General features: G+C 57.1%; 54 protein-coding genes and 1 rRNA gene (2 of these 55 only partly in view). 35 read left to right on the forward strand and 20 right to left on the reverse strand.

Going from position 1 to position 56,709, the window contains the following annotated elements; all coding sequences use genetic code 11:
* Together RHM65_RS02520 and RHM65_RS02525 are read right to left on the reverse strand one after the other, a co-directional pair.
* Window positions 1–555: ribosomal RNA gene (locus RHM65_RS02520) — 16S ribosomal RNA — on the reverse strand (it extends 984 nt beyond the left edge of the window).
* Window positions 556–1,145: 590 nt separating this feature from the next.
* The gene (locus tag RHM65_RS02525) at window positions 1,146–2,492 is read right to left on the reverse strand and encodes an aspartate aminotransferase family protein (RefSeq protein ID WP_322167535.1); all 1,347 of its coding nucleotides are present in this window, start codon (window positions 2,490–2,492) and stop codon (window positions 1,146–1,148) included.
* A gap of 124 nt (window positions 2,493–2,616) precedes the next feature.
* On the opposite strand from RHM65_RS02525, the gene RHM65_RS02530 reads away from it, so the two are divergent.
* The 5 genes from RHM65_RS02530 (at window position 2,617) to RHM65_RS02550 (ending at window position 7,606) form a co-directional block, all read left to right on the forward strand.
* A complete protein-coding gene (locus RHM65_RS02530; RefSeq protein WP_322167534.1) occupies window positions 2,617–3,537 on the forward strand; it encodes a LysR family transcriptional regulator in 921 nt (306 codons plus the stop codon).
* Window positions 3,538–3,709: 172 nt separating this feature from the next.
* A complete protein-coding gene (locus RHM65_RS02535) occupies window positions 3,710–5,101 on the forward strand; it encodes a nucleobase:cation symporter-2 family protein (RefSeq protein ID WP_322167533.1) in 1,392 nt (463 codons plus the stop codon).
* Window positions 5,102–5,186: 85 nt separating this feature from the next.
* On the forward strand, window positions 5,187–5,852 hold the full coding sequence (locus RHM65_RS02540; protein ID WP_322167532.1) for a TetR/AcrR family transcriptional regulator: 666 nt from the start codon (window positions 5,187–5,189) through the stop codon (window positions 5,850–5,852).
* A gap of 53 nt (window positions 5,853–5,905) precedes the next feature.
* Entirely contained in the window at window positions 5,906–6,514 is a 609-nt protein-coding gene (locus tag RHM65_RS02545) for a YigZ family protein (protein ID WP_322167531.1), read from the forward strand.
* A 405-nt stretch (window positions 6,515–6,919) separates the two neighbouring features.
* A complete protein-coding gene (locus RHM65_RS02550) occupies window positions 6,920–7,606 on the forward strand; it encodes an SDR family oxidoreductase (protein WP_322167530.1) in 687 nt (228 codons plus the stop codon).
* 39 nt (window positions 7,607–7,645) lie between these two features.
* Here RHM65_RS02550 and RHM65_RS02555 read toward each other — a convergent pair whose 3' ends face one another.
* A complete protein-coding gene (locus tag RHM65_RS02555) occupies window positions 7,646–8,734 on the reverse strand; it encodes a calcium:proton antiporter (RefSeq protein ID WP_322167529.1) in 1,089 nt (362 codons plus the stop codon).
* Window positions 8,735–8,952: 218 nt separating this feature from the next.
* On the opposite strand from RHM65_RS02555, the gene RHM65_RS02560 reads away from it, so the two are divergent.
* Window positions 8,953–9,906 (forward strand): adenosine deaminase, encoded by a 954-nt coding sequence (locus RHM65_RS02560; RefSeq protein WP_322167528.1) that lies wholly within the window; start codon window positions 8,953–8,955, stop codon window positions 9,904–9,906.
* A 51-nt stretch (window positions 9,907–9,957) separates the two neighbouring features.
* Here RHM65_RS02560 and RHM65_RS02565 read toward each other — a convergent pair whose 3' ends face one another.
* A complete protein-coding gene (locus tag RHM65_RS02565; protein ID WP_322167527.1) occupies window positions 9,958–10,656 on the reverse strand; it encodes a helix-turn-helix transcriptional regulator in 699 nt (232 codons plus the stop codon).
* Between the two features lie 607 nt (window positions 10,657–11,263).
* The gene (locus RHM65_RS02570; protein ID WP_322167526.1) at window positions 11,264–12,181 is read right to left on the reverse strand and encodes a LysR family transcriptional regulator; all 918 of its coding nucleotides are present in this window, start codon (window positions 12,179–12,181) and stop codon (window positions 11,264–11,266) included.
* 129 nt (window positions 12,182–12,310) lie between these two features.
* On the opposite strand from RHM65_RS02570, the gene RHM65_RS02575 reads away from it, so the two are divergent.
* The 3 genes from RHM65_RS02575 (at window position 12,311) to RHM65_RS02585 (ending at window position 13,973) form a co-directional block, all read left to right on the forward strand.
* Window positions 12,311–12,604: a putative quinol monooxygenase gene (locus RHM65_RS02575; RefSeq protein WP_322167525.1), complete on the forward strand. Its 294-nt coding sequence runs from the start codon at window positions 12,311–12,313 to the stop codon at window positions 12,602–12,604.
* Between the two features lie 48 nt (window positions 12,605–12,652).
* Window positions 12,653–13,666 (forward strand): zinc-binding alcohol dehydrogenase family protein, encoded by a 1,014-nt coding sequence (locus tag RHM65_RS02580; protein ID WP_322167524.1) that lies wholly within the window; start codon window positions 12,653–12,655, stop codon window positions 13,664–13,666.
* Between the two features lie 124 nt (window positions 13,667–13,790).
* On the forward strand, window positions 13,791–13,973 hold the full coding sequence (locus tag RHM65_RS02585; protein WP_322167523.1) for a hypothetical protein: 183 nt from the start codon (window positions 13,791–13,793) through the stop codon (window positions 13,971–13,973).
* Between the two features lie 26 nt (window positions 13,974–13,999).
* Here the strand turns inward: RHM65_RS02585 and RHM65_RS02590 are convergent, their stop codons facing one another.
* Window positions 14,000–15,205, reverse strand: coding sequence for a Bcr/CflA family multidrug efflux MFS transporter (locus RHM65_RS02590; RefSeq protein WP_322167522.1), 1,206 nt, complete (start codon window positions 15,203–15,205; stop codon window positions 14,000–14,002).
* 104 nt (window positions 15,206–15,309) lie between these two features.
* Complete coding sequence (locus tag RHM65_RS02595; RefSeq protein ID WP_322167521.1) at window positions 15,310–15,513, reverse strand: heavy-metal-associated domain-containing protein; 204 nt, start codon at window positions 15,511–15,513, stop codon at window positions 15,310–15,312.
* Window positions 15,514–15,658: 145 nt separating this feature from the next.
* Between RHM65_RS02595 and RHM65_RS02600 the strand changes: the two genes are divergently transcribed.
* Together RHM65_RS02600 and cueR are read left to right on the forward strand one after the other, a co-directional pair.
* Window positions 15,659–16,042, forward strand: a complete 384-nt coding sequence (locus tag RHM65_RS02600; RefSeq protein ID WP_322167520.1) for a hypothetical protein — start codon at window positions 15,659–15,661, stop codon at window positions 16,040–16,042.
* A 25-nt stretch (window positions 16,043–16,067) separates the two neighbouring features.
* Window positions 16,068–16,463 (forward strand): Cu(I)-responsive transcriptional regulator, encoded by a 396-nt coding sequence (cueR, locus tag RHM65_RS02605; protein WP_322167519.1) that lies wholly within the window; start codon window positions 16,068–16,070, stop codon window positions 16,461–16,463.
* A 134-nt stretch (window positions 16,464–16,597) separates the two neighbouring features.
* Here cueR and RHM65_RS02610 read toward each other — a convergent pair whose 3' ends face one another.
* Window positions 16,598–17,491 carry a PA4780 family RIO1-like protein kinase gene (locus tag RHM65_RS02610; RefSeq protein ID WP_322167518.1) on the reverse strand — a complete coding sequence of 298 codons (894 nt, stop codon included), beginning with the start codon at window positions 17,489–17,491 and terminating at the stop codon, window positions 16,598–16,600.
* A 186-nt stretch (window positions 17,492–17,677) separates the two neighbouring features.
* Complete coding sequence (locus RHM65_RS02615) at window positions 17,678–18,469, reverse strand: helix-turn-helix transcriptional regulator (RefSeq protein WP_322167517.1); 792 nt, start codon at window positions 18,467–18,469, stop codon at window positions 17,678–17,680.
* A 100-nt stretch (window positions 18,470–18,569) separates the two neighbouring features.
* Here RHM65_RS02615 and RHM65_RS02620 point away from each other — a divergent pair, with 100 nt between their 5' ends.
* A complete protein-coding gene (locus RHM65_RS02620; protein WP_322167516.1) occupies window positions 18,570–19,595 on the forward strand; it encodes a bile acid:sodium symporter family protein in 1,026 nt (341 codons plus the stop codon).
* A 58-nt stretch (window positions 19,596–19,653) separates the two neighbouring features.
* On the opposite strand, the gene RHM65_RS02625 is transcribed toward RHM65_RS02620, so the two are convergent.
* Complete coding sequence (locus tag RHM65_RS02625; protein WP_322167515.1) at window positions 19,654–20,931, reverse strand: acetyl-CoA C-acetyltransferase; 1,278 nt, start codon at window positions 20,929–20,931, stop codon at window positions 19,654–19,656.
* Between the two features lie 129 nt (window positions 20,932–21,060).
* Here RHM65_RS02625 and RHM65_RS02630 point away from each other — a divergent pair, with 129 nt between their 5' ends.
* From RHM65_RS02630 to RHM65_RS02665, 8 genes are all read left to right on the forward strand, one after another.
* Window positions 21,061–22,419, forward strand: a complete 1,359-nt coding sequence (locus RHM65_RS02630) for a 3-oxoacyl-ACP reductase (RefSeq protein WP_322167514.1) — start codon at window positions 21,061–21,063, stop codon at window positions 22,417–22,419.
* Between the two features lie 40 nt (window positions 22,420–22,459).
* Complete coding sequence (locus RHM65_RS02635; RefSeq protein WP_322167513.1) at window positions 22,460–23,317, forward strand: MaoC family dehydratase; 858 nt, start codon at window positions 22,460–22,462, stop codon at window positions 23,315–23,317.
* A 227-nt stretch (window positions 23,318–23,544) separates the two neighbouring features.
* Window positions 23,545–23,850 (forward strand): nucleotide pyrophosphohydrolase, encoded by a 306-nt coding sequence (locus tag RHM65_RS02640; protein ID WP_322167512.1) that lies wholly within the window; start codon window positions 23,545–23,547, stop codon window positions 23,848–23,850.
* Window positions 23,847–24,596 carry a methyltransferase domain-containing protein gene (locus tag RHM65_RS02645; RefSeq protein ID WP_322167511.1) on the forward strand — a complete coding sequence of 250 codons (750 nt, stop codon included), beginning with the start codon at window positions 23,847–23,849 and terminating at the stop codon, window positions 24,594–24,596. The genes RHM65_RS02640 and RHM65_RS02645 overlap by 4 nt, the downstream gene beginning before the upstream one ends.
* A gap of 37 nt (window positions 24,597–24,633) precedes the next feature.
* Window positions 24,634–25,239 (forward strand): DUF4136 domain-containing protein, encoded by a 606-nt coding sequence (locus RHM65_RS02650; RefSeq protein ID WP_322167510.1) that lies wholly within the window; start codon window positions 24,634–24,636, stop codon window positions 25,237–25,239.
* Between the two features lie 19 nt (window positions 25,240–25,258).
* Complete coding sequence (locus RHM65_RS02655) at window positions 25,259–25,828, forward strand: DUF4136 domain-containing protein (RefSeq protein WP_322167509.1); 570 nt, start codon at window positions 25,259–25,261, stop codon at window positions 25,826–25,828.
* Window positions 25,829–26,149: 321 nt separating this feature from the next.
* Window positions 26,150–26,443 (forward strand): hypothetical protein, encoded by a 294-nt coding sequence (locus tag RHM65_RS02660; RefSeq protein ID WP_322167508.1) that lies wholly within the window; start codon window positions 26,150–26,152, stop codon window positions 26,441–26,443.
* Window positions 26,444–26,531: 88 nt separating this feature from the next.
* Window positions 26,532–27,881, forward strand: a complete 1,350-nt coding sequence (locus tag RHM65_RS02665) for an MATE family efflux transporter (RefSeq protein ID WP_322167507.1) — start codon at window positions 26,532–26,534, stop codon at window positions 27,879–27,881.
* A 7-nt stretch (window positions 27,882–27,888) separates the two neighbouring features.
* On the opposite strand, the gene RHM65_RS02670 is transcribed toward RHM65_RS02665, so the two are convergent.
* The 9 genes from RHM65_RS02670 to RHM65_RS02710 all read right to left on the reverse strand — a co-directional run bounded on the left by RHM65_RS02670 (window position 27,889) and on the right by RHM65_RS02710 (window position 38,354).
* Entirely contained in the window at window positions 27,889–28,773 is an 885-nt protein-coding gene (locus RHM65_RS02670) for an alpha/beta hydrolase (protein ID WP_322167506.1), read from the reverse strand.
* Window positions 28,774–28,851: 78 nt separating this feature from the next.
* Window positions 28,852–29,640, reverse strand: a complete 789-nt coding sequence (locus RHM65_RS02675; RefSeq protein ID WP_322167505.1) for a DUF4123 domain-containing protein — start codon at window positions 29,638–29,640, stop codon at window positions 28,852–28,854.
* The gene (locus tag RHM65_RS02680) at window positions 29,633–31,306 is read right to left on the reverse strand and encodes a contractile injection system protein, VgrG/Pvc8 family (protein WP_322167504.1); all 1,674 of its coding nucleotides are present in this window, start codon (window positions 31,304–31,306) and stop codon (window positions 29,633–29,635) included. The genes RHM65_RS02675 and RHM65_RS02680 overlap by 8 nt, the downstream gene beginning before the upstream one ends.
* Window positions 31,307–31,556: 250 nt before the next feature.
* Complete coding sequence (gene speA, locus RHM65_RS02685; protein WP_322167503.1) at window positions 31,557–33,470, reverse strand: arginine decarboxylase; 1,914 nt, start codon at window positions 33,468–33,470, stop codon at window positions 31,557–31,559.
* Between the two features lie 165 nt (window positions 33,471–33,635).
* A complete protein-coding gene (locus RHM65_RS02690; protein WP_322167502.1) occupies window positions 33,636–34,007 on the reverse strand; it encodes a translation initiation factor Sui1 in 372 nt (123 codons plus the stop codon).
* Window positions 34,008–34,190: 183 nt separating this feature from the next.
* Window positions 34,191–34,736, reverse strand: coding sequence for an NUDIX hydrolase (locus tag RHM65_RS02695; RefSeq protein ID WP_322167501.1), 546 nt, complete (start codon window positions 34,734–34,736; stop codon window positions 34,191–34,193).
* A 3-nt stretch (window positions 34,737–34,739) separates the two neighbouring features.
* On the reverse strand, window positions 34,740–35,813 hold the full coding sequence (locus RHM65_RS02700; RefSeq protein ID WP_322167500.1) for a DUF2333 family protein: 1,074 nt from the start codon (window positions 35,811–35,813) through the stop codon (window positions 34,740–34,742).
* A gap of 802 nt (window positions 35,814–36,615) precedes the next feature.
* On the reverse strand, window positions 36,616–37,851 hold the full coding sequence (locus RHM65_RS02705) for a peptidoglycan recognition family protein (RefSeq protein WP_322170701.1): 1,236 nt from the start codon (window positions 37,849–37,851) through the stop codon (window positions 36,616–36,618).
* Window positions 37,852–37,853: 2 nt separating this feature from the next.
* The gene (locus tag RHM65_RS02710) at window positions 37,854–38,354 is read right to left on the reverse strand and encodes an Hcp family type VI secretion system effector (protein ID WP_322167499.1); all 501 of its coding nucleotides are present in this window, start codon (window positions 38,352–38,354) and stop codon (window positions 37,854–37,856) included.
* Between the two features lie 266 nt (window positions 38,355–38,620).
* On the opposite strand from RHM65_RS02710, the gene RHM65_RS02715 reads away from it, so the two are divergent.
* The 5 genes from RHM65_RS02715 to accC all read left to right on the forward strand — a co-directional run bounded on the left by RHM65_RS02715 (window position 38,621) and on the right by accC (window position 44,756).
* Window positions 38,621–40,288 carry a PleD family two-component system response regulator gene (locus RHM65_RS02715; protein ID WP_322167498.1) on the forward strand — a complete coding sequence of 556 codons (1,668 nt, stop codon included), beginning with the start codon at window positions 38,621–38,623 and terminating at the stop codon, window positions 40,286–40,288.
* Window positions 40,289–40,536: 248 nt separating this feature from the next.
* Window positions 40,537–42,321 carry a protein-disulfide reductase DsbD gene (locus RHM65_RS02720; RefSeq protein ID WP_322167497.1) on the forward strand — a complete coding sequence of 595 codons (1,785 nt, stop codon included), beginning with the start codon at window positions 40,537–40,539 and terminating at the stop codon, window positions 42,319–42,321.
* Window positions 42,322–42,450: 129 nt separating this feature from the next.
* A complete protein-coding gene (gene aroQ / locus RHM65_RS02725) occupies window positions 42,451–42,906 on the forward strand; it encodes a type II 3-dehydroquinate dehydratase (protein ID WP_322167496.1) in 456 nt (151 codons plus the stop codon).
* Window positions 42,907–42,930: 24 nt separating this feature from the next.
* Window positions 42,931–43,380 (forward strand): acetyl-CoA carboxylase biotin carboxyl carrier protein, encoded by a 450-nt coding sequence (accB, locus tag RHM65_RS02730; protein WP_322167495.1) that lies wholly within the window; start codon window positions 42,931–42,933, stop codon window positions 43,378–43,380.
* A gap of 17 nt (window positions 43,381–43,397) precedes the next feature.
* Window positions 43,398–44,756 carry an acetyl-CoA carboxylase biotin carboxylase subunit gene (gene accC, locus RHM65_RS02735; protein ID WP_322184217.1) on the forward strand — a complete coding sequence of 453 codons (1,359 nt, stop codon included), beginning with the start codon at window positions 43,398–43,400 and terminating at the stop codon, window positions 44,754–44,756.
* A 72-nt stretch (window positions 44,757–44,828) separates the two neighbouring features.
* On the opposite strand, the gene RHM65_RS02740 is transcribed toward accC, so the two are convergent.
* Window positions 44,829–46,727, reverse strand: coding sequence for a sigma-54-dependent Fis family transcriptional regulator (locus RHM65_RS02740; RefSeq protein ID WP_322167493.1), 1,899 nt, complete (start codon window positions 46,725–46,727; stop codon window positions 44,829–44,831).
* 279 nt (window positions 46,728–47,006) lie between these two features.
* Between RHM65_RS02740 and RHM65_RS02745 the strand changes: the two genes are divergently transcribed.
* The 10 genes from RHM65_RS02745 to purH form a co-directional block, all read left to right on the forward strand.
* Window positions 47,007–48,065: an ATP-NAD kinase family protein gene (locus RHM65_RS02745; protein WP_322167492.1), complete on the forward strand. Its 1,059-nt coding sequence runs from the start codon at window positions 47,007–47,009 to the stop codon at window positions 48,063–48,065.
* A gap of 21 nt (window positions 48,066–48,086) precedes the next feature.
* A complete protein-coding gene (locus RHM65_RS02750) occupies window positions 48,087–49,064 on the forward strand; it encodes a thiamine pyrophosphate-dependent dehydrogenase E1 component subunit alpha (RefSeq protein ID WP_322167491.1) in 978 nt (325 codons plus the stop codon).
* 35 nt (window positions 49,065–49,099) lie between these two features.
* On the forward strand, window positions 49,100–50,119 hold the full coding sequence (locus tag RHM65_RS02755; protein ID WP_322167490.1) for an alpha-ketoacid dehydrogenase subunit beta: 1,020 nt from the start codon (window positions 49,100–49,102) through the stop codon (window positions 50,117–50,119).
* Window positions 50,116–51,222 carry an acetoin dehydrogenase dihydrolipoyllysine-residue acetyltransferase subunit gene (locus RHM65_RS02760; protein WP_322167489.1) on the forward strand — a complete coding sequence of 369 codons (1,107 nt, stop codon included), beginning with the start codon at window positions 50,116–50,118 and terminating at the stop codon, window positions 51,220–51,222. Before RHM65_RS02755 ends, RHM65_RS02760 begins: the two co-directional genes overlap by 4 nt.
* Before the next feature lie 96 nt (window positions 51,223–51,318).
* Window positions 51,319–52,383 carry a 2,3-butanediol dehydrogenase gene (locus RHM65_RS02765; protein ID WP_322170698.1) on the forward strand — a complete coding sequence of 355 codons (1,065 nt, stop codon included), beginning with the start codon at window positions 51,319–51,321 and terminating at the stop codon, window positions 52,381–52,383.
* A gap of 154 nt (window positions 52,384–52,537) precedes the next feature.
* Window positions 52,538–53,416, forward strand: a complete 879-nt coding sequence (gene prmA, locus RHM65_RS02770; protein ID WP_322167488.1) for a 50S ribosomal protein L11 methyltransferase — start codon at window positions 52,538–52,540, stop codon at window positions 53,414–53,416.
* A gap of 54 nt (window positions 53,417–53,470) precedes the next feature.
* Complete coding sequence (locus tag RHM65_RS02775) at window positions 53,471–54,868, forward strand: DUF3426 domain-containing protein (protein ID WP_322167487.1); 1,398 nt, start codon at window positions 53,471–53,473, stop codon at window positions 54,866–54,868.
* A gap of 366 nt (window positions 54,869–55,234) precedes the next feature.
* A complete protein-coding gene (dusB, locus tag RHM65_RS02780) occupies window positions 55,235–56,248 on the forward strand; it encodes a tRNA dihydrouridine synthase DusB (RefSeq protein ID WP_322167486.1) in 1,014 nt (337 codons plus the stop codon).
* Window positions 56,245–56,565 carry a DNA-binding transcriptional regulator Fis gene (fis, locus tag RHM65_RS02785; protein WP_322167485.1) on the forward strand — a complete coding sequence of 107 codons (321 nt, stop codon included), beginning with the start codon at window positions 56,245–56,247 and terminating at the stop codon, window positions 56,563–56,565. The genes dusB and fis overlap by 4 nt, the downstream gene beginning before the upstream one ends.
* A gap of 77 nt (window positions 56,566–56,642) precedes the next feature.
* On the forward strand, window positions 56,643–56,709 hold the 5' portion of the coding sequence (gene purH, locus RHM65_RS02790) for a bifunctional phosphoribosylaminoimidazolecarboxamide formyltransferase/IMP cyclohydrolase (protein WP_322167484.1). Its footprint extends 1,541 nt past the window's final position; only the first 67 of its 1,608 coding nucleotides appear in the window; its start codon is at window positions 56,643–56,645; the stop codon falls past the right edge of the window.

The raw sequence follows: 56,709 nt of genomic DNA on the forward strand, positions 1-56,709 counted from the left end.
TCCGATTAACGCTTGCACCCTCTGTATTACCGCGGCTGCTGGCACAGAGTTAGCCGGTGCTTATTCTGTCGGTAACGTCAAGACAATCACGTATTAAGTAACTGCCCTTCCTCCCAACTTAAAGTGCTTTACAATCCGAAGACCTTCTTCACACACGCGGCATGGCTGGATCAGGCTTTCGCCCATTGTCCAATATTCCCCACTGCTGCCTCCCGTAGGAGTCTGGACCGTGTCTCAGTTCCAGTGTGACTGATCATCCTCTCAGACCAGTTACGGATCGTCGCCTTGGTGAGCCATTACCTCACCAACTAGCTAATCCGACCTAGGCTCATCTGATAGCGCAAGGCCCGAAGGTCCCCTGCTTTCTCCCGTAGGACGTATGCGGTATTAGCGTCCGTTTCCGAACGTTATCCCCCACTACCAGGCAGATTCCTAGGTATTACTCACCCGTCCGCCGCTCGCCACCAGGTACAAGTACCCGTGCTGCCGCTCGACTTGCATGTGTTAGGCCTGCCGCCAGCGTTCAATCTGAGCCATGATCAAACTCTTCAGTTCAAACATCTTTGGGTTTTTAAAAAACCCTAAATTTAGCTCAGCAATCGTTGGTTATTCTTTGATTTCTCGCGGAGTAACTGGTGACTGCTGATAATCAGTTGACTTCAGTCTTACGGCACAAGCACCCACACGAATTGCTTGATTCAATTGTTAAAGAGCGGTGGGTTGATTCTTTCGTCTCAACCGAGGCGCGCATTCTACAGCAGCGCCCGTTACTGTCAAGCGGTTATTTCAAACACGTTTCAAAGTTTCCTTTGCAACTTCAACCACTTGCGCTTCGATCAACTTCGCGTCTCTCGTCAGCGGGAGGCGAATTCTACAGCGTTTCAACTCGCTGTCAACTGCCTTTTTTCACCGCTTCCGATCACCGCGACCGAAGCCTCTTCCTCGCTGACAAATCTAGCTAACTCATTGATTACCAAGGAGTTTCCGTTTCATCTGCTCCGGAAGAGGTGCGAATTATAGGCCCAGGAAAAGTTACGTCAATAGCTAATTTCAACTATCTGTCACATTGCTAGATTACATCGATATAAAAAGGGGTGGGCCTCTCGGCTCACCCCCTCTTTCAAGCGGCCCTTCTATATAGAAGATCAGTCGATCTGGTTCAGCACCTCGCCCACCGCATCGAACAACCGATCCAGGTCCTCTGGCTTGCTATTAAAGGTAGGCCCAAACTGCAGCGTGTCGCCGCCAAAGCGTACATAGAAGCCAGCCTTCCAGAGTTTTATCCCTGCTTCATATGGACGCACAATTGCATCGCCATCACGCGGGGCGATTTGGATCGCACCGGCCAGGCCGTAGTTGCGGATGTCCACGACGTTTTTCGTACCCTTGATGCCGTGCAACACCTTTTCAAAATGCGGTGCAACCTCGGCGACCTGTTGAACCAGATTCTCCCGATGCAGCAACTCCAGGGAAGCCAGTCCAGCAGCGCACGCAACCGGGTGCGCTGAGTAGGTGTAGCCGTGTGGAAATTCGACCGCATATTCCGGCGTCGGTTGGTTCATGAAGGTTTGATAGATCTCAGTACTGGCGATAACTGCCCCCATGGGGATCGCGCCATTAGTGATTTGCTTGGCAATACACATAAGGTCCGGCGTTACGCCAAAGCTGTCCGCACCAAACATTGAGCCAGTACGGCCAAACCCGGTGATGACTTCATCGAAGATCAGCAAGATGTTGTGCTGATCGCAAATCTCCCGAAGACGTTTCAGATAGCCTTGTGGCGGCACCAACACACCGGCCGAACCGGCCATGGGCTCGACAATCACAGCGGCAATGTTGGACGCGTCGTGCAGCTCAATCAATTTGAGCATTTCATCCGCCAGTGCAATACCACCCAGCTCGGGCATACCCCGCGAAAAAGCGTTGCTGGCCAACAAGGTGTGGGGCAGATGATCGACATCCATGAGCTGGCCAAACATTTTGCGGTTGCCGTTGACGCCGCCCAGGCTAGTGCCCGCGATATTGACACCGTGATAACCGCGGGCCCGGCCGATCATCTTGGTTTTGGTGGCCTGCCCTTTCAACCTCCAATAAGCCCGCACCATCTTGACCGCCGTATCCGCACATTCGGAACCAGAGTTGGTATAGAAGACGTGGTTCAAATTACCTGGAGTTAGCTCGGTGATTTTCTCTGCCAACTGAAACGACAACGGGTGACCATGCTGGAACGCCGGCGAGTAATCGAGCGTCCCCAACTGGCGCGATACAGCCTCTTGAATCTCCTTGCGCGTATGCCCGGCACCACAGGTCCACAACCCAGACAATGAGTCGTAAATCTTGCGGCCTTGATCATCAGTCAGGTAACTGCCATGGGCTGCAACGATGAGCCGAGGGTCTCGCTGAAAACTACGGTTGGCGGTGTACGGCATCCAATGAGCGTCGAGCTTCAATTGGCTGGCCAACGATGTTTCAGCAGTTTCGGGAAGATTCATGGGTGCAACTACCTCGAGGGCGAAGGGGCAGCCGATTGAGCGGCGTTGTTGCAGCTACGTTGCCATGGGCATAAAGTTTGAAAAACCCTACTTTTAAGATCTTCAGTTAGCCGATGACTAAACTATGAGTACTCGTAGGCCCGATCCATTGGCCCAAGTCAGCGACTTCGACGTGCGCTTGCTGCGTATCTTCCGAAGCGTAGTCGAATGCGGCGGCTTCTCGGCCGCCGAAAGTGCGCTGGGTATAGGCCGCTCGGCGATCAGTCAGCAAATGAGCGACCTAGAGCAGCGCTTGGGATTACGCCTGTGCCAGCGGGGGCGGGCGGGGTTTTCTCTGACGGAAGAAGGCCGGGAAGTCTATCAATCAGCTCTGCAACTGTTGGGCGCACTGGAAAGTTTTCGCACTGAGGTCAACGGCCTGCACCTGCATTTACGCGGAGAACTGAACATTGGCTTGACTGACAACCTCGTCACCCTCCCCCATATGCGCATTACCCATGCACTGGCCCAATTGAAGGAGCGTGGGCCGGACGTACATATCAACATCCGAATGATCGCGCCCAACGAAGTTGAACAAGGCGTGCTTGATGGGCGTTTGCACTTGGGCGTCGTCCCTCAGGCCAGTGCTTTGTCCGGACTTGAATATCAACCGTTGTACAGCGAGCGATCACTGCTCTATTGCGCAGTAGGTCATCCGCTCTTCTATATGGACGATGCGGCACTCACCGACGCCCGATTAGATGAACAAGACGCCATCACACCGACCTTCCGATTGCCAGCCGACATTCAAGCGCATTACCAAGCGCTGAACTGCACCGCCAGCGCCTCTGATCGCGAAGGGATGGCCTTCCTTATTCTCACAGGACGCTACATCGGTTACTTGCCGGATCACTACGCCAACTTATGGGTGCAGCAAGGCCGACTTCGCGCCTTAAAACCCTCCACACGCTTTTATGACCTGACACTGGCGTCAGTCACACGCAAAGGCCGACGCCCTCATCTGGTGCTGGAAAGCTTTCTAAACAGTCTTGCCGCAACACGCTGATGCACTGCGTCCTGATTTTCTGTCAAGTCAGGTCATACCAAACCCTCTTAATAAATTATTACTGATTGATTTGTATATATTTATTACGACAACAAACATTATTAGCTGAACACTTGGACAGCTTTTTGCAGAGCCTCAGCCAATCCTTAATTTTCCGCACCGAGAGAGCGCTATGCAGCCTGAAGCTTCATCCCACACAGACCTGATCTTCGGGTTGAATGATCGGCCCAAACCGCTGCCGGCCATGCTCGCAGCTTTGCAACATGTCCTCGCCAGCTTCGTGGGGATTATTACCCCACCGCTGATCATTGCCTCGGCACTGGGATTGACGGCTTACCTGCCCTACCTGATCAGCACGGCCTTGATGGTATCCGGCGTAGGAACCTTCATTCAGGCCCGACGCCCTTTCGGCATTGGCGCAGGCATGATTTGTCTCCAAGGCACCAGCTTTTCCTTTCTGGGCGCAATACTGTCAGCGGGGTTTATGGTCAAACAACGGGGCGGCAGTCCAGAAGACGTCTTGGCGATGATTTTTGGTCTCTGCTTTTTTGGGGCGCTGGTGCAAATCGTCCTCAGCCGATTTATTGGCCAGTTGCGCAAGGTCATCACGCCCTTGGTGACGGGCATCGTCATCACCCTGATTGGCGTAAGCCTGATAAATGTCGGCGTTACCGACTTGGGTGGAGGCTTCAATGCCGCTGACTTCGGTGAGCCGGTGAATGTGGGGCTTGGTGTTTTTGTGCTGCTGGTCATCGTACTGCTCAACCGCTCGAATACCCCTTGGATACGTCTTTGCGCGATCATCCTCGGCTTGGCATTTGGCAGTCTCGCCGCCTGGTTCTGCGGAAAACTCGTGCCTCACGCCATCACTGGCGGCCCGATCATCAATTTGCCGATACCGTTTAAATTTGGCTTTAGCTTTGATTGGACGGCTTTTCTACCCGTGGCGCTGATCTACCTGATCAGCACTATCGAGACCGTGGGTGATTTGACAGCCAACTGCATGTTGTCGCGGCAACCCATTACTGGCCCAACCTATATTGGCCGGCTCAAAGGCGGCGTACTAGGGGACGGGGTAAGCTGCCTTATTGCTGCCACCTTCGGCGCCTTCCCCAACACGACCTTCGCCCAGAACAATGGCGTAATCCAACTGACCGGCGTTGCCAGCCGTTATATCGGCCTGTATATCGGCGTATTGCTGTTCGTGCTGGGGTTGTTCCCGATGATTGGCGCACTGCTTCAGCAAATTCCAAAACCGGTACTCGGCGGCGCAACCCTCGTTATGTTTGGCAGCGTCGCAGCGGCGGGTGTGCGTATTTTGTCCCAAGCACCGCTGGACCGTCGAAGCATGCTCATCATTGCCGTGTCATTCGGGGTAGGCATGGGCATCGCTGCGCAACCGACACTGCTCAGTCATTTGCCAAAAATAATCCAGACACTGTTTGACTCTGCCATCACAAGTGGCGGCATTACCGCCATTGTGATGTGCATACTGTTACCTGAACGTCATATCCCGACTCAAGCGGCCCATCCCGAGCCGGGACCTGATGCGTTGAAGCATTAAATTTGCACTGTAACCACTTGTCGGATCGATGCGGGTGCGTTATCTGTTCACATGATGCAGCCCATACTCCGTTTGGAACCGCCCAATGACCTTTGAAGTCCCAGCGCACAGCACAGACGCCATCGCTAAACCTGCCAGCCGTATTCGTCAGAAAAACGAAGAGACGATCATTAAAGCTGCTGAAGACGAGTTCGCCCGTCACGGCTTCAAAGGCACGAGTATGAATACCGTTGCGCAGAATGCGGGGCTGCCCAAAGCCAACCTGCACTACTACTTCACCAACAAACTCGGGCTGTACATCGCCGTCTTGAGCAACATCCTCGAGTTGTGGGACAGCACCTTTAACTCCCTTAACGGAGATGATGATCCCGCCGAGGCCTTAACCCGTTACATCCGCGCAAAAATGGAGTTTTCTCGTCGTCAGCCACAAGCTTCGCGGATCTTCGCGATGGAAATCATCAGCGGTGGCGAGTGCTTGAACGAATATTTCAGCCAGGACTACCGCGCTTGGTTCCAAAGTCGGGCTGCTGTGTTTCAGAGCTGGATTGACGCTGGAAAAATGGACCCGGTCGACCCCGTGCATTTGATCTTCCTGCTGTGGGGCAGCACCCAACATTACGCGGACTTCGCCACTCAGATTTGTCGCGTAACCGGCCGTACGCGCCTGACCAAGCAGGACATGGAAGACGCCGGTGACAACTTGATTCGGATCATTCTCAAAGGCTGCGGGCTAACGCCTCCAGCTGCCTGAGCGCGCACGCTCTCAGCGGCGTTTTTTGTCTCGTCGATAGTTGGAACCTAGTCATGCCTTTTACCCTCATCGGCGCTTGCGAGTACCGGGAAGAAATTCGCAAAAGCCGCTTCATCACCCTCGCCGCACCCATCCTTAGCGCTGCCGATGCCCAAGCGTTCATCGAGCAACACAGCGACTTGAACGCTACTCACAATTGCTGGGCGTGGAAACTGGCCGATCAGTACCGAAGCAGTGACGACGGCGAGCCCGGCGGCACAGCAGGTCGCCCGATCCTGGCAGCCATTGAAGCGCAAGATTTCGACCAAGTTGTTGTGCTGGTCATTCGCTGGTACGGCGGTATCCAACTGGGCACTGGCGGTTTAGCCCGGGCGTACGGCGGCGGCGCCAACAAATGCCTGCAAAAAGCTGAACGCGTACCTCTCATTCATCGAGTAGGACTCAGCTTTGATTGCGGTTTCAGCGAGCTTGCGATGGCTAAAGTACGCCTGGCCGAACTGAACGGGCTGGTGCTTAACGAAGCATTTACCGCCAACGGGGTGGAACTTAACATCTCGCTCGGCCCTGAACACATTGAAACCCTCCAACGCCAACTGGCTGATCTCAGCCGTGGACGGATTGTCGTCCAACGCGGATCTGACGACGAACACAGCGGACATTAAGTTGCCCACATCTGTTGTGCACCCGGCTGTGGATAACCTGAGTACACCCGCCTGCACCCCCCAGTGCATATGGCTTCGCGCCGATTGATTACTTATTGACCATATTTCTCACTGATGGAGAAAAATCCGATAAAACAGGCAGTTAGCGCGACTTATCGCAACACGATCCAATACGCCAAGCGCTTATTCCGTCAACTTGGGCTTGCACACAATTACTGTGGACCACTCTGTGGATAACCCGTGCAAGAGTGCCGTAAACACAGGCGTTTCATGGCGTGCGCCTTAGTGTTCGATTTTTGCGCAATTCGTACAAAGGCCGAACGGCTTATCTTTTCTGCAACAAGACGTGGACCCGCGTTGTCCACTGACTCCAGACCCTCACGCATCGAAACAAGGAGTTCATCTATGCCCGTTAACAAAACCGCATTAATCATTGGCGCTTCCCGAGGTTTAGGCCTTGGCTTGGTTCAGCGCCTGTCCGAACAAGGTTGGCAGGTGACTGCCACGGTGCGGGATCTGCATAAACCCGGTGGTCCGCAAACCATTCCAGAAGTATCGGTCGAGACGCTGGACATCAATGACCTCCACTCCGTGGACGCCTTTACTGCGAAGCTTAAGGGCCAAGTCTTCGATCTGTTGTTTGTCAATGCAGGCGTCAGCGGGCCTAGACCCCAAAGCGCTGCGCAAGCGACCGCGCAAGAGTTGGGTGATTTGTTCCTGACCAACGCGACAGCGCCCGTCCGGTTGGCTGGACGGATGATTCAACAAATTCGCCCGGACACCGGCGTGTTGGCATTCATGAGCTCGGTGCTTGGCAGCGTTATGTGCCCGCAAGGCAATGACATGGCGCTCTACAAAGCCAGCAAAGCGGCGTTGAACTCAATCACCAACAGTTTCGTTACCGAACTTCCAGAACCACGGCCGACGGTACTCTCCATGCATCCGGGCTGGGTGAAAACCGACATGGGTGGCGAAGGCGCCGACATCGACGTGCACACCAGTACCGAAGGAATAGTGACGCAGATAAATGCGTATGCGGGCAAAGGTGGGCATCACTTCATCAACTACAAGGGAGAACCCATCCCCTGGTAGGCCAAACGCGCTATTGGCGGAAGGCGCCGCAACGGCGCCTCAAACCCCTAGCAGCGACAGCATGATGAAGGTCGCGAACAATACAAAATGGGTCATGCCTTCGATGGCGTTGGTTTCGCCATCGTTCAGGTTGATCGCACTTACCAGCAAGGTGATGAACACCATGACCGTTTGCACCGGCGTCATCGCCATCTGGAACGGCTGACCGCTATAAAGCGCCATCGCCTCCATGACCGGGACGGTCAGGATCACCGTCGACAACGACGCGCCCAACGCAATATTGACCACCGATTGCATGCGGTTAGCCAAGGCTGCGCGTAACGCGGTCAGTATTTCCGGCGCGGCAGAAATCGCTGCTACCAAAATGGCCGTCATCACCGGAGGTGCGCCCGTCCCTTCCAAACCGAGGTCTACCGTTTTCGACATCACTTCCGCCAGCGCACCAATCACCACAACGCCGAACACCAAGGTGCCGACAGAGCGGCTCAAGTTGATCGGCGGTTCGTCTTCAGTGGGTTGGTTTCTACGTTTCTTCTGGGGATAGCTGTAGCTGAAAAAGTAACTGTGCGGTCCCACCTGCATCCGCAAAAACAGCGCGTACAACACCACCATCGCGCCAATGGTAAACGCCGAATAAATTTTCCAGTCACCTTCTGGAATAAATTCTGGCACCACCATGGAGACGCCCATCGCGGTGAGAATCATCACGCTGTAGGTGCGCGCCGAATCGTCGTTATACGACTGCTCGCCGTGCTTGAGCCCCCCCATCAAGGCGGCTAGGCCGAGAATGCCGTTGATATCGAGCATCACCGCGGAATAAATCGTGTCACGAACCAGCGTCGGCGACGGCTCGTTGCTCATCATGATCGCTAGGATCACCACTTCAACTAACACCGCCGCCAACGTCAAAATCATCGTGCCGTAGGGATCACCCACTTTATGGGCCAGTAACTCAGCATGATGGGCCACACGCATAGAGGCGCAGACGATTGCGACAATTAACGCGATCCCGCCGGCCAGCGCTATGCCCTGACCATGACTCAGCAACCAATGCTCAAAGGGGAATGCAACAAAAGCAGCAAGAATTGCCAACAGCAGAAACTTCTCGTCTTTCAAATAGGTCAGCATTGGTGCCCTTGGCGTGAAAGTGTCGAGCAAGAGGAAGGTGAAGTGCAGCGCAGTGCAGTGCAGTGCACTGCAGACTGCTGGCAGTCACTCAATGTTTCTTTGCTAACGGTAGCAGTAATGATCGGAGGCTGAACATTTTAACCGGCTGGTCAGGTTTTGCTCCCCAATGGAGCATCCGCTGTAGAATGCCACCATCTGCTCTTGATGAGAAAACGCACATGTACGATTGGCTGAACGCGCTGCCCAAGGCAGAACTGCACTTACACCTTGAAGGCTCATTGGAGCCCGAGCTGCTCTTCGCCTTGGCTGATCGCAATAAAATAGCCTTGCCATGGGCGGATGTCGAAACCCTACGCAAGGCGTATGCCTTCAACAACTTGCAGGAATTTCTCGATCTGTATTATCGCGGGGCCGACGTACTGCGCACCGAGCAGGATTTCTACGACCTGACTTGGGCCTATCTGCAACGGTGTAAAGCGCAAAATGTCATTCATACCGAACCTTTTTTTGATCCCCAGACCCACACCGACCGAGGCGTGGCGTTCGAGGTAGTGGTCAATGGCATCGCCAGTGCGTTAAAGGACGGCCAGGAAAAGCTCGGCATCAGCAGTGGTTTGATTCTTAGCTTCCTGCGCCACTTGAGCGAAGAAGAGGCCGAAAAAACCTTGGATCAAGCGCTGCCATTTCGCGATGCCTTCGTCGCCGTTGGGCTCGACAGCTCCGAGATGGGCCATCCGCCGAGCAAGTTCCAGCGAGTATTCGATCGCGCGCGCGGCGAAGGCTTTTTAACGGTTGCTCATGCAGGCGAAGAAGGGCCACCTGAATACATCTGGCAAGCGCTGGACCTGTTGAAAATCGAACGCATTGACCACGGCGTACGCGCTATCGAAGACGAGCGGCTGATGCAACGGATCATCGATGAACAGATTCCACTAACGGTATGCCCGCTGTCCAACACCAAACTCTGCGTGTTTGACGACATGGCTAAGCACAACATTCTCGACATGCTAGAGCGTGGCGTAAAAGTCACCGTCAACTCGGATGACCCAGCCTACTTCGGGGGTTATGTGACGGAAAATTTCCATGCGCTGTACACCCACCTCGGCATGACGCAGGACCAAGCCAAGCGCTTGGCGCAAAACAGCCTGGATGCTCGATTGGTCAAACCGTGATAGGCCGTTGATGTGTTCCCGTGGAAAAGGGAACACATCAACGAGGCAGCATCAGGCAGCGGACGCTATTTTGCTGATTTCACGTTGCCCGCTGGACGAGACCTGCAAGGCGGTGGATTCGTCCGTGGTGCGTAGCCAACCTAACTGAATAAACAATTGCAGCAAGCCCGCACCCAAGGCGCCGCCTAAGTGCGGCGTACGTTCGCTCCAATCCGGACATGCGCACACGGTCTGTCGCTTCCTGTGCGCCAGGGCGGGGACATAAATCCCGCGCTCGGCAAACTGCGCAACCCCCTTACTGGTGACTTCGATACGTTGTTCCTGCTGCTCGATCCACCCGGCCCCCAAGAGGCGTTGATAAAGCTCAGCGGCTAACTCGCCACCTAAATGATCGGCACAGATCCGGGCGCGACGCAGCGGCAAAGGCGTGGACAGGACAGGTTGCGAGACACTTTTGCTCACGCGATCAATGCTGACCAATGAAGCGCTGGCCAATGCCTCGACCGCAGCACCGATCTCGGGTCCAGCCAGCCTGAAGAATCGCTTTCGGCCTCGGGCCTCCTGCTTCAATAAACCACCGGTAGCCAAGCGTGCCAAATGGGCGCCGGCCGAGGACGTGGATAGACCCGCCAGCAGGGCCAGTTCATCCGCCGCACGGGCGGTCCCATCCATCAACGCCCAAATCATTGCACTGCGTTTTGGGTCAGCCAACAACGTGGCAATCTGGCTAATGCAAGGTGCATATTCCATGTATTCACTCCCTGTTGAAACATTCATCTATCGCACTGACATAGTGAACAGCAAATTGGATCCAGCCAAGACGCTAAGCAGCCAAAATGAGGGCTGTATTACACCGAAGTCGCGAAAACGTCATGTGTAAATCTATATGACGCAACATTGAGCCTCTGGCGCCGCCTACCTCCACATCAATCTAGCCTGCCGTAATCTGTCCTACAGGTACGTCCTGCTTGATAGCAGACGGACTCGGCCGAGCGCGTCAAGTATAAGCCCAGCGCTCTTTTACGAAATGGTGATTAAACTCGCGATCCGCTCGACGCTGACACCCTATAGCCAAAGTCGGTCATTATCACGTCCAAAAAAAACATCTTACGAACAGACCATCTGCCTTGAAAGCGCTGCTGGCCGGACACTTAAGGGCTGCACGACAAAACTTACTCGATTGCCCTAAGGGAATTGCCTACAAAAGAAACACACAAAACACGCAAGAAAATACGACGACTTAACGGAACCTTTTGCACTTGCCCCTATGATCTATGGTTTTTAGTAATTCAATACTTTGCATATGACGTCAGACCTTTCCTTACAGTAAGTAGGACTTCGAAACTTATGCGTGATGTTATTGGATAGTGGGACATAGCGGCGCTAATGCCGAGCAGCGTAATTTGAGCATTTCGCGCAGAAGATTGACCGGCTTACTCAATTGCAAACGATGGGCGCACAACAAGTTGAGTGGTGCTAATTCGCCTTGCAGCTCTGGCATTAACACTTTCAAGCGCCCGGCATGAACGTCAGCGGCGACATCCAGCCAGGATTTATACGCGACGCCGGCGCCCGCCACCGCCCACAACCGAACAACGTCGGCATCATCACTGAAACGATCCCCGTGCACCGTCAGGCTCATTTCCCGCTTGCCATCATGGAAGCGCCAATGGTCATGCACCCGATTGCCCAGCATAAACAGCAAGCAATTATGCTGCGCCAGCTGTTCCACGTGCTGCGGATGCCCCTGACGCGCCAGATAAGACGGGGCCGCACACAACACGCGGCGATTGTCAGGCGCTATGGGCAAAGCGACGAGGCTGGAGTCTTCCGGCTCGCCGTAACGCAAGGCGATGTCTACCGGCTGACGAAACAGATCGGCGATCCGGTCGCCCAATAGCAAGCGCAAGGTTAGCCGAGGATGTTCACGCTGAAATTCATCGAGCCAAGGTAGTAGAACGTTACGACCAAAATCAGAAGGTGCGGACAACTGCAAAACCCCACTCACCTGATCCTGGCTGCTGGCCAACAAGCGACGCCCTTCTTCCAAACTACTCAACGCCGCCCGCGCGTACTCCAGAAACCCTTCACCTTCGGCAGTGAGACGAAGGCTACGGGTCGAACGCGCCATTAACCGCGCGCCCAGTTGCTGCTCAATACGTTTAAGCGCCGCGCTGGCGACGGCTGCCGACATATCCATCACCCGCGCAGCCCCGGACAAACTGCCCAGATCAGCGGCACGTACAAACAATTGCAAATCATCAAAACGCAGCATAAGGCCCGAATTATCAATAAATTATTGAAAGAGACTGCCGTTTTAGCGGGTTTTATCTTTCGAGGAAATAGCCAATCATTTGCCCCATCACTTTCTTCAGCGGCCCAGCGCCCTTTTTAGGAATTCATCATGTCCCAACCGTTAACCGTCATCGCCACCCTCATCGCCAAAGCGGGTCATGAAGCAGACCTGGAAAAATGCCTGCGCGGGATCCTCGAACCGACTCGCGCCGAAGCAGGTTGCCTGGGCTACGACTTGCACCAGGACTTGGAACACAGCGCGTCTTTTTACATGATCGAGCGCTGGAACGACGATGCGGCCCTCCAAACCCACTCCGCCAGTGCGCATATCCAGGCTTTCAGGGCAGAAGTCGGCGAGCACCTCGAACACTTCATTCTCAAGCGTGTTCAGCATCTGGCCTGATGATTAGTTCTTTAGCATCCGCTCACTTTCCATTTTTCTGGAGCCCCCATGAAAGCCATCGCTTATTACCATTGCCTGCCCATAACCGACCCCGCGTCACTGCAGGACATCGAGTTGCAAGCCCCCGTTGCCGGGCCACGAGAGCTGCTTGTTGAAGTCAAAGCCATCTCGGTCAACCCAGTCGATACCAAAGTTCGTCAAAATGCGTCGCCGGAAAACGGCGCGGCTAAAGTCTTGGGGTGGGACGTTGCGGGCATCGTCAAAGCGGTGGGCACGGAGGTCACACTGTTTCAACCGGGTGATAACGTGTTCTACGCCGGTTCGATTGCTCGCGCCGGAGCCAACAGTGAACTGCACGTGGTCGATGAGCGCATTGTCGGGCACATGCCAAAATCCCTGAGCTTCGCCCACGCGGCCGCCCTGCCACTGACCGCCATCACCGCGTGGGAACTCCTTTTCGAGCGCCTGCAAATAGCCGAAGGCCAGGCAGACAAGGGGCAAAGCCTGATGATTGTCGGCGCTGCGGGGGGGGTCGGTTCGATACTCACTCAACTGGCCCGCCAATTGACTGGCCTGAATGTCATCGGCACCGCTTCTCGTCCTGAGACCCACGCGTGGGTCCGGGAGCTGGGTGCCCACCATGTGCTTGATCACAGCAAGCCTCTGAACGAAGAGTTGACCCGCGCCGGGCTGCCTCAGGTGACTCATGTTGCCAGCCTGACCCACACCGATAAGCACTTGGGTCAACTGGTCGACGCCTTGGCGCCGCAGGGTCGTCTGGCGTTGATCGACGACCCCAAGTCCCTCGACGTTGGCCTGCTCAAACGCAAGAGCATCTCCCTGCACTGGGAGTTCATGTACACGCGATCATTGTTCGAAACTGCCGACATGATCGAGCAACACAAACTGCTCAATCGCGTTGCAGAATTGGTCGACGCCGGTATCCTGAAAACCACGTTCGGTGAGCACTTCGGTACTATCAATGCGGCGAATTTACGTCGTGCTCATGCGCTGCTGGAAAGCGGCAAAGCCAAAGGCAAGATCGTGCTTGAAGGCTTCTGACCCTTCGTGACGGCGTACTGTTTATACGAACAGCGCCGTCAGTCCGACGCTTGATCGGGATCAATACGTTATTCAAAACCCGGATTACACTTGCTTGCGTTTGCCAACCGTCGAGGAAGTCAGCATGAAAGTCCTGGTGAGTGAATCAACAAGATCCCAAGAAGGAAACCAATGGCAGGTCCGTCTGGACCAACATGTCGTTAGCTTCCGCAGCGAAGCCCAAGCCCGCGCATTTGTCAGCACGCTTGAGTCTCGTCTTCAAGCCCCGCACACATTTCCCAGCGTACGGCAACAAGCAGCGGGCTAGTTAAGCCCGCTATACCGTTGCCCCCTTCAAGCCCTCGCTATTTCTGTCGCTGATGCATCCCGGTTTCGTTGCAGGCGGTGGGTCAACAGCGCCGCAGTAACAGCCAATATTCCGCACAAACTGATCACCATCGCCATCGGCATGGCCGTACCGTCGTGCAGGACACCGACCAATGCCGAAGCGCCGGCGGCGACGCTAAACTGCAAGCACCCGAGCAGCGCCGACGCGCTGCCTGCTCGTTTCCATTGCCCATTCATCGCACACGCCGAGGCATTGGGGATGATGCAACCGAGGCTGGCGATGCAGATGAACAACGGAATAAGTAACGGCCAAAGGGATTGGGTGTGCAACGCTGCCACGCCGAGCAAAACCAAAGCTGCGGTGACATAGACCCACACCGCACGCGCCAGCAAAAAAGCCGGGCCACGCCGGCTAAGGATCCGAGCGTTGACCTGCGCCGTTAAAATGAAACCTGCGGCATTGGAGCCAAACAGCCAGCCGTAATGTTCCGGTGGTACGCCATACAGCTTGATGAAGACGAACGGCGAACCGGAAACGTAGGCAAACATGCCCGCCATGGCGATACCACCGGTTAGGGCATGACCGATGAAAATCTTGTCGCCCAGCAACCGACGGTATTGCTTGAGCGCGCCGGCCAAGGGATGCCGAGGATGTTCGGCAGGCATGCTCTCGGGCAAACCTCGAAAAACCGCCAGCCAGCACAAGGCACTAAAACCGCTCAGCACCAGGAAGATCGAGTGCCAACCGTACAGGTTGACCAGCAGACCGCCGAGCATTGGCGCGAGTATCGGCGCCAGGCCCATGACCAACATCAACTGGGAAAACACTTTCGCCGATTCAATCGGGTTGCATTTGTCGCTGACAATGGCCCGAGACAAGACCATCCCCGCACATCCGCCCAGCGCCTGAATAAAACGCGCGGCAATCAGCCATTCAAGGCTCGGCGCAAACGAACAGGCCAATGAGGCTAAGGTGAAAAGCCCGACGCCAACTAACAGCGGAACCCGGCGACCAAAGCGGTCTGCAACCGGACCATAGGCCAACTGACCAATGGACAAGCCTAAAAAGTAGGCCGCCAAGGTCATTTGCACGTGTTTTTCGTCGGTCCCAAACCCTAAGGCAATGGCCGGAAAACCAGGCAGGTAAAAATCGATGGCCAATGGACCGAAAGCGCTCAACGCGCCAAGTATCAATATTATTCTGAGGTTCATCGGGTTTCCAAGACTGTGTCCAGCGCAGCTGACTAGTCTAACCGTCCTAAAACCTCAGAGCGTCCTGAACGCCAAATTATTCAAATCTTTTCACAGGTCAGCGGTTAGACGGCTTGGGGAGTCACCACATACCCTTCACCGCTGATCAAACCTATCAGCGCGTCAGCGGCAAGTGTGCTCTCCACTTGCACCAGCCCTGTGGCGAGATCCACTTTGACGTCGGCAGCGGGATCGTCGCGATGAACGGCTTGAGTGATTGCCCGCACGCAGTGGCCGCAGGTCATACCTTGAACATTGAATCGTTGCATAACGCTACTCCTCAGTAAGATGATGGGCATCTTCAACCTTCCTGTGATGGCAAGGTCAAGCGTCTGTTTTATCTGCCAGGCTGGTATTCATCGCGCCGCTCGGCCAAGCTGCGTCATCACCGTATTTCACGCAGGAGTATCAGCGATGCGCTGGTCAGTATTGAGTCTTTTCAGCACTCTCGGCCTTATGGCTACAGCACCTTGGGCTCAAGCCGAATCGCAGGACTACAGCGTACTGATCATCTCCCGTGAGCGACTGGAAGTGGCCACGTCGTGCGAGATTGGCATTTACATCCAAGACCAATTGGTCGGTCGCCTGTTTCAGGAAGAGTCGACCTCGTTCAACCTGGCACCCGGAAAAACCGACGTGCGTCTGCGCCTGTTGCCGGGCCAGGTATCCGGTTGCGAGCCGGGCATGACCGTCCCACGGCTCACCGTTATTCAGCTGCACGCCGGCGACATCGTTAAATACCGAATAGCTAACGGCCCAAGCGGCATGTACCTGATGCCTGCCTCGCTGGGATATTGAGTCAGTCATTGAACCGGGGGATCCGATGAACATCGGTCAAGCGGCGAAAAACAGTGGCCTGAGTGCCAAAATGATTCGTTATTACGAGTCCACCGGGTTGCTCAAGGCCGCGCATCGTACTGACAGCGGCTATCGCTTGTATGGGCCAGATGATCTGCACACGCTGGCCTTTATCAAGCGCTCGCGAGACTTGGGGTTTTCACTGGAAGAAGTCTCAAGGTTGCTGACGCTCTGGCAGGACAAAGGCAGGGCCAGCGGTGACGTGAAGAGCTTGGCGCGTAAACACATCAGCGATCTGAATCAGAAGATCACAGAAATGGCCAGCCTGCGCGATACCCTGCAAGAGCTGGTCGAGCACTGCCACGGCGACCACCGCCCCGATTGCCCAATCCTCAAGGACCTTGCGTCGGGTGGCTGTTGAGCCTGTAGCCAACTTATTGGCGAGGCGGTTTACGTGGTTAGACATATAACCCTCTCGCCAACAAGTTGGCTCCTACAGAAAGTCGAATATTTTCCATAAAAAAACCGGCCTGAGCCGGATTTTTCATTAGCCCATCACTGCATCCAAGGTGGAGGCGGCTCTTCGGCTTTGTTGGGCGGAGCCTCATCGGCAGCGCGACCGGCTTGACGACGGTCTTCGTCCATACGTGCGGCTTCGATTTCTCGCAGGATTCCGCCAACATCGGCTTCTTCTTCCGGTTCGTCGAATTCGCCCGTCAGCACCGTTGCCGGTGACAACGTGCCCGCTTCGTAGAACGACCACATTTCTTTCGCGTACTTGGTCAGCCTCAACTCCGGCGCAAAACGCCCGAAGTAAGACGCCATGTTGCCAACATCCCGCTCCAGCATGCTGAACGCGTGGTTGTTGCCTGCCGCGTCGACCGCTTGTGGCAGATCGATGATCACTGGCCCGTCCGGGGTCAACAACACGTTGAACTCAGACAAGTCGCCATGCACCAAGCCGGTACACAGCATCAGCACAATCTGACTGATCAGAAACGCGTGATATTCACGCGCCTGATCCGGCTCAAGGGTCACATCGTTCAAACGCGGTGCTGCATCGCCAAACTCATCGGCGACCAGTTCCATTAGCAACACGCCTTCCAAGAAGTCGTATGGCTTGGGCACCCGCACGCCAGCGGCGGCCAAACGAAACAATGCTGCCACTTCGGCATTCTGCCAGGCGTCCTCGGTCTCTTTGCGACCGAACTTGGAGCCCTTGGCCATCGCTCGGGCCTGACGGCTGTTGCGAACCTTGCGACCCTCCTGATATTCCGCGGCCTGCCGGAAACTACGTTTATTCGCCTCCTTGTAAACCTTGGCACACCGCAGCTCTTCGCCACAGCGCACCACATAAACAGCTGCCTCTTTACCACTCATGAGTGGGCGCAGCACCTCGTCGACCAGACCGTCCTCGATCAGGGGTTCAATGCGTTTTGGAGTCTTCATCAGCTTTTTTTGTGGGTCCTTCGTGGCCAAATACGCAATGGTTGCTGGTTATACGGCAATCCTCGCACAGCGAGTAGTAGATGCCGACCTTTGACCTTCACGGATGTGTGTAAGGCTTCAATTTTTTAGCAGCTTTTATGCCGAGCAGCGCATAGCCAACCATCAACCGGCAGGGCTGCGCAAGTCTCAGTTTTTGAACAGCTCCCCCGGCGTGAAGCCAAACAGGCTTTTGAAGGCGGCAATAAACGCCGAAGTCGAATCATAACCGCAGGATAACGCGGTGTTTGTAACGCTCTCGCCCCCCTCCAGCGCACTCAGCGACGACAGCAATCGTGCACGCTGGCGCCAACCCCGAAAACTCAAACCGGTCTCGCGCTGAAACAAACGCATCAAGGTTTTTTCCGACATGCCCAAGCGCTCGGCCCAGCGCTGCAAGGTGATGACCTGGCTGGGGTCCGCGATCAATTCGTTGCACAACCCGAGTAATCGCGGGTGGCTCGGTAACGGCAGAGAGAACTCGACCTCCGGCAATTCGGCCAATTGATCAAGCAGCACTTTAACCAGGCGCTCCTCACGGCTGTCGCCTTGGGGATAACGTGACGGCAGCAGACAAAACGACTTGATCAGCTCGCGGGCCAGCGAGGTAACTTCCAACACCCGGCAACGCTGCGGTGCCCATGTACAGTCTTCTTGACGCACGTACAGGCTGCGCATTTCGGCGCACGTCGAGGTCACGACATCATGCTCAAGCCCTGCGGGAATCCAGACGCCCCACTGCGGCGGCGCGAAAAAACTGCCTTCGGCGGTGTGCACGCCCAATACGCCGCTGATCGCGTACGCAAACTGTACCCAGTCGTGACGATGCGGCGGGGTCCATGATCCTGCCCCCAAACTTTCAACACGGGCATACAGCGGGCGCGGCAATGTCTCCAGCACCGGAATCTGGCGCTCAGCCCCACGTTGTCCGTTAGTCGGCATCGATTGGCCTTGTGTCGCAAGACGGCTATAAAGCACCTACGTTAACCTGCCGACATGATTTTTTACAAAAACTCTTTTTAGAATCCAGGTCGGGCCCTTTATGCACATATTCATGCACCTCAAGCGCGTTGTGACGGACTGGTTTCTCTGCGGAATGCTGCTCGCCACGCTGCTGGCTTATTTTTTCCCCGGCTTTGGCAGCGCTGGCGGCGCAATGCATTCCGAATACGTGATCAACGTCGGCGTGTTTCTGGTGTTTTTCCTGCACGGCGTAAACCTGTCCAGTGAACAAATCAGCCACGGGCTGAAGAACTGGAAGCTGCACGTCATGGTGCAGGGCTTCACCTTCGTGGTGTTTCCATTGGTCTGGCTGGCGTGCAGCAAACTGTTCGGCTCGCACCTGCCCGCGTTGCTGATGCTGGGTTTCTTCTACCTGTGCGCCCTGCCCTCGACCATTTCTTCGTCCGTGGCGTTGACCGGTAGCGCGAGCGGTAATGTCCCGGCGGCGATTCTCAATGCCAGCATGTCCAGCGTGTTCGGAATTTTCATGACTCCGTGGCTGGTAAGTCTGGTGGTGGGTTCCGGCGCGGGCGGGATCGACCTTGGGGCAACCTTGCTCGACCTCTGCGCCATGTTGTTATTGCCGTTGATACTGGGGCAATTGGTACGGCCGTTTTTTGGCAAGTTTTTCACCCGACACAAGCGCTACACCAACATTGTCGACAAGGTCGTGATCCTGTTGCTCGTGTACTCGGCGTTCTGCAACTCCATGGTCTCGGGCATGTGGCAGAAGCAAGGCAGTTCGGTGATTCTCAGTGCGTTCATTGGCAGCGCGCTGCTGCTGGCGGTCATTCTGTTCATGACCACCCGCACCGCCCGCGCACTCAAGTTCAACCATGCGGATGAAGTGGCAGCGGTGTTTTGTGCGAGCAAAAAGTCATTGGCCGCAGGGGCGCCGATGGCCGCGCTGATCTTCGGCGCCAACCCGGGGCTTGGGCTGATCCTATTGCCAATCATGATTTATCACCCGATGCAGTTGATCGTCTGCTCGATCATGGCCGAGCGCTACGCGACCCGGCACCGCTTGCTGATGGTGCAGGAAAGTGAAGCGGTGCTGGTTAGATAAGCCCCACGGCGTATCCGGGCCCATCGCAGGCAAGCGCAGTCCTACAATCGAAAAAAGCCTAACGCTCAATAATCGCCGTAACCCCTTGCCCGCCTGCCGCGCAGATGGAGATCAAGCCGCGACCCTGCCCGGCGACGTTCAGCAATTTCGCTAGGTTGGCGACGATCCGCGCTCCGGTGGCAGCAAAGGGATGGCCCGCCGCCAACGAACTGCCTTTAACGTTGAGCTTGCTACGATCTATCGACCCCAGCGCGCCGTCCAGGCCCAAGCGGGTTTTGCAGTAATCCTCATTTTCCCAAGCTTTCAATGTGCACAACACCTGCGCGGCGAACGCTTCATGAATTTCGTAATAGTCAAAATCCTGCAATCGAAGGTTGTTGCGTGCCAGCAGGCGCGGCACTGCGTACACCGGGGCCATCAACAATCCCTCGGCGCCGTTGACGAAATCCACCGCCGCCGCTTCGCCGTCACGTAAATACGCCAACACCGGCAGCCCGCGTTTTTTAGCCCACTCCTCACTGGCCAGCAGCACCAGCGAAGCGCCGTCGGTCAGCGGCGTCGAGTTTCCCGCTGTTAGCGTGCCTTTAGCGCCGCGCTCAAACACCGGCCTTAAACTGGCGAGCTTGGCCAACGTCAAGTCTGGCCGCAGGTTCTGATCTCGGGTCAACCCCAAGTACGGCGTCAGCAGGTCGTCCTGCCAGCCGTCGGCATAGGCGGCGGCCATCTTCATATGGCTTTCCAGCGCCAGCGCGTCTTGCGCATCTCGAGCGATGTTCCAGGTTTGCGCCATCAGCTCGCAATGCTGACCCATGGACAACCCCGTACGCGGTTCGCCATTGCGCGGCAGTTCAGGTTTGAGGTTGTGCGGACGTAATTGCAGCAACACTTTGAATTTGTCGGCGCCGGTTTTACTGCGATTTAACTGCAACAAGATGTGCCGCAGGTCTTCGTTCACCCCAATCGGCGCATCTGAGGTAGTGTCTACGCCGCCCGCTATCCCACAGTCGATCTGTCCCAACGCAATCTTGTTCGCCACCAGCAACGCCGCTTCCAGCCCCGTGCCGCAAGCCTGCTGCACGTCATACGCGGGGGTTTGCGGCGACAGTCGCGAGCCCAGCACACACTCGCGGGTCAGATTGAAATCTCGCGAATGCTTGAGCACCGCACCGGCTGCCACTTCCCCCATGCGCACACCGTGCAGATTGAACCGTTCAATCAAGCCTTCCAATGCAGCGGTCAGCATGTCCTGATTACTCGCGGTGGCATACGCGCCATTGGAACGGGCGAACGGGATGCGATTGCCGCCAACAATAGCGACGCGACGTGGCAGATTCATAAAAGCTTCCTTGTTGTTGAGCGCTTTTTATCGAGCCGAAGGTAGAGCACAGCGTAGGTCGGATTGCAGCGAACGCCGTCAGGCTCAGGTGGTCAATTGTTTTGAACCCCGACTCAAGGAGAGTGTTCCATGTCGTCCGACCGCTACATTGACTTCGCCAACTCTGACATCGGCCGCCGCCTGATTGGCGCAGTGGGCCTGCCAACCCCGGCGCGTCTGGAACGCTGGCAAGCCGGGCGTCTGCGTCCGATCGAGGGCACGTTGTTGATCAGCGCCGGGCCCCTGGCCGATCACGTGAGGATTTTTGCCCAGCGCTTGACCGACTCGCTGTACAGCTTCGGCAGCGATCAACCGGGCGCCACCGCGTGGGTCGCCGAGCAGGGGCCGAAACTCAAGGCCGTGCTGTTCGACGCTAGCACCCTAACCCACACCGACCAGCTCAAACAGCTGCGTGAATTCTTTCAGCCGATCTTGAAAAGTTTCGATCACAGCGCCCATGTGGCGATCCTCGGCCACGCACCGGACACCCTGAACGAAGACCCCTTGGCGGCCAGCACTCAGCAGGCCATCGAAGGTTTCAGCCGTTCCTTGGCCAAAGAAATGCGCGACGGCGGCACGGTGCAGCTGCTGCAGGTCGACGAAGGCGCGGAAAATCAACTGGAAGGCGCGTTGCGGTTTTTCCTTTCACCCAAAAGCGCTTTCATTTCGGGCCAAGTCATCCGCCTGAGCCCGTGCGCCACGCAGGTGCAGGATTGGAGCCGACCGCTTTCCGGCAAACGCGCGCTGATCACCGGCGCGGCACGCGGTATTGGTGCGTCAATTGCCGAAACGTTGGCTCGGGATGGTGCCGACGTCGTGTTGCTGGACGTTCCCCAGGCCAAAGCCGACCTCGAAGCACTAGCCGCACGCCTGGGTGGGCAAAGTGTAATTTTGGATATTTGCGCAGAAAGCGCCGCATTGGAGTTGACCGAAGCGCTGCCGAACGGCGTCGACATCGTGGTTCACAACGCGGGCATCACCCGGGATAAAACCCTGGCCAACATGACCGCCGAATTCTGGGACTCCGTGTTGGCGGTGAACCTCAATGCTCCGCAGGTTTTGACTCAAACCCTGCTCGACAGCGGCGCATTACGTGATAACGGTCGGATCATCCTGATGGCTTCAATCAACGGCATCGCAGGTAATCGCGGGCAAACCAACTACGCCGCGAGTAAAGCCGGGCTGATCGGCATGGCCAAAGCCTGGGCGCCTTTATTGCAACAGCGCGGCATCAGCATCAATGCCGTCGCGCCGGGCTTCATAGAAACCAAGATGACGGCAGACATGCCGTTTGCCCTGCGTGAAGCGGGCCGGCGCATGAGTTCCCTTGGCCAAGGTGGCTTGCCGCAAGACGTCGCCGAAGCCGTAGCGTGGCTCAGCCAACCGGGAACCGGCGCTGTGAGCGGTCAGGTAATACGAGTGTGTGGCCAGAGCATCGTTGGGGCCTGATGTTTGGCTGTTCGATTTTAGAATAAGAAGGAGACGACCTATGGCTTCCCAATGGAGCTACCTCAACGCACCACCTGCCTTGCCAGGGTTGTTTGTGCATGCTGCTCTTCGACGTAGAGTCACGGGAACGGTGTTGCCCGACGAAGGCCTGCGCTGCTGGGTGTCCGTCAACCGCCAGCAGGTAGAAGCCTACCGCAAAGTCTGTGGGTTTTCGGACAGCAGCTTGATGCCACCGACCTATCCCCATGTGCTGGCCTTTTCCCTGCAAATGCAGCTGATGACCGCCAAAAATTTTCCGTTCCCGTTGTTGGGCCTGATCCACCTGCGCAACAGCATCAGCGTTCATCGACCTTTGGGCGGTATTGGCCAAGTGCGGGTGAGCGTTCACGTAGGCAACCTGCAATCCCATGCCAAAGGCGCAACGTTCAGCTTGATCACCCAAGTCGAAGACGCACTCGGGCCGCTCTGGGATGAAGACAGCACCATGCTTTGCCGTGGGGTTCAGTTGCCCGGCGAGCCATTGAACGACTTCGAACCCTCCCCATTGCCGCTCAGCGAAGTGACCCGCTGGCAGGCGCCTGCGGACATTGGTCGGCATTACGCAAAAGTATCCGGCGACTACAACCCGATCCACCTGAGTGCAACCAGCGCCAAAATGTTCGGTTTCCCCACCGCCATCGCCCACGGCCTTTGGCTAAAAGCACGAACCCTCGCGGCCCTGGACAATCACCTTCCCGCGTCGAATCTTCACATCAGCGTAGAGTTTCAAAAGCCGGTGCGACTGCCCACTGAAGTTACGTTGTCAGCCAGCGCGGCGGGCTCAAGCGGGCAATTTAGAGTGACCGGTGCAAACCCCGAACTGGTGCACATGATCGGCAGCTGGCAGCCATTGGTTTAGCTTGTATTCGGTCCCACCGGAATCGCACGCCCCTGTAGAGCCAACTTGTTGGCGAAGGGCTAAACGCGGTATGCCTGTTCAATCGCCAGCAAGACGGCTCCTACAGACCGCGGATCGTCTGTCCATCCCAGGCAAGGGCGCGCCTAACATTGATAGGTGTATTTTCAACAAGTTATGCGTTGAGTTTGAGGCACTGCGTTTAAGCTACACGCCTTCAGGAGAGACCGATGAACCTCGACGAACTTACTCAACGCCTGCACCGCATCCGTGACCAGAATGACTGGCGGCAATTCCACAGCCCGAAAAACCTGGCGATGGCGGCCAGTGTGGAAATGGCTGAGCTGGTGGAAATCTTCCAATGGCTCAGCGAGGACCAATCGCGGCAGTTGCCACCCGACAAGCTGGAACATGCCGGTCAGGAAGTGGGCGACATCGTGATGTACCTGCTGATGATGTGCAGTGAGTTGGGGTTGGACATGGAGCAAGTGGTGCGCAGCAAGCTGGCCGATAACGAACGGCGGTTTAGCAAATGAGCGACCGCCACTTCGATCTGCTCGCGACGCGTTTCGCCGAAAAAATCTATGGCGGGGCCAAAGGCGCAATCCGTCTGGCGGTACTGCAAGCCGATCTGTTGGAAGTGCTGCCAGATAGGCCATTACGGGTGTTGGACATCGGTGCCGGGCTCGGCCATATGTCGTTGTGGCTGGCAGAGCGCGGGCATGACGTGACGCTGGCAGAACCGGCGCTGCCGATGCTCGACGGCGCTCGTCAACGCTTTGCCGACGCCGGCCAGACTGCGACCTTTATTCAGGCGCCGTGGCAGGAACTGCTCGGCCAGCTCCACGAACCGTATGACCTGGTGCTGTGTCACGCGGTGCTGGAATGGTTGGCCGAGCCCCATGCGATCTTACCGGTGCTGCATCAATTGACCAAAGCCGATGGCTGGCTGTCGCTGGCGTTTTATAACCGCGACGCCTTGATCTACCGCAATCTGCTCAAGGGCCACTTCCGCAAGATGCGCAATAATGACATGGCCGGAGAGAAGCAAAGCCTGACCCCGCAGCAACCCCTAGACCCGCGAGAATTGTCAGCGCAACTTGAAGGAACGTGGCGAGTCGAAGCTCAAAGTGGCGTAAGGGTTTTCCACGATTACATGCCAGTCGAGTTTCAGGCCAAGGTCGAACTTGCGGCATTGTTGGAAATGGAACTGGCCCATCGTCGTCACCCAAGCTTTGCCGGCCTGGGCCGTTATCTGCACTGGTTATGCCGGCCACTGTAAGTTGTTCATCGCTATACGGTTTATTGCGGAGACCATCATGAATCGCCGGTTCGCTACACTTTTGCTGTGTTTGGGCGTCAGCGCCTGCCAGAGCAGCAATCCCTACGTCGCCAGTTCGAATCCTTTACCGCCTGCGCCTCAGCTGGCGACGACGGCCGTGGACACCAGCGCATACCCTGCGCCCACCATCGATTTTGGTCGATACCGCAATTGGACCTGGGTCAACGGCCAACTTCCCGGTGGATCACCCTTTGCCAGCCCGGAGCAGCTTGCCGACGCGGTTAGTAATGGGCTTGATCAACGCGGCCTGCGTCCAGCCATGAGCAATCAACCCGCAGACCTCGGCGTAGTGGCCGACGTGCACGTGGAAACCCGCCTGCGCCAGGTCCGTGAGGACGCCTATGGGGGAGGGGCCGGCTATGGCGGCTATCGCGGCGGTGGTTTCGGCTATGCAACGGTGCCGGTTGAACGCACGTATCAGGTTCAAGTGCTAGTGGTCCGCATCAGTCTGTTCGACAACCGAAGCCATCAACCGGTATGGAGTGCCAGCGCGGAAACCGCCACCGGTGGCGATGAGTCGGGCCGCGCCAAAGCCTTGCGTCAAGCGGTCAACCGAGCGCTGACGACGTATCCACCCTCGTAATGCTGAACGGAGACACATTATGTTGCGCCACCTCTCTCTGTTGTCCGCCGCACTGTTACTTAGCGCCTGCGTCACCCCTCAGGTCAATCATGACTTCGACGCGGCGCGGGACTTTGGCGCGTACCGCAGCTGGAGCTGGAAAGAGCCCGGCGTGCAATACCGCCCAGACGATCCCCGAATAAAAAGCGACCTGACCGATCAGCGTATCCGTGAGTCGGTGAGCGAGCAGTTGGATCAGCGGGGGTTGCGAATGGCCCCTAAGGGGCACCGTGCCGACGTCAAGGTGCAGACCTATTTGATCATCGAGGACCGCCAGCAAATGGTTAGCACCAACTACGGCGGCGGTCCGTGGGGCGGAGGCTGGGGTGGCGGTTGGGGCGGCTGGGGTGGCGGGATCACTGAGACCCGAAATGTTGATTACAAAGTCTCGACCCTGCAAATCGACTTGCTCGATGGCAAAGACGGCAAACTGGTGTGGCGCGGCAGTACCGAACAAGTGGTCAACACCCGCCAAACCAACCCCGCCGCCCGTGACGCCGCCATTCGAGAAACAGTAGCCAAAGTCCTGGAACAGTATCCGCCGCATTGATTGTCGAGGCGGGATACCAGACACACCGGATTTGAATTGTAAATATTAAAACGGTAGGAGCGTGCTTGCTCGCGATGAATCGCGAAGCGGTCCCATTGGGCTAACTCGGTTTCAGCTGAAAGAACTGAGTCGCTGATTTTACGAGCCGATCGCCAACAACTCGGCTCCAGAGGGTGTCGTGCGGGCGCATGACAACGCGTTTTCGATGACCCTCGCGCAATTTTCGAAAATTTATGGCAAAGAGCCCCTATGCTCCACGGAACTCGATGAGCCGTTGGATAGCCCAAGCGAGCAGACTTCCTTTTTCATCAGGGCATACATATGCAGGTAGAAAGCTTTTTCGAATGGCTCGGCCAAACTTTAGGCGCCATCATTCGGTTTGTGGTTGATGGATTGGATTGGCTGTTCAAGATACTGGGCCACGCCGGGGGCAATTTTGTCGAGGGCTTGTCGCGCACCCTGGGCATGAACACCTCCCTGATCAGCCTTATCGCGCTGATTGTCGGCTTAATGTTCTTGTATTCCGCTATTCGCGCCTTTATGCGTGCCTCGATTATCTCCGGGATCATCTGGATGATTCTTGGCTTGTGGTTGTTGAGTTGGATCATCCATTGATCCCCGTATCAATTACACATCTGTAGGAGCCACGGATAGAAGCTCATGGCGCGCGGTTGTTACACTGCGCGCCTTCCAAGGAGCTTCCATGTCCATGTTGCTGACCGATTGGCGCGATCGCACAACCCATCGACGGGTGTGGGCGTTGGCCGCACCGATGATTCTCTCGAACATTTCCGTGCCCTTGGTGGCGTTGGTAGACAGCGCCGTCATCGGTCATTTGCCCCACGCCCACCAACTGGGTGCGGTGGCCGTCGGCGCCACGCTGTACACCTTTCTCGCGTGGGCGATGGGCTTTCTGCGGATGGGCACCACCGGGTTTGCCGCACAGGCTGCCGGGCGCAATGACGGTGCAGCGCTCAGGCAAATCCTGTTGCAAGGGTTGCTTCTGGCGATGATCCTGGCGGTGATATTGGGCGTTTTCGCACTGCCGTTTAGCCATCTGGCCTTGGACATGATGCAGCCCTCAGCCGACCTCAAAGCGCTGACCCTGGACTTTTTCCATACCCGTTTATTTGGCCTGCCCGCCGCGCTGGCGAGTTATGCGTTAGTTGGCTGGTTCCTCGGCACCCAAAATGCCCGAGCGCCACTGGCGATTCTGTTGACCACCAATCTGGTGAATATCGCGCTGAACTTGTGGTTCGTCATGGGCCTGGATTGGGGGGTGGTGGGCTCGGCTCGAGCCTCGGTGTTGGCTGAATGGATCGGCGCCTTGCTGGGTCTGGCGTTGACGCACAAAGGCCTGCGCGCGTTTCCTGGCCATGTGGCGTGGGCCGCCCTCAAGCGCTGGAAGAATTGGCGCCCACTGCTGGCGGTCAATCGCGACATTTTCATTCGCAGCCTGGCGCTGCAATCGGTATTTTTCCTGATCACGGTGCAAGGCGCACGCCTCGGTGATGCGACGGTGGCCGCCAATGCCTTGTTGCTCAACGGCCTGCTGCTGACCGCCCACGCACTGGACGGGCTGGCCCACGCGGTCGAAGCATTGTGTGGTCACGCCATCGGCGCCCACGACCGCGCCTCGTTGCGCCGATCATTGACTGTCGCCGCCGGCTGGTCATTGCTCGCCAGCCTGGCGTTCGCAGTGCTGTTTCTGTTCGCCGGACATTTGTTCGTTGAAATGCAGACCAACATTCCCGAGGTCCGGGAAACGGCCTTCGAATACCTGCCGTACCTGGCCGCGTTGCCGATGGTTGCGGTGTGGAGTTACCTGCTTGATGGTCTGTTTATCGGCGCTACGCGGGCGCGGGAAATGCGCAATGCCATGCTAGTGAGCGTGGCCCTTATTGCACCGTTCGCCTGGTTCGCCAAAGACTTGGGTAATCATGGGCTGTGGCTGACATTCATCCTGTTCATGCTGTTGCGCGGCGCGACCCTCGGCTTGGTTGCCTGGGGCCTGAACCGCCGGGATGGTTGGTTTGCCGGTTCAGTGCATTAAGGGCAGATCATTGAGTGGCGACGGGTTGCGCGCGCAAATCCGCATGAATGAAATCAACCACGTCATCCAGTACCGGCGCTAATGCGCGTAACGGTCGAGACATGGCGGCGACCAGCGTGGCGTGCCCGGTTCGAGAGAAGTACAACTCGCGGACCGGCACACCATCCGCCCGTAACCGCGCAGCCAAGCCACCGGTATTACGGGTCGGATTGACGACTTTGTCGTCTTTCGATGCGATCAACAATGCAGGCGGTGAATCACGACTGACGTGATTGATCGGCTGGGAGTCAGGCGGCGAGTTGGGAAAGAAAAACACCGGTTTGACGTCTTCGTTGTCGATGGGCAAGAAATCATAAGGCCCGGCCAGTCCGATCCAGCCTCGGAGTATCGACGGCTTGAGCCCGACTTTTTCAAGGAACGCTGGGTCGAGGGCAATCATCGCCGCGTTGTAGGCACCCGAGCTGTGGCCCATCACATACAGGTTTTGCGGGTCGCCACCGTACTCATGCGCGTGCTGATATGCCCAAGCTACCGCTCGAGCGGAATCTTCCAGAAAGGTCGGATAGCGTACTTGCGGGTACAAGCGATAGTCAGCAATGACCACCACTATTCCCCGTGAAGCCAGCGCTTCACCGACGAATTTATAATCAATTCTTGAGCCGCTGTTCCAGCTTCCGCCGTAAAAGAACACCACCACCGGCGCGTTAGTCGGAGCCTGCGCCGGGGTGTAGACATCCAGTTTGTTACGCGGATCGTCGCCGTAAGCGATGTCGGAAACCCGAGTAAACGTGCTTCCAGGCGTCAGTGCATTTATTAGATTGACCGGTGAACAGGCCGCCAGCACGGCGGCTAGCAACCCGGTCAGCATCGCTTTGAATACATTGGATGTCATTGCACGGTCTCAGTTTTGCGAGCGTTGGACCGATGACGGTATTGGCCGAAAGCGGCGGCTCCGTGAAGGGCAGTACAACTACGACCACCCGCCCAGCCAATAGTTGGCAAGGTTCGCGAAACGCTGTTGCGGGTTGTCACCGGGAAGTGTCGGAGGAACCGAGGCTGACGGAAATCGTGCGCGCAGCGTCAGCCAGTTATCGAGCACTGTGCTGTCGTAGAAGCCGTGGCGCAGTCCTTCGTGAATATGGTCGAGGGTCGTGCGGTAGTTACTGCCGGTGGCGCGACTCCACACATAAGCGTGACGCTCCAACAGGCACTGCCGCAGATTATTTTCCTGCCTGACACTGAGTTCCGGCTCGACGGTCAGCGGCGTGACCGAGAGCGTGGGGTTAATGACAGATTTTCGTCCCTGAGTGTCTTCTACTTTGGCGGCCCACGGGCCGCCGTACCAGGTCAGCGACTCGATGGGCCCCAGCCAGCGACTCAACTCCAGCGGGTCCATTGCGTCGAAAAAATAACTCGCAGTTTGCACGTTGTAATACGTCAGCAGGCTTTTGTAGTGACGATCGAAACGCACGGTCAGCATGCGGCGTAAATGTTCGAGCAATTGCCGCTTGGGCGCCGCGCACACAATACGCAAGCCGGGCCATGGCGCTGACGCTTGCGCGAGCACATTGTTCAACGGGTCTCCCAGCGGGAGCTGTATCAACAACGGGCCCTGATCACGAATCAGGTGCAGCTCGGTGTCCGCGAGCAACTCGTCCCATACGTGGCTGTGTCCAAATTGCTGCTTGAAACGTTCCGCCAGTCCCGGCACGCCCGGTGTATCGAGCAAAAGCCAACCCTCCTCAAGGCGGTTACTCATCGCAAACCCCTTGCGTCACTAGCAGCCCCGTCCGACAGGCGCACGGGTGTAATTGGCAATGGGCGAAACTGCCGCCAGACGGCTGCCGACACAGCAAGATCAATGGATGGCTGTCCTGCATCAACTCCAGCAAATGCTGAGTGCGCGTGCTCAACACCCTCGCAAGGGGTTCGTCGACAGTATCGGCGACCGCCGCTGTCACTTCCTGAGTGTCTAAGGTGATCTGCTGGCTGCGAAGGGTCAGGTGATCGTTTTCCACGTGCAGTGAGCTGTTGCCCACACTGAACGCCAGCTGCGCGCCGTTATCGAACATCAGCGTGATGCCGCCGGTGATCTCGATCTTTTGCCCAGCGCTGACAAAGCTGTCCAGCTCAAGGCGCAGTTCAAGGGAAGGCTGTTCGGCCACCTCACTGATGGGCTCAGTGACGGAGCCGTTGGCGAACGGTGCAAGGTCGGGATTTTCCAAGTAGGCGGTGACCATGGGCAAATCAGGGTCGCCATCGACGAAATCCACCACCACGTCCATTCCGACCCGAAGCCGAGTGCGATGCTCGCCCTCACCCACCAACGTCGATGACACCGGCACCCAGCAGTTGGCGTAGTGCGCGCCCTGACCTTGGCGCCCCCCATCGAACTGCACCCAAATACGCCCCGACGCGTCGCAATGCTCCTGACCCACGACCGGCCCCATCACCTGTGCGCGCTGCACGCCCAACATCCTTGGCCTCGGTTCCGGCGGAACAGGACGAAAACCGATCTCCCAGGGCGTCGCTTTGAATCGATTGCGATAAGGCAATGCGCTAACATCCGCCGCCAGTAGCTGATCGAGCATCTGCACCTGCTGGCCTCGGTGCTGGACTTCGGTCAGCAGCCAGAGATGGTTCCATTCCTGACGCGGGTGCTCCGTTAACGACAGCAACAAACCCGCGCCCAAATAAGGCGAGGTACTTTCACCTTCGGCCCGTTCCAGGGACCGAAGGCCGGGCTGCTCATCGCCGAGGCTGCCGACGTTGAACTGATCAACCTGATGCCGGGTAGGCTCGGCCTTGCCCGGTTTCAGACGCCGGGGGCGGGTTTCAAAAAAACACGTCGGCCCTCGACGAAACCCACCTTGGGTATCGGCAAACACCAACACGTGACGCAGTTTGGAGTGCTGAAAGTGGTAATGAATGCCCTCCTCGTCACACAACCGCTGAACGAACTGCAAATCCGACTCATCGTGCTGCGCGCAGTAAAGGCGCTCATGGTAGGTGCCGTTGAGTTCAAAGCGATGCGCGTTGGCGTGGATACCGTGTTCCTTGAGTACCTTGGCAATAATTTGCGGGGCTGACAGGTCTTGAAAAATGCGCTGATTGTAGCGGTGGGCCAGGCAGCCCAGCCGTGGGCCCAGGCTTAAGCGGTAATGGTGGGCGCTCGAATCGTGGTCGATAAGGCCCACACGTTGAATTTGTCCGTTGAAGCCGGTTTGAGTTCCGGCGAAGCTCAGCCACGCCGAGCGGTACATCAGGCTTTTCGGGTTCAGATCGGGGGATTCAATGACCACTTCCAACTCAAAGGCAAAAGGCCTGCTGATCGCTTCCGTACCGGTAAACGAAAGCACAGTGAGTGAGTGAGTCAGGTTCGGGATATCCAGACGAAAAAAAGGTTCGCTGACTGGATCGAACATCGGCTATTGCTCTACTAAAGGACAGCCGGGGATTCTCGCCGAGAGAACCACCGGAGTAGAGGGCCAAAATGCAGAATAGGAAAGAGCCTACAAAAGAATAGGACCGGACGGGCAGATAACCATCACATTTTGTCCGTCGTGCAGCAAACCCGCGACAACTGTAGGAGCTGCCGAAGGCTGCGAAAGCCCGAAGGACCTTCGCCAACAAGTTGGCGAAGAATGACGACGCGGTCGTGTCAGTTAACCCAGATCAAGAAGACAAATACGACGACCGCGTCAGCCCCAAACGCAGCGCATCCAGGTATTGGGTGCGTTCACGCGGGGTTATTTTGGCGCTGGCCACTTTGTCGCGGTATTGGTTCATCAGCCCTTCAGGCGACAAGTGAACGTAACGCAGCATGTCTTCGATGGTGTCGTGGGTCTCGATCCCGCCGTGGTAAACACTGCCGTCCGGCCTCTGGTAAATATTCACCGAGTCGGTATCACCGAACAAATTGTGCATGTCGCCCAGGATTTCCTGATAGGCGCCCACCAGGAAAATCCCCAACAAATAGTCTTCGCCTTCGTTAAGTGCATGAACCGGCAAACTGGTTTCGATGCTCTGCTCGTCAACGTACTGCTTGATCTTGCCATCGGAGTCGCAGGTCAAATCTTGCAAGACCGCGCGGCGCATTGGCTCTTCGTTGAGACGGTGCAACGGCAGAATTGGCAGCACCTGACCAATCGCCCAGGTATCTGGCAGGCTCTGAAACACCGAGAAATTACAGATGTACTTGTCAGCGAGCTTGTCGTTGAGTTCGTCCAGCACTTGGCGATGGGAACGCTGGCGGGCCTTCAACGAGTTATGCAGGCGGCGGCATACCGCGAAGTAGCACTGCTCGGCCAAGGCCTTTTGCGCCAGAGTGATTTTGCCATCAGCGTATTGAGTAGCGATGTCGCTCATGTAGTGCGTGGCACGCCAATAGGTCTCAGTGACCATCTCGATGTCGGTTGGCCCCAACAGATCGACCAGCCATTGCACGGTTTCCGGCAGGCTTTCTTTGTCGGCGATCTTCGGCACTTCGTCGTTGTGGCTTTCGACGTCTGTGACCTGAACCACCAACATCGCGTGGTGTGCGGTCAGCGAACGGCCGCTTTCAGAAAAGATGTTCGGATGCGGAAGCGCTTGCTCGTCGCAGAATTCCTTGAGCATGCCGACCACGACCCCGGCGTAATCGTCCATGTCGTAGTTGATCGAGCTGGCGTTGCGTGAGTGAGTACCGTCGTAATCCACACCGAGACCGCCGCCGACGTCGATATGGTCCACCGGCAACCCGAGGTTGCGCAGTTCGCCGTAATAACGAATCGCTTCTTTGAAGCCGTGTTGATAGTCAGCCAGGTTAGCGATCTGCGAACCCATGTGGAAGTGCAGCAGACGGATGCCTTGATCCAGTCCGGCCTTGCGGAAACGCTCGACCACTGACAACAACTGCGCCGCCGATAAACCGAACTTGGATTTCTCACCGCCGGTGTCAGCCCATTTGCTGGACGCCAAGGAAGACAGCCGCACACGCAAACCGATCTGAGGGGCGACTTTAAGTTCCGCAGCCTGTTCGATCACCAGCGCCACTTCGGATTCTTTCTCGATCACGATGAAAACGTTGTGACCCAGCTTTTGCCCCATCAATGCCAGACGAATGAATTCACGGTCTTTATAACCGTTGCAGACAATCGTCCCACCTTTAGGCGCCAGGGCCAGCACGGCCATCAGCTCGGGCTTGGACCCCGCTTCCAGGCCGATGGACACGTCCTGAGTGGCGATAATATTTTCAACCACGGCTTCTTGCTGGTTGACCTTGATCGGGTACAACGCGGTGTATTTACTCTGGTATCCCAAGCGCTCGATGTTGGAATCGAATGCGCCGGTCAGTTGACGAACGCGGTCTTGCAGAATGTCAGGGAAGCGCACCAGCAACGGCAAGGACAAGCCACTTTTACGCAGCGCGTCGACCTGCTCGTACAAATCAATGGGCGAACTGCTCGGGCCCTTCGGGCGGACTTCAACACGGCCGGCTTCGTTGATTGCAAAATAACCGGCTCCCCAATGACGAATCCCATAAACACTGCGGCTGTCCGCAACTGTCCATTGGCTGCCATCGTCTTTGCGTGTGCGTCGTACGGACATCGAAGTCCCCTATAAAAGAAGTCATGTGGCATCAGCCGCAATGGGCTGGCGCAGTGTAAAGAGAAGAAATGACGATTTGGCACTGTCGCGTCGGTCAGCGCCGAGCCGACTTGGCCGAGGTTGAGGATAGACACGCCTTGAAGCACAGAGTTTAGAAATCGGGGCCTAGCCGCCAGACTTCTTCGCTTTGAACCCCAGTTTCACCAGTTCTGCCAGCAACAGCTCGACGTGATCACCTTGAATCTCGATGACGCCGTCCTTGATCGCACCGCCCGTTCCGCAACGACGCTTGAGCGTCGTCGCCAGATCCTTGAGGGGGTCTTCGGCCAACGGCACGCCGATGATGGTGGTCACCGTTTTACCGCCGCGACCTTTGCTTTCGCGGCGCACACGGGCGATGCCATCCCCTTCGGGAATAGCGGTTTGCTTGCAGACACAGGCATCCACGGGCTGACGACAGTTTGGACAATGCCGTCCTGCGTCGGTGGAAAATACCAGACCGCCAAGGGCGGCGAAGGATGCGGCTTTTTTGGCCACCGGCAATCCTCTTGTTTGAGGATAAAGACGGGTCGGCTCCGGCGTAGCGGTGGACCGACCGCGAAGCCCCACTCAGGCAGGGGCAGCGCTACTGAGCCAATAATGGCTCAGCTTGAAAAGGTCGCGCAGTGTAACGGCAAAAAGAGCAGATGCTAAGCGCAAATACACGCCGGCCATCATCTTTTATCCGTGAGTCGCGAGCTGATTCAAATAGCGCTTCAATGCCGCCAAGGAGTCCGGGCAGTAAGGCTTGAGCAACGCTTCCTGCAAAACGTCCGCGACCGGGACAAAGCGCGCTTCGAGCACTTCCTCAGGCTGCAAGGTCAGTGGGCCGTCCCACACCGCGCTGAACACCGCGCACCACAAGCGATTACCCGGTTGATCGAAGAAAAAACGCTCGTGGGCATGCAACGGAACGCCGCTCACGCCCAATTCTTCTTCCAGCTCCCGGGCCGCCGACTCGGCGTAGGTTTCCTCGGAGAGCACCATCCCCCCGGCTGCCACATCCCAGTAGCCGGGATAAATGGCTTTACTCAGGGTGCGCCGATGCACGCACAGCTCACCGGCAGAATTGAACAGCAATATATAGGTGCCCCGCCCGATCAGACCTTGTTCACGCAACTGGGCCCGCTCGATGGAGCCCAATGGCAGATCCTGTTCATCAACCCAGGCGATTTGTTCGGCATCAGAGGCGGCACGGTGCGCAGCCTCTTGAGGAGAGACCGGCATCATTTACCCCTGTGACAGCAATTGGCGCAGGTCGATCACTGCAGCGTTAGCCCGGGAAATATAGTTGGCCATGACCAGCGAGTGGTTAGCCAATATCCCGAAACCGCTGCCGTTAAGAATCATCGGACTCCAGACCGGTGCTTGCGAAGCTTCCAGTTCACGAATGATCTGACGCACGCTGACGGTGGCATTCTTCTTCGCCAAGACATCAGCGAAATCTACTTCGATGGCCCGCAGCAAATGCGACAGCGCCCACGCCTGACCGCGCGCTTCATAGAATACGTCATCGATCTGCAGCCACGGGGTTTCTACTATTTCTTCATCAACCTTTGGCGCCTGGCCGGGGATGACCGATTCAGTTTTCAAACTGCTGTTGAGTTTGACCCGACCGACACTGGCCGAGAGTCGCTGCGACAACGAGCCCAAGCGGGTCGCCACATCACCCAGCCAGTTATTCAGGTTGTCGGCACGGGCGTAAAACAACGCGCCTTTCTGGTTAGGATCGGACAAGCGCGCCTGATAGCGGCTCAGCGAATTAATCCCCTCGCGGTACTCAGACTCACTGGAAGGCAGCACCCAACTTCTATTGTCGAAGTTGAAACGCGGCTCAGCCCGGGCCAAGTCCGGGTCTTCTGCCGACTGCGATTGCGAGCGGGCGAAATCTTTACGCAGCGCACGGCTCAAGTCACGCACCTGAACCAGCACGCCGTATTCCCAATGAGAGATATTGTCCAGCCACACACCCGGCGGCAGGCGGTCATTGGAGATATAGCCACCGCGCTTATCCAGCAAGGTGCTCGCCACGGTCTTCAGTGTTTCGACCGTGGTGTAACCGATCACCATCTGCTTACCTTCGCGCTCAGCCGCCGCTTGGGCGTTCTGCTGAACTGGAAACAGAGCGGGTTCATGGCTCCAGTACCAACCGATCAAGCCCGTTACCACCAAATAGATGGCAAGAACGATGCCTAACGCGCGGCTAAAAAAAACACCCCCCCAATAGCCTCGGGAGCGAGTCCCTACCGCAGGTTCATCAACCCGATCCCCCGCGCTACCCGCGCGCTTCTTCCAGTCCAGCATGGCTATGTCCCTTCAATCACGAAATTCAATGGTTCGACCGCAACCTTACAGCAACGTGCCTTGGGGTGGGAGTGGGACGATCAGTCTCAGGGGCACGCCTGCAGAAAACCTGGCTGATTGTAGGAACACGCTTGCCCGCGATTGGCCAGGCAATAGCTAGCACATTAGTTCCGGCTGATATTGAATCAAACATGTTGGAACCGCTCCGCGCCCCATCACGGGCAAGCGCGCTGCTACAGATTTACGGCTAATTCAGTTGACAGCGATAAACCGGGGGGCACTGTTAATCCGAAAACGTAGCGGGTTGGAACACCGCAACTTAAATACTTCATCTACCACTCCCCAGGTCGTCATCCAGCATTCGATACTCCCCACCCCAATCACGGGCGGACAGCTTTAATCTGGAGCGCGGGCAATTTCTTCCACAAGTGTCAGCGTTGGGATCATATCCTCGCCCACAGCTGTAACAACCAACATTTAGAATGACCACGATCAGTACGCCCCACTCAACGCCTCTCTCGAGCGCTGCATCGTAACATTTCCTCTTGGCTCTGAAGGTTCGTTTCGATCCCCAACCGATATTTACAATAGTCAATGATCAGGCGTTTTTCAGCCTCACTTAAATAGTAAAATCGTGGATAATCTCCAGACTTTGCAAATAAATTAGTAAACTTAATTTTGAAAGTTGGTGAACTTTTAATAAAAAAATGCACTTTCACCGGACCATGCATACCGGCAGAAGTGTAATAGCCCGTTGATAGGCAGATGGCTATACCCGCCAAGACAATTACCGTGACCAGTTTCATGAAGCAGAAGGTCTGCGCAACCCCGTCGACCCCCTCAATTGCTCTACCAACTCCATACCGGTATTACCAGGACAAAACTTATCCTCTCCTTTTTGATGGGGGTACTCTCTATGACCGCCCAGAACCTCTATCCCAAAAACGCTGCGCAAAACCTTGACCAATGAATTTAGAGATTCAATCTGTATGGCAGGGGGCACATTTTGAGTATTCAGTTTCCATACTTCAACGCCGCTGCGCCACTTGTCAGTCCAATCGCCTACCTCACCTGTAACAGTCAAGTCTTCTAAAAGCACCACCCCAATAACACCCGTATTATATTCATCAACACTAGCGCCCTTGCAGCGAATATCTCTTCCTTCAAAAATCTGACCGGCGCAATCTATTCCAAAGTGATATCCAATATCGTCGTAACCTCTGCCTAGATGTTCGTTCTGCGCCTTCCTCATCTCCATTGCGCCAAAGTCTCCGCACCCATAGCTCCTTCCTGCATGGTGCAGCGCAATCTTGGAGTAATTCCAGTCTTGGGCCATCCAATCTTTGGCTGATTTAGCCCCCCACGATGATCGCGCCTGCACTTTAAAACCAGCGACGTCCATTGCATTCAGGATAAATTCCCTAGTCATAGCTCGATCATTGACCGCAATACGACAAATCCAAGCGTTGGCATTTAACTCATGCGCCATCAGCTCAGTCACCAGAGTCGCATCGGATGATTTTGCAAAAAAGCCGCCTGCATGCTGAAGAGGTGTTCTAAAAGCGACGCGTATAGAAATGGGCACACTATCCGAAGGTGCCAATACATGAACCAAACCTTCGCCATCGGTCTGACCTTCTATAATTTCGCCACCTACCTTAGCAATGTATGGTCGACCAATAAGTGATTCTCTAGTCTCGAAATTAATCACTCGAAATATAAAACCGTAGCGTTTTTTTTCGTTCCTTGGAGGATTCATTAACTCCTTCACCCGGTGGTCAAACATTTTTGCGCCCACCGAATTGTGAATTTCCCCCGCGTCGAAACAATACGCCTCATCCATTATCAACAACCATTCGCCACTTTCGACTTGCTTTAACACCTCACTATCAAACGGAAGCATTAGACCGTGACGAAGCACATCTACACCTTCAATTTCGGCGCGCCCGTCAAGATATTGCCTGACAATACTCAGCGCTTCACCTACAGAACAAGCGTGCTTTAGCTCAGACGATGACGGGTATAACGCGCTGACCATCTTCACTGTTTGCCCTCTGATCGCCATTCGTCATAGCCAACGGTTTTACCACTCTCATGCCTTAACACAATATTTTGGTAGGCAAAGTGCACTGTTTCCAGCTGAGTAAAATGGGCGGTGCTGAGGTTCTGACAGTGGGGCATAGTTTGATTGAAGGCTACGATGACCGCGCCCTCTAGCTCAATGGTATAAAAATGTTCTACCCCACTGCCGGAAGGACGATATACATGCAGTTGGCAAATTTTTAGCGCTTCACCGTTGGTTGCTGCGTTAAAGAGCAAAGGCGAGGATTTGTCGATTGCCTTGGTAATAATCAGCGGCTTGTGCATACGACGCCCGGCTACGCCGCCAGGGATAACAACTCCGTGGTCGTATGCCTGCACCAGAATCTGATCTTCTCGACCTTGCTGCCATGCGTTACCAACCGAATCCGCGCCAAGCGCTCCGGCACTGATAAGATGCTGATGGGTTCCATGGATGGTCATATATGCGGGGATTGGCATCGGTATATCTCCTGAATAGGTTGTAGAAAACCTATCAGCCAAATCTCCGCTTGAGGCACGCAATTAAAAATCCAGAAGCGTCCTACAAGCAGATCGGCTGGCTCCCTGAATCCCCAAGAAACAACCTACATACCACCCCTATTTTTTGACGCCAATTTTGCCTAATGACAGCAGTTAATTGACCTACGACACGCTAGACGCCCCAAAGAAGTGCTAGCATACCGCCACCAGTCGACCTCAGCGCACCCATAATCAGTAGCCAGGATATGAACGAGCCAGAAGACCCGAGTCGTGATCGCCTCAAGCATCATTTTGCCCAGCGGGTAACGCATCAGGCACGTCAAATTCTTGAGGTCTGGCAGCGCTTGCAACAAAGTGAATGGTCGGCCGCCGACATGGCCGAACTTGCCGAGTCTACGCTGCGCCTGATGCGCTTTGCCGAGCGTTTCGAGCAGTTCGAACATGTTCAACTGGCGCGCAGCATCAGCCTGGCGCTCGCTGCGGTTGAGGCCAATCGCGGGCGCTTGAGCAGTGGGCTGATTACCGAACTCAATCAATTGATGCAGCGTTTGTCCCGCACCGGTCTGCGTCATGGCGATCGACTCGAACAAACGTCGTTGCCGCCGTTGCGCAAGCCAATCTATGTAATGCTACAGGAGCATGAGCGGGCCGATCGGCTGGCCAAGCAACTTGAATTTTTCGGACTCAGCGCCGTTGCACTTGAAAACACCGCCTTGTTTCACGCCAGCATGGCCGAGCGTCATCCTGCGGCTATCGTAATGGACGTTGACTTCGGCGGTGCCGGCCAAGGTTTGAAACTGGCGGCACAGGTTCAGGAAGGGCTTGAACTCAAGCTGCCGCTGTTGTTTTTCAGTCAACTTGAAACCGACACTCCCACTCGATTGGCCGCGGTTCGCGCGGGCGGCCAAGAGTTTTTGACCGGCACCCTTGAGGCATCAAGCCTGCTGGAAAAAATCGAAGTGCTCACCTGCGTGGCGCAATACGAACCCTATAAAGTGCTGATCATCGATGACTCCCGCGCCCAGGCCACTCACACCGAGCGGCTGCTAAATAGCGCCGGGATCGTCACCCGGACGTTGCTCGACCCGATTCAGGCAATGGCTGAACTTGCGGATTTCCAGCCTGATCTGATCATTCTCGACATGTACATGCCAGGCTGCACCGGCCCGGAATTGGCCAAAGTGATCCGCCATAACGACCGTTATGTCAGCGTACCGATCATTTATCTGTCGGCCGAAGACGATCTGGACAAGCAATTGGATGCAATGAGCGAGGGCGGTGACGACTTCTTGACCAAGCCGATCAAGCCGCGTCACCTGATCACCACTGTGCGCAATCGTGCGGCACGGGCGCGCAACCTTAAGTCACGCATGGTCCGCGACAGTCTCACCGGCTTATATAACCACACGCATATCCTGCAACTGCTGGAAGACTGTAGCTTCCGCTCTCGACGCGAAAGCAAGCCGCTGAGCTTTGCGATGCTTGATATCGACCACTTCAAGCGCGTGAACGATACCCACGGCCATCCCATGGGCGACCGCGTGATCAAAAGCCTGGCGCTGTTTCTCAAGCAACGGCTGCGCAAGACTGACTATATCGGTCGTTACGGCGGCGAAGAGTTTGCCGTGGTGATGCCGGACACTGACCTGCACAACGCTCACCGGGTACTCGATGAGATTCGTCAGCGCTTTGCTGAAATTCATTACCCGGCGCAACCGGTGGATTTGTGCTGCACGTTCAGCGCTGGCGTCGTCGAGCTTTGCGACGGGGCCGACAGCCTGATGCTGGCGACCCTGGCGGACGACGCGCTGTACCGCGCCAAAGATGCGGGCCGCAACCAAGTGCATGCCGGTCATCTCAAGCCCAACGCCAGCTTTCTTGAAGAATTGGCCGATGCGGTGATTGCGCAGTAGCGGCTGATTTCAACCTTGTTCGCGAACCGGCGTACCTGATTGTACAAATCACTGTGGGACCGAATTTATTCGGGAAGCGGGCGACGCGGTATGTCAGGAAAACCGTATCGCTGCCTTCCCGAATAAATTCGGTCCCACGGGGAATGGGCCGGCTCTTTGCCCCCTGAAACTCGCCCTTACAACTCCCGCCGCAGCACGACAGGAAACAGTCCGCTATCATGCGCGAACTTTCGACATGCGAGACCGCTATGCGCCGCCTGCTTTGCCTGATGCTGTTGATCCTCGCCCTGCCCGCCGTCGGCGCGAGTTTGTTGGACAGTCGCCCGAGCACCACGCTGGGTGGTTCATCACTGAACAACAGCAGTGATTTTCTGCCAGTGCATGAAGCTTTTCGCCTGAACCTGATCGAAGTCACCGATAAATCGATCAAGCTGCGCTTCGTCCCCACCGAAGGCTATTACCTCTACCGCCATCGCTTTCAGTTCCGCGCAGAGCCCGCCGACATTGGTTTGGGCCAGGCACAACTGCCCCCCGGCGAAAAGAAACACGATGAGTATTTCGGCGACGTCGAGGTCTATCACGGCATTCTGGACGTCGACATCCCACGCAAACCTGGCGACAACCGCCCGTTCACCCTCGCGGTAACCTATCAAGGCTGCGCCGACAAAGGCCTGTGCTATCCGCCTGAAACCGAACGACTGGCCATTGGCGATGTTGCAGCAACAACCTCCGCTTTGCCTGCCTCCCTCCCCAGCAAAAACGCATGGAACTGGAAAGAACTGGCCCTGTTTTTCCTCGCTGGCATCGGGCTGACCTTTACGCCGTGCGTACTGCCGATGCTGCCGATCCTATCCGGCGTGGTGTTGCGCGGTCAGATTGGAGGCGTGCGCGGGTTTAGCCTTTCGCTGGCTTACGTGTTGCCGATGGCGGTCTGCTTCGCGGTGTTGGGCGCGTTGATGGGCATGTTCGGCGCGAGTTTGAATCTACAGGCGCGCCTGCAATCGGCCTGGGTTCTGGTGCCCTTTGCGCTGTTCTTCGTGGTGTTTGCCCTGGCGATGTTTGACCTGTTTCAGGTGCGTTTGCCGCACTTCATCAGCAGCCATCTGCACCGCGTCGCAGGTCGCACGGAAGGCGGATCGCTGTGGGGCGCGGCTGTTCTAGGCGTGGTTTCCAGCTTGCTCGTTTCGCCCTGCGTTTCCGCGCCATTGGCGGGAGCGCTGCTTTATATAAGCGCCAGCGGCGATGCCTTGGGTGGCGCCATGAAATTGTTTGCCCTCGGCCTCGGCATGGGCGCCCCGCTAGTGATCGTCGCCACCGGTGGGGCCGCTTGGTTACCCAAAAGCGGACCGTGGCTGGTCACCGTTAAGAACATCATTGGCGTGCTGCTGCTGGCAGTCGCTATCGGCTTACTCAGCCGCGTTATTCCCGGCGAAATCACCTTACTGCTGTTGGGTCTGCTGTGGGCGGGGGTAGCCTTGTTCCTTGGGGCGTTGGAGTTCTCACCGAAAACGCCTGCCGAGCGGTTAGCGCAGTTATTGGGCGTGTTCCTGCTGGTTTACGCGCTGGCGTGCTGGTACGGCGCGTTCAGCGGGCAAACCGACCCGTTCCGGCCGCTGGGAGGAACGCAACCGGCATTGACGGCCAATGGCGCGCCACCCGCCGCTGACGCCTGGCAAACCATCAGTTCCGCGACGGAACTGGACCGGGCACTCAGCGAAGCGAAAGCCGCCGGTCAACCGCTGTTGCTGGATTGGTACGCGGACTGGTGCATCAGCTGCAAAGTGATCGAACACGACGTACTGCCCGACCCGGAGGTCAAGCGTCAGTTAGCCGGTTATCGATTGATCCGTTTTGATATGACTGAAAGCAACGCCGAGCAGCGCGCCTTACTTGACCGCTACCGGCTGTTTGGACCGCCCGCCTTGCTGTTCTTCGGTAAAAACGGCGCAGAGCAGGCCGAGGCTCGGGTAGTGGGTGAGATCAACGCCGCCGACCTGGTAAAGCGCATTAACAAGGCAAATGACCGAACCTAAAGGTCGAGTCATAAACTTCGCGCGAACATCGGTAATCGTGCTGGCTATTGCGGTTAACTGGACAGTCCACAGCACTTTGCGGCATAGTCGCTGCGCATCGATGCTAGCTCACATAACAAGGAACAACAGATGGCGACGCTACTGGTTCTCCACGGGCCTAACCTGAACCTGCTCGGCACTCGTGAACCGGGCCTATACGGGGCGGTAACGTTGGCGCAGATCAATCAGGATCTGGAACAACGGGCCCGCGATGGCGGCCATCATCTGCTGTGCCTACAAAGTAATGCCGAATACGAATTGATCGACCGTATCCACGCGGCTCGTGATGAGGGCGTGGACTTCATTTTGATCAATCCCGCAGCTTTTACGCACACAAGCGTCGCATTACGTGACGCGTTGCTGGCAGTGAGCATCCCATTCATCGAAGTGCATCTCTCTAACGTGCACAAACGCGAACCTTTCCGCCATCACTCTTACTTCTCCGATGTAGCGGTGGGAGTGATCTGCGGCCTTGGCGCCAGCGGTTATCGACTGGCCCTGGAGGCCGCCCTGGAACAGCTTGAACAACAAGCTATGCGCCCCTGACCGACCCTTGGGAGTTGACGATTCATGGATATCCGTAAAGTTAAGAAATTGATCGAATTGCTGGAAGAGTCCGGCATCGATGAGCTTGAAATTCGTGAAGGCGAAGAGTCTGTACGTATCAGCCGTCACAGCAAGACCCCTGCTCAGCAGTATTACGCGCCTGCGCCAATGGCCGCCCCGGTTGCGGCGCCAGTCGCTGCTCCCGTTGTCGCCGAAGCACCGGCTGCGCCGAAACTGAACGGCACCGTGGTCAAGTCGCCTATGGTGGGTACGTTCTACCGCACCCCGGCACCGACGTCCCCTGCGTTCGTTGAAGTGGGCCAGACCATCAAGAAAGGCGACACCATCTGCATCGTCGAAGCCATGAAAATGATGAACCACATCCAGGCTGAAACGAGCGGTGTGATCGAATCCATTCTGGTAGAAAACGGTCAGCCGGTTGAGTACGACCAGCCGCTGTTCACCATCGTTTGAACCGCGGAGAGACAACGATGTTGAAACCTGCGAAGTTGGAAAAAGTTCTGATCGCCAACCGTGGTGAAATTGCCCTGCGGATCTTGCGTGCCTGCAAGGAAATGGGCATCAAGACCGTCGCGGTTTACTCAACTGCGGATAAAGATTTGATGCACTTGGGCCTGGCAGACGAAAGCGTTTGCATCGGTCCGGCTCCGGCCAACCTGTCTTACCTGCACATCCCGGCAATCATCGCGGCCGCCGAAGTGACTGGCGCTACGGCGATTCACCCTGGCTACGGGTTCTTGGCAGAAAACGCCGATTTCGCCGAACAGGTGGAAAAATCCGGTTTTGCATTCATTGGCCCAACCGCCGACACCATTCGCCTGATGGGCGACAAGGTTTCTGCCAAGGACGCCATGAAGCGCGCAGGCGTGCCGACAGTTCCGGGCTCCGACGGCCCATTGCCGGAAGACGAAGAAACCGCCTTGCACATCGGCCGTCAGGTCGGTTATCCCGTGATCATCAAAGCCGCCGGCGGCGGTGGTGGTCGCGGCATGCGTGAAGTGCATCGCGAAGAAGACTTGATCGAAGCAGCCAAGCAGACCCGCGCAGAAGCAGCTGCCTGGTTCAGCAACCCAATGGTCTATCTGGAAAAATTCCTGACCAACCCACGTCACGTGGAAGTTCAGGTGTTGTCCGATGGCCAGGGTCATGCGATCCACCTGGGCGACCGTGATTGCTCGCTGCAACGTCGTCACCAGAAGGTACTGGAAGAAGCGCCAGCACCGGGCATCGACGAAAAAGCACGAGAAGAAGTGTTCGCTCGCTGCGTCAAAGCTTGCATCGACATCGGCTACCGTGGCGCCGGAACCTTCGAGTTCCTGTACGAGAACGGCAACTTCTACTTCATCGAGATGAACACTCGCGTTCAAGTAGAACACCCGGTATCGGAGATGGTCACCGGGATCGACATCGTTAAGGAGATGCTCAGCATCGCCGCCGGTAACAAACTGTCGTACACCCAGGATGACGTTGTCATTCGCGGGCATGCGATTGAATGCCGGATCAACGCTGAAGACCCAAAAACCTTCCTGCCAAGCCCTGGCATGGTCAAGCATTTCCATGCGCCGGGCGGTAATGGCGTACGGGTCGACTCGCACCTTTACAGTGGCTACAAGGTTCCGCCTAACTACGATTCGTTGATCGGCAAACTGATCACATGGGGCGCAACCCGCGACGAAGCCATGGCACGCATGCGTAATGCCTTGGACGAAATCGTGGTCGACGGGATCAAAACCAACATCCCGCTGCACCGTGATCTGACCCGTGATGAAGGCTTCTGCGAAGGCGGCGTCAACATTCACTACCTGGAACACAAACTGGCTAACGAATAACGGTCTCCGTTACTCAAGCCGTTCGTAATCCGTAAAAAGACCCTGGCATCGTAGCCAGGGTTTTTTTTGCCTTCAAATCCGCTTTTTACCGGGCATGTCGATACCGTGCAGGTTCACTCGCCGATACAGCGTCGCCCTCGATATGCCTAGCGCCTGGGCGGCTTCGCCGGGTTTCCAGCGATGGCGGATGAGCGCGTCCAGTAACAGCTGACGTTGCGGACTCGCGCAGTCTTCAACCCGGTCAACAAACGAGTGCCCGGTATGCTGTGCGCCACGGATGTCTTCAGGCAGGTCGCTCAGTTGGATCGTCATTGAGGTCGATACCGCGCAAGCGTAACGCAAGGCATGGCGCATTTGCCGGACATTGCCTGGCCAGGCATAACCGAGCAGGCACTCCAACGCCGACGCACTCAAGCCCGTGCGCCCTCCGCAGAGCCGTGCTTCTTCTTCGAATAGCCGATTGAGCAACGCCAGCCGGTCGCTGCGCTCGCGCAATGGCGGCAATTGAAACCGGGCGCCGCTGAGCCGGAAATACAAATCCTCGCGAAAACTACCCTCCTCCACCATCGTCGCCAAGTTGCGGTGAGTCGCGCAGACTACTTGAATGTCCACCGTTTGCCGACGCGCGCCGCCCAGAGGCGCGACTTCACCTTCGGCCATGACCCGCAGCAACCGCGTCTGCAAACTCAACGGCATGTCGCCAATCTCGTCGAGAAACAACGTGCCGCCATCGGCCTGCTGCAACAACCCTCGCATGCCTTTGTTCGACGCCCCGGTGAACGCACCGGCCACGTAGCCAAATAACTCGCTCTCGATCAGGCTTTCCGGTATTGCCGCGCAGTTGAGTGCAACAAATGGCCTATTTCTTCTGCTGCTGAGCTCATGCAACTGACGGGCGAACACCTCTTTGCCGGCCCCCGTTTCTCCCTGAATCAATACCGGCAGGTTGCAGTCCTTGACCCGCACCGCGAGGCGCAACCCGTCGGCGATACGCGGATCGAGTTGCGCGGCGGCGCTGTCGTCCGCAGGCACGGTTCGAATCGTATGCGACCTGCGCGGCGCGCTGAGTCTCACGTGCAGCTCACCGTCATCACCTCCCCAGCGAAGCAGTTGCGGCCTCTCGTCAGTCACCGCCTGTAACGCATCAGGGCCGAACACCTCGTTGATATGCTCCGGCAGACGACCGAAGCGCTGACGTAACGCTTGTCGGGCCATGCTATTGAGCGCCAACAAACGCCCATCGTTGTCCAGGGCCAACAGGTAATCGGGCTGACTGTCGACGTAACCCGGCGCACTGTGCGCCCGCAACAGCCAATGCCCCTGAGCGCTGTGCATGAAGAACGCGTTTTCGATGACGCGGGCGCTCTGCACCACCATTTGCCGGATCAAATGCTGACTGCGCCGGTCGTCCGGTGATTGCAGTGCCGAAACGTCCAGCACCCCGAGCAATTCACCCTGAGGGTCGAACACCGGTGCCGCCGAACAGGTCAAGCCGATGAAGGCGGCGCGAAAGTGATCACTCTTGTGAACCGTGACCGGCGTCTTGTCGGTCAGCACGGCAGCGACGCCGCACGTCCCTTCTTCGACCTCCGACCAGCAGGTCCCCAGGTATAAACCGGCCTTGCGGCAGTCGTTACGGATGCCCGATTCGACCCGATAGTCGATGGTCTGGCCCTGGGCATCGGTCAACAGCACGCAGTAATCGGCTTCACGAACCCGGCCGTGCAGCCTGGCGACTTCCTCTGTGGCAATGCGCAGGAACAGATCGGCCCGCTCTCGGCATTCCTTGAGCAAGGTGTGGGAAAGGATGCGCGGACCTTGCTGTGAAGCCGGGTCCAAATGATGCTGATCCATCGAGCGACGCCAAGAGTCGAGAATCAACTCTGGCACGGGTGCTTGTGGCTGGCGACCGGCGTGCTTCAGCACACGGCTGACGCAGTCCACATGGGCTTTGGAGTGTGCGGCAAACATGGCCTCTCCACCTCGGGGTGTATTGTTGTTATGCGCGTTATTAAGCGCCGTTCACTCCCGCAGGACAACCCTTCTAACCAGACACCCGCCCTTGAGACGGAGCGTCTCAGCGTCTCGCGCAAACACCCGGCATTGTGAAACCACGCGTCTCGTCCGGCCCTTCCGGCACGCCCTTGCTGTCGTCGCATAAACCGCTCTGTACCGGCTTTTTCAGGCCATATCCCACAGGTTGGCACCGGCCTTGCTCTGACCGTTACAAACAAAAATCAGAGGTGTGCCATGACAGAACCCGCGCTGACCGTGGGGATCATCGCCAACCCGGCGTCGGGTCGCGATGTCCGGCGCTTGACGGCCAATGCCGGCGTTTACTCAAGCACCGAGAAGGCGTCCGTGGTCCAGCGCCTGTTGGGCGCGTTCGGCGCCACCGGCATCGAACACGTTCTGCTGGCGCCTGACATGACCGGCATCGCCGCCGCTGTACTCAAAGCCAGCCAAGGACGCAACGCCCGAAAAAGCCATTGGCCGCGCCTGACCTTTCTTGACATGCCCTTGCGCCAGACCGTCGACGACACCCGCCTCGCCGCCCGAATGATGGCCGAACAAGGCGTCGCACTGATCGCAGTCCTTGGCGGCGATGGAACCCATAAAGCCGTGGCCGCCGAAGTCGGTGACATTCCGCTGCTGACGCTTTCAACCGGCACCAACAATGCTTTCCCTGAGTTGCGCGAAGCCACCAGCGCGGGACTGGCCGGTGGGTTGTGCGCAAGTGGACGCATTCCTGTGGACGTCGGCCTGAGGCGCAATAAACGCCTGCTGGTTCGCGAGCCTGGGCGGGGACTATGCGAATGGGCACTGGTGGATGTCGCGGTCTCATCGCAACCCTTCATCGGCGCCCGTGCCATCAGCCGCGCCGAGGACTTGGCCGAAGTCTTCGTCGCCTTTGCCGAACCCCACGCCATTGGCCTATCGGCTCTGTGCGGACTTTGGTGTCCGGTCTCGCGCCAATCACCGCTGGGCGCGTGGATTCGCCTGAGCCCCGACGCCGAAAACGCGGTGCTGGTGCCGTTGGCACCCGGCTTGTTACAGGGCTGCGCTGTCAGCGAATGCGGATCGATGCAGCCCGGTGTGGCGTATCCGCTGAGCCTGACCAGCGGCACGCTTGCGCTGGACGGTGAACGTGAAATCGAATTCAGCGCCCACGATCATCCCACCGTCACCCTCGACCCTTACGGCCCGATCAGCATCGACGTTGAAGCCGTTCTGGCCTACGCCGCTCGCCATCGCCTGTTAGCGATAGGACGCGAGCACCCGCAACACCCAGCAAACCTTCTGTGTTGAGACACTCCTGGAGAACAAAAAATGTCCACTCACCTGTCCCACGACCAACTGCTACACGCCTATAAAGTGATGCGCACCATCCGCGTTTTCGAAGAACGCCTGCACGTTGAATTCGCCACTGGCGAGATTCCCGGTTTCGTTCACCTGTACGCCGGTGAAGAAGCTTCCGCCGCAGGCGTGATGGCCCACCTCACCGATGACGATTGCATCGCTTCCACCCACCGTGGCCACGGGCACTGCATCGCTAAAGGGGTCGATGTGTACAGCATGATGGCTGAGATCTATGGCAAGAAAACCGGCTTGTGTGGCGGCAAAGGCGGCTCCATGCACATCGCCGACCTGGAGAAAGGCATGCTCGGCGCCAACGGCATTGTTGGCGCAGGAGCACCCTTGGCCGCAGGGGCCGCGCTGGCAGCCAAGCTCAAAGGCACGCAGGGGGTGGCCGTGGCCTTCTTCGGCGATGGCGGTTCGAATGAAGGCGCGGTGTTTGAAGCCATGAACCTCGCCTCGGTCTGGAACTTGCCCTGCGTGTTCGTCGCCGAAAACAACGGTTATGCCGAGGCCACAGCCTCGGTGTGGTCGGTGGCCAGTGACCACATCGCCGACCGCGCAGCCGGCTTCGGCATGCCCGGCGTCACGGTGGACGGTTTCGACTTCTTCGCCGTCCACGAAGCGGCTGCCGCCGCCATCGCCCGCGCGCGGGCCGGCGAAGGTCCGTCACTGATCGAGATGAAACTCACCCGTTACTACGGCCACTTCGAAGGTGATGCCCAAACCTACCGCGCCCCCGACGAGGTGAAAAACTTTCGCGACACCCGCGACTGCCTCCAACAGTTTCGGGACCGCACCTTAAATGCCGGACTGCTGACCGTCGCGCAACTCGACCAGATCGACAACGACGTTGAGCAGCTGATTGAGGACGCCGTACGTCTGGCGAAATCCGACCCCAAACCCCAGGCAAGCGATTTGCTGACCGACGTGTACGTGTCCTATCCCTGAGTCGACCTCACAACAAGAACAACAGGAGAATCATCATGGCGAGAAAAATCAGCTATCAGCAGGCAATCAACGAAGCGCTGGCGCAAGAAATGCGCCGCGACCCTACCGTATTCATCATGGGCGAAGACGTTGCTGGCGGGGCGGGCGCACCCGGAGAACAGGATGCCTGGGGCGGCGTGCTCGGCGTCACCAAAGGTCTTTATCACGAATTTCCGGGAAGGGTACTCGATACACCACTCTCAGAACTGGGTTATGTAGGCGCAGCCATTGGTGCCGCTACCCAAGGCGTAAGGCCCGTGTGCGAACTGATGTTCGTCGACTTCGCGGGCTGCTGCCTGGATCAAATCCTCAATCAGGCGGCCAAGTTCCGCTACATGTTCGGCGGCAAAGCGGTTACTCCAATTGTGATCCGCACTATGTACGGCGCAGGCCTGCGCGCCGCCGCCCAGCACTCGCAGATGCTGACGTCGTTATGGACCCATATTCCGGGACTAAAAGTGGTCTGTCCTTCTTCACCCTATGACGCCAAGGGCTTGCTGATTCAGGCGATACGCGACAACGACCCGGTGATTTTCTGCGAACACAAAATGCTCTACAGCATGCAGGGTGAAGTCCCGGAAGAGCTTTACACCGTGCCGTTTGGCGAAGCCAACGTGTTGCGCGAAGGCGATGACGTCACCTTGGTGACCTACGGGCGCATGGTCCATCAGGCGATGGAAGCCGCCAGCAACCTCGCCCGCAAAGGGATCTCCTGTGATGTGCTGGACTTGCGCACCACCAGCCCGCTGGACCTGGACAGCATTTTGGAAAGCGTGGAAAAAACCGGTCGCCTAGTGGTCATCGACGAAGCCAACCCGCGTTGTTCGGTGGCCACCGACATCTCAGCGCTGGTGGCGCAAAAAGCCTTTTTCTCCCTGCAAGCGCCGATTGAAATGGTCACCGCGCCCCACACGCCAGTGCCATTTTCCGACGCGCTGGAAGACCTCTACATCCCTACCGCCGCGAAAATCGAAGCGGCGGTGTTGAGAATCTGTGAGGGGAGGAAAGCGGCATGAGCCAGATTCACACGCTGACCATGCCCAAATGGGGCCTGTCGATGACCGAAGGGCGCGTCGACACGTGGCTCAAGGAGGAAGGCGCGCGCATCGAGAAAGGCGATCAAGTGCTCGATGTCGAAACCGACAAGATTTCCAGCAGCGTCGAAACGCCGTTTTCGGGTGTGCTGCGGCGCCGGGTGGCGCAACAGGATGAAACCTTGTCCGTGGGCGCGCTGCTCGCCGTGGTCGTTGAAGGCAACGCCAGCGAAGCGGAAATCGAAGCAGTGATCGAACGCTTCCAGGCCGAGTTTGTACCCGGTGGCGCTGCCGACGAAGACAGTGGCCCAGCGCCACAAAAAATACAGCTGGAGGGTCGCACCCTGCGGTTCTTCGACCGGGGCGAAGGCGACATCCCGCTGGTGCTGATTCACGGCTTTGGCGGGGATTTGAATAATTGGCTGTTCAACCACGACGCACTGTCAGCTGGGCGCCGCGTTATTGCCCTCGATCTGCCCGGCCATGGCGAGTCAGGCAAAACCCTGCAACGGGGCGATCTGGACGAACTGAGCCAGACCGTCTTGGGCTTGCTGGATCATTTGGAGATCAAGTCCGCGCACTTGGCGGGTCATTCACTGGGCGGCGCCGTTGCACTCAATACTGCGCGCCTTGCGCCACAACGGGTTCGCTCGCTGAGCTTGATCGCCAGCGCCGGCCTTGGCCCACAGATCAACGGCGGCTATTTGCAGGGCTTTGTCGAGGCCGCTAACCGCAATGCATTGAAACCACAGCTGGTGCAGTTGTTTTCCGACCCGGCGCTGGTAAACCGGCAAATGCTGGAAGACATGCTCAAGTACAAGCGTCTCGAAGGCGTCGATGCCGCCCTGCGCTTGCTGTCTAGCCGGTTATTTACCGATGGCCTGCAACAAACCGACCTGCGTTCCGTAGTCGCCCGGCACCCGAGCCTGGTGATCTGGGGCGAAAACGACGCCATCATCCCTGCCACCCACACCGAAGGGCTTGAGGCGCAGGTTGAGGTGTTGGCGGGTCAGGGTCACATGGTGCAGATGGAAGCAGCGGAGCAGGTCAATCGTCTGATCTTCGATTTCTTGCAGGGCCAATAACACCAGTGGCTTGGCCTGCCCGACGCTCGCCAGAGCCTCCACGCCGTCGTGAGGAGATAAACAATAATGAACAGTTCATTGAAAAACACCGCCAGCATGCGCGCTGCAGTTTGGCATGGTCGCCACGATATCCGCGTAGAAGATGTGCCGCTGCCGTCCGAGCCACCGGCCGACTGGGTACAAATTCGCGTGGATTGGTGCGGCATCTGCGGCTCGGACCTGCATGAGTATGTCGCAGGTCCGGTGTTCATTCCGGTGGACGTTCCGCACCCGATGACCGGCATTCAGGGCCAGTGCATTCTGGGCCACGAATTCTGTGGCGAAATCCTCAAGCTCGGCGCCGGTGTTGAAGGGTTTGCCGTGGGCGACCTGATCACGGCCGACGCCTGCCAGCATTGCGGCACCTGCTATTACTGCACCCATGGGCTCTACAACATTTGTGAAAAGCTGGCGTTTACTGGCCTGATGAACAACGGTGCCTTCGCCGAACGGGTCAATGTGCCCGCCAATCTTCTGTACAAACTGCCAGCGGGCTTTCCCAAAGAGGCCGGCGCGCTGATCGAACCCCTGGCGGTGGGCATGCATGCGGTCAAAAAAGCGGGAAGCCTGCACGGTCAAACCGTGGTGATCGTGGGCGCAGGCACCATCGGTCTGTGCACCATCATGTGCGCCAAAGCAGCCGGTGCCGAGCAGGTCATCGCGCTGGAAATGTCCTCAGCGCGCAAAGCCAAGGCATTAGAAGTCGGCGCCACCCGAGTTTTCGATCCGTCCGAGTGCGACGCGCTGGCTGAAATTAGGGCCGTCACCCGTGGCCTGGGCGCCGATGTGAGCTTTGAATGCATCGGCAATAAGCACACCGCCAAGCTCGCCATCGATGTGATTCGCAAAGCCGGAACATGCGTGCTGGTGGGTATTTTTGAGGAACCGAGCGAATTCAACTTTTTCGATCTGGTGTCCACTGAAAAACAAGTTATGGGTTCGCTGGCCTACAACGGCGAGTTCGCCGACGTCATCTCTCTGATAGCCGACGGCAGCCTGGACATAACGCCACTGGTCACTGGGCGAATCGGGCTAGAGGAGATCGTCAGTCACGGTTTCGAAGAGTTGGTCCATAACAAGGAGCACAACGTCAAAATCATCGTGTCGCCCGGTCAGGTCTGATCGGCACTTTAAAGAGCCCGCCCTGGGCTCTTTTTTCTCAACGCCGCCTAACGGCGGCTTTGTTGTTTTTTGCCCTTCGCCTTCGCGCTCAAGTAAACTTGCGCGCTTCTCGCAGCCGCGCGCTGCACTTCGTCATTTCTCATAGGTGCCCGCCATGCCTTGGCTGCAAGTCCGTCTCGCCATCAGCCCAGAACAAGCCGAAACCTACGAAGACGCTTTTCTTGAAGTGGGCGCCGTGTCTGTCACGTTCATGGACGCCGAAGATCAGCCGATCTTCGAACCTGAACTCAACACCACGCCGCTGTGGTCCCACACCCATTTGCTGGCGTTGTTCGAAGCCGACACCGACGCCGCTCAAGTACTGGCCCACCTGCAACTGCTCACTGGCGCCGAACTGCCGGAACACATGAGCGAAGTCATCGAAGATCAGGACTGGGAACGCAGCTGGATGGACAACTTTCAGCCCATGCGTTTCGGCGAGCGGCTGTGGATCGTCCCAAGCTGGCACGTTGCGCCAGAACCTGACGCCGTGAACCTGCTGCTCGATCCCGGCTTGGCCTTCGGCACGGGCACTCATCCGACGACGGCGCTGTGCCTCGAATGGCTCGATGGTCAAGACCTGAAAGACTGCAACGTATTGGACTTCGGCTGCGGCTCGGGAATTCTGGCCATCGCCGCGTTGTTGCTGGGCGCCAAGCAAGCGGTGGGGACTGACATCGATTTCCAAGCGCTGGATGCCTCGCGGGACAACGCCGGACGCAACAACATAGCGCCCGAACGCTTCACGCTGTACCTGCCTGAAGACCTGCCTCAAGAAAAAGCTGACGTGTTGGTGGCCAACATTTTGGCCGGTCCCTTGGTGTCATTGGCACCAACGCTCGCCGGTCTGGTCAAAACCGGTGGCCGCCTCGCCTTGTCCGGGATTCTCGCTGAACAGGGCAAGGAAGTGGCTGCCGCTTACGCCGAGACCTTTGTGCTGGACCCGATTGCCGACCGTGATGGCTGGGTTCGCATCACGGGCCGCCGCCGTTAACCGTTGCTTGAAGCCGTAGGCTAGAATCAGCGCCTGCATGAACCGGATCGCCGCATGACCGACAGTTTCGTTACCCAGTGTCCGCACTGCCAGACCAGTTTTCGCGTGAGTCATGCTCAATTGAGTGTGGCCCGTGGCGTCGTAAGGTGCGGCGCCTGCCTGCAAGTTTTCAATGCAGCAAAACAACTGCTCGAACAGCGCGCTGGCAAAGCGATCGAAGAGATTCAAACGCCCCTTCCCGCGCCACTGGCCGCGCCCCTGCTACCGCCGCCGGTGATTACGCCCGCCCAAGAGCCGGACGAGCCACCGGCCGAACGGCCAATTGATCCGCCCCCTAAGATCGAACCGCCTGCCAAAGAGTGGAAAACCCGGGCACTCGATTTCGCCAACCTTGATCTGGACAACCTTGATCTTGACGAGGCACTGGCCAAGCTTGAGCAACGAGAAATCCAGCTCCCGGAATCCTTTGGTCAAACCGGTCATTCCCGTAGCAGCGACTCGGCGATGAGTGCTCGACGCGACAACGCCAGCGGCGAGAGCGAGCAGTTCGACAGCTTGCTGAACGATGACGCCGCCGATCGCGAACATGAGCAAACGCCGGAAAGTGATGCGTTGCCCGAGGCGAAACCTGCACACGAGCCTTTGGCGCGAAATGGACGCACCGAACCGTCACTGTCCTACGACCTCGACGGGCCCGAGTACGAACCCAAGCCGCCTGCACCGCCATTGATCGCTGAAACTCCCGGACGCACGGCTCAACGCAAGGACAGTGTTTACGATGAGCCCGGCGAGCGGATGTCGGCCATTGATGACGACGAGCAGCCTTTGGACGAACCGGCTCAACGCCAAGCGCCTCGACTCAAACGCAGTCGCACCGAACCTGGCTTGCAAGAACATGTGCTGCGCAACAATCCAATGCTCGACCTCTCGGATGACCCGTTGCAACTCGACTGGCAAAAGCCAAAGCCACGCTGGGGTCGTCGGTTTGTCTGGGGGCTGCTGATTTTGCTCGCCATCACGGCATTGGCCGGACAATACATCTGGTATCACTTCGACGAGCTGGCGCGTCAGGACCAATACCGACCTTGGTTTCAACTGGCCTGCCCTCAAGTCGGCTGCACCGTGCCGTCCAAGGTGGATATCGATCTGCTTAAGAGCAGCAACCTGATCGTACGCAGCCACCCTGACTTCAAGGGGGCCTTGGTGGTCGATGCGATCATCTATAACCGTGCGTCGTTTTCTCAACCCTTCCCGTTGTTGGAATTGCGATTTGCCGACCCCAATGGTCAATTGATCGCCAGTCGTCGGTTCAAGCCCAGCGAATACCTGAGTGGCGAAATGGCCGGCAAGGCCGAAATGCCGCCGCAAACGCCCATTCATATTGCGCTGGACATCCTCGACCCAGGCGCCAAAGCGGTCAATTACAGTCTAAGCTTTCGATCACCGGAATAAGCGCTGAAGCGCGCCTGCAGGCGGTAGCCTGCCCGACGTTGAGCAATCGCCGGTTGGTAAGCAATCGATAGATTCGAGCCACATGCGCGGGGGATTTCCGACCCGCGATTGGCGACATATTTATGACGTCGAGCGGAACAACCAATCCGACCGCGATAAGAAAATAACTGCTCAGATTTTATCCAATTCAGCCTTTATCCAGTCATCGAGAGCGGGTATCATGCCAACCCTTTTTCATACTCTGGGTTCCGACTGAAAACTCGCTTCAGCACCTAAAAACAGTCCTTCGGGCCGCGTGAGAACGCAGCGACGAATGCAATGGTTTTCACGTGACCAGCGATGATCGGCCCCACAACAGGCACACCTATGTCGGCGGTACGCATCGGCCCTTATACATTGCAAAACGGCTTGATTCTTGCCCCGATGGCTGGAGTTACTGACCAGCCCTTCCGCCAGCTTTGCCGCCAACTCGGCGCAGGGTTGGTGGTATCGGAAATGGTGACCAGCGACATGAGCCTGTGGAACAGTCGCAAATCGCGTCTGCGCATGATCCACGAAGGTGATCCCGAACCCCGTTCGGTACAGATCGCCGGTGGTGATCCGCAAATGCTGGCAAATGCAGCACGCGCCAATGTTGAACTGGGCGCACAGATCATCGACATCAACATGGGTTGCCCGGCAAAAAAGGTCTGCAATAAGGCTGCGGGTTCCGCATTACTGAAAGACGAACAACTGGTCACCGAGATCCTGCACGCCGTCGTGGCCGCAGTTGATGTACCGGTCACGCTGAAGATACGCACCGGCTGGGACCGATCGAACAAGAACGGCCTGACCGTGGCAAAGATCGCCGAACAAGCCGGAATTGTGGCATTGGCGGTCCATGGCCGAACCCGTGCAGATCTGTACACCGGCGAAGCCGAATACGACACCATTGCGGCGATCAAGCAGGCGGTGTCGATTCCAGTGTTCGCCAATGGTGACATCGATTCACCGGCCAAAGCCCGGTACGTGCTGCAAGCCACCGGGGCAGACGGTTTACTGATTGGCAGGGCTGCCCAAGGGCGGCCCTGGATTTTTCGCGAGATAGAACACTTCCTGCGTACCGGCGAACTATTGCCCGCGCTGCAGTTGAGTGAGGTGGAACGCATTCTGCTAGAGCATTTGGCGGCGTTGCACATTTTCTATGGCGATGTGCTGGGTGTGCGGATTGCACGCAAGCATGTCGGCTGGTATCTCGCAACCCTGCCGGGCGCCAGGGAGTTTCGTGCCCATTTCAATCGTTTGGAAGATACGGAAGCACAGTGCGCCAACGTTCGCGAGTTCTTCAGCGACCGTTATGAGAGCCCGCAAACAGGGGACGGAGAAGAGGTGGCTGCATGACGATGATGACCGAGAATTTAGTGAGTGGAACAACACCCGTGAGCGAAAAAGTGAATTTGAAACAGCACCTCAACACGCCCAGCGAGGAGGGTCAGACCCTGCGTGGCAGTGTAGAGAAGGCGCTGCACAATTATTTCGCCCACCTGGAAGGCGCTGCCGTTACGGATGTGTACAACCTCGTGTTGTCGGAGGTCGAAGCGCCGTTGCTCGAATGCGTGATGAACTACGTCAAGGGAAACCAAACCAAAGCGTCCGAATTACTGGGCCTTAATCGCGGCACCTTGCGCAAGAAACTCAAGCAGTACGACCTGCTGTAAGCATTTAATAAAAAAGGCGATCCACTTCAGGGGGTCGCCTTTTTTTGCTGACTCCTTTGTTTTAGATGGAATTTGAAATGACCGACCAGACTACCCGCCTGCCGATCCGCCGTGCCTTGATCAGCGTCTCCGACAAGACCGGGA

The organism is Pseudomonas sp. CCI4.2 (assembly GCF_034350045.1).
GTDB lineage: Bacteria > Pseudomonadota > Gammaproteobacteria > Pseudomonadales > Pseudomonadaceae > Aquipseudomonas.

Excerpts from the sequence above, each read along its gene's own strand:
- RHM65_RS02525 (WP_322167535.1), bottom strand. The coding sequence starts at position 2,492 with ATGAATCTTCCCGAAACTGCTGAAACATCGTTGGCCAGCCAATTGAAG.
- RHM65_RS02530 (WP_322167534.1), top strand. The coding sequence starts at position 2,617 with ATGAGTACTCGTAGGCCCGATCCATTGGCCCAAGTCAGCGACTTCGAC.
- RHM65_RS02535 (WP_322167533.1), top strand. The coding sequence starts at position 3,710 with ATGCAGCCTGAAGCTTCATCCCACACAGACCTGATCTTCGGGTTGAAT.
- RHM65_RS02540 (WP_322167532.1), top strand. The coding sequence starts at position 5,187 with ATGACCTTTGAAGTCCCAGCGCACAGCACAGACGCCATCGCTAAACCT.
- RHM65_RS02545 (WP_322167531.1), top strand. The coding sequence starts at position 5,906 with ATGCCTTTTACCCTCATCGGCGCTTGCGAGTACCGGGAAGAAATTCGC.
- RHM65_RS02550 (WP_322167530.1), top strand. The coding sequence starts at position 6,920 with ATGCCCGTTAACAAAACCGCATTAATCATTGGCGCTTCCCGAGGTTTA.
- RHM65_RS02555 (WP_322167529.1), bottom strand. The coding sequence starts at position 8,734 with ATGCTGACCTATTTGAAAGACGAGAAGTTTCTGCTGTTGGCAATTCTT.
- RHM65_RS02560 (WP_322167528.1), top strand. The coding sequence starts at position 8,953 with ATGTACGATTGGCTGAACGCGCTGCCCAAGGCAGAACTGCACTTACAC.
- RHM65_RS02565 (WP_322167527.1), bottom strand. The coding sequence starts at position 10,656 with ATGGAATATGCACCTTGCATTAGCCAGATTGCCACGTTGTTGGCTGAC.
- RHM65_RS02570 (WP_322167526.1), bottom strand. The coding sequence starts at position 12,181 with ATGCTGCGTTTTGATGATTTGCAATTGTTTGTACGTGCCGCTGATCTG.
- RHM65_RS02575 (WP_322167525.1), top strand. The coding sequence starts at position 12,311 with ATGTCCCAACCGTTAACCGTCATCGCCACCCTCATCGCCAAAGCGGGT.
- RHM65_RS02580 (WP_322167524.1), top strand. The coding sequence starts at position 12,653 with ATGAAAGCCATCGCTTATTACCATTGCCTGCCCATAACCGACCCCGCG.
- RHM65_RS02585 (WP_322167523.1), top strand. The coding sequence starts at position 13,791 with ATGAAAGTCCTGGTGAGTGAATCAACAAGATCCCAAGAAGGAAACCAA.
- RHM65_RS02590 (WP_322167522.1), bottom strand. The coding sequence starts at position 15,205 with ATGAACCTCAGAATAATATTGATACTTGGCGCGTTGAGCGCTTTCGGT.
- RHM65_RS02595 (WP_322167521.1), bottom strand. The coding sequence starts at position 15,513 with ATGCAACGATTCAATGTTCAAGGTATGACCTGCGGCCACTGCGTGCGG.
- RHM65_RS02600 (WP_322167520.1), top strand. The coding sequence starts at position 15,659 with ATGCGCTGGTCAGTATTGAGTCTTTTCAGCACTCTCGGCCTTATGGCT.
- cueR (WP_322167519.1), top strand. The coding sequence starts at position 16,068 with ATGAACATCGGTCAAGCGGCGAAAAACAGTGGCCTGAGTGCCAAAATG.
- RHM65_RS02610 (WP_322167518.1), bottom strand. The coding sequence starts at position 17,491 with ATGAAGACTCCAAAACGCATTGAACCCCTGATCGAGGACGGTCTGGTC.
- RHM65_RS02615 (WP_322167517.1), bottom strand. The coding sequence starts at position 18,469 with ATGCCGACTAACGGACAACGTGGGGCTGAGCGCCAGATTCCGGTGCTG.
- RHM65_RS02620 (WP_322167516.1), top strand. The coding sequence starts at position 18,570 with ATGCACATATTCATGCACCTCAAGCGCGTTGTGACGGACTGGTTTCTC.
- RHM65_RS02625 (WP_322167515.1), bottom strand. The coding sequence starts at position 20,931 with ATGAATCTGCCACGTCGCGTCGCTATTGTTGGCGGCAATCGCATCCCG.
- RHM65_RS02630 (WP_322167514.1), top strand. The coding sequence starts at position 21,061 with ATGTCGTCCGACCGCTACATTGACTTCGCCAACTCTGACATCGGCCGC.
- RHM65_RS02635 (WP_322167513.1), top strand. The coding sequence starts at position 22,460 with ATGGCTTCCCAATGGAGCTACCTCAACGCACCACCTGCCTTGCCAGGG.
- RHM65_RS02640 (WP_322167512.1), top strand. The coding sequence starts at position 23,545 with ATGAACCTCGACGAACTTACTCAACGCCTGCACCGCATCCGTGACCAG.
- RHM65_RS02645 (WP_322167511.1), top strand. The coding sequence starts at position 23,847 with ATGAGCGACCGCCACTTCGATCTGCTCGCGACGCGTTTCGCCGAAAAA.
- RHM65_RS02650 (WP_322167510.1), top strand. The coding sequence starts at position 24,634 with ATGAATCGCCGGTTCGCTACACTTTTGCTGTGTTTGGGCGTCAGCGCC.
- RHM65_RS02655 (WP_322167509.1), top strand. The coding sequence starts at position 25,259 with ATGTTGCGCCACCTCTCTCTGTTGTCCGCCGCACTGTTACTTAGCGCC.
- RHM65_RS02660 (WP_322167508.1), top strand. The coding sequence starts at position 26,150 with ATGCAGGTAGAAAGCTTTTTCGAATGGCTCGGCCAAACTTTAGGCGCC.
- RHM65_RS02665 (WP_322167507.1), top strand. The coding sequence starts at position 26,532 with ATGTCCATGTTGCTGACCGATTGGCGCGATCGCACAACCCATCGACGG.
- RHM65_RS02670 (WP_322167506.1), bottom strand. The coding sequence starts at position 28,773 with ATGACATCCAATGTATTCAAAGCGATGCTGACCGGGTTGCTAGCCGCC.
- RHM65_RS02675 (WP_322167505.1), bottom strand. The coding sequence starts at position 29,640 with ATGAGTAACCGCCTTGAGGAGGGTTGGCTTTTGCTCGATACACCGGGC.
- RHM65_RS02680 (WP_322167504.1), bottom strand. The coding sequence starts at position 31,306 with ATGTTCGATCCAGTCAGCGAACCTTTTTTTCGTCTGGATATCCCGAAC.
- speA (WP_322167503.1), bottom strand. The coding sequence starts at position 33,470 with ATGTCCGTACGACGCACACGCAAAGACGATGGCAGCCAATGGACAGTT.
- RHM65_RS02695 (WP_322167501.1), bottom strand. The coding sequence starts at position 34,736 with ATGCCGGTCTCTCCTCAAGAGGCTGCGCACCGTGCCGCCTCTGATGCC.
- RHM65_RS02700 (WP_322167500.1), bottom strand. The coding sequence starts at position 35,813 with ATGCTGGACTGGAAGAAGCGCGCGGGTAGCGCGGGGGATCGGGTTGAT.
- RHM65_RS02705 (WP_322170701.1), bottom strand. The coding sequence starts at position 37,851 with ATGGTCAGCGCGTTATACCCGTCATCGTCTGAGCTAAAGCACGCTTGT.
- RHM65_RS02710 (WP_322167499.1), bottom strand. The coding sequence starts at position 38,354 with ATGCCAATCCCCGCATATATGACCATCCATGGAACCCATCAGCATCTT.
- RHM65_RS02715 (WP_322167498.1), top strand. The coding sequence starts at position 38,621 with ATGAACGAGCCAGAAGACCCGAGTCGTGATCGCCTCAAGCATCATTTT.
- RHM65_RS02720 (WP_322167497.1), top strand. The coding sequence starts at position 40,537 with ATGCGCCGCCTGCTTTGCCTGATGCTGTTGATCCTCGCCCTGCCCGCC.
- aroQ (WP_322167496.1), top strand. The coding sequence starts at position 42,451 with ATGGCGACGCTACTGGTTCTCCACGGGCCTAACCTGAACCTGCTCGGC.
- accB (WP_322167495.1), top strand. The coding sequence starts at position 42,931 with ATGGATATCCGTAAAGTTAAGAAATTGATCGAATTGCTGGAAGAGTCC.
- accC (WP_322184217.1), top strand. The coding sequence starts at position 43,398 with ATGTTGAAACCTGCGAAGTTGGAAAAAGTTCTGATCGCCAACCGTGGT.
- RHM65_RS02740 (WP_322167493.1), bottom strand. The coding sequence starts at position 46,727 with ATGTTTGCCGCACACTCCAAAGCCCATGTGGACTGCGTCAGCCGTGTG.
- RHM65_RS02745 (WP_322167492.1), top strand. The coding sequence starts at position 47,007 with ATGACAGAACCCGCGCTGACCGTGGGGATCATCGCCAACCCGGCGTCG.
- RHM65_RS02750 (WP_322167491.1), top strand. The coding sequence starts at position 48,087 with ATGTCCACTCACCTGTCCCACGACCAACTGCTACACGCCTATAAAGTG.
- RHM65_RS02755 (WP_322167490.1), top strand. The coding sequence starts at position 49,100 with ATGGCGAGAAAAATCAGCTATCAGCAGGCAATCAACGAAGCGCTGGCG.
- RHM65_RS02760 (WP_322167489.1), top strand. The coding sequence starts at position 50,116 with ATGAGCCAGATTCACACGCTGACCATGCCCAAATGGGGCCTGTCGATG.
- RHM65_RS02765 (WP_322170698.1), top strand. The coding sequence starts at position 51,319 with ATGCGCGCTGCAGTTTGGCATGGTCGCCACGATATCCGCGTAGAAGAT.
- prmA (WP_322167488.1), top strand. The coding sequence starts at position 52,538 with ATGCCTTGGCTGCAAGTCCGTCTCGCCATCAGCCCAGAACAAGCCGAA.
- RHM65_RS02775 (WP_322167487.1), top strand. The coding sequence starts at position 53,471 with ATGACCGACAGTTTCGTTACCCAGTGTCCGCACTGCCAGACCAGTTTT.
- dusB (WP_322167486.1), top strand. The coding sequence starts at position 55,235 with ATGTCGGCGGTACGCATCGGCCCTTATACATTGCAAAACGGCTTGATT.
- fis (WP_322167485.1), top strand. The coding sequence starts at position 56,245 with ATGACGATGATGACCGAGAATTTAGTGAGTGGAACAACACCCGTGAGC.